The sequence below is a fragment of the Gilvimarinus xylanilyticus genome, assembly GCF_024195295.1.
Taxonomy (GTDB): Bacteria; Pseudomonadota; Gammaproteobacteria; order Pseudomonadales; family Cellvibrionaceae; genus Gilvimarinus; species Gilvimarinus xylanilyticus.
Genome location: NZ_JAMFTH010000009.1, coordinates 1 through 44,336, shown reverse-complemented (window position 1 = coordinate 44,336; position 44,336 = coordinate 1). Strand labels below are relative to the sequence as shown.

Below are 44,336 nucleotides of genomic sequence, written 5' to 3'. Positions count from 1 at the left end.
CGTTCAGCGTTCAGCGTTCAGCGTTCAGCGTTCAGCGTTCAGCGTTCAGCGTTCAGCGTTCAGCGTTCAGCGTTCAGAAATTATGCCGGCTGCTTATAACAGACCACCCCCACTTCAACTTTACAGTCCACCACCAAATCACACACCGAACAAATGCGCGCGGGTGGGTGCTCGCCAAAGTTTTCTTTAAACACTTTGTTAAACGACTGAAAGTAGCGGGCGTCGGTTAAGATCACGGTTAAGTGCACCACATGTTCCTTATCGTAACCGGCGTTTTTCATAATTTTTAAGCAGTTATCAATGGCCAGTTGCGACTGCTCTACCACCGAACCTTCCACGACCTCGCCATCCAACATGGGCGTCTGGCCGGACACATATAACCAACCGGCCGCTTCGGTGGCCATCGAAAACGGCAAATGCTGTCCGCCGGTACCGGTGCTGCCCTCGGGGCCATAACGTTTAATACTCACAATGTATACTCCTTACTGAGACTGTCGATACAAAAACTGGCCGGCTCGCCCGGTGGGGGCGGCGCCGTATTGGTAACTTAAAACACCGTTTACCCAGACTTTTTCAATACCCTGCGCGCGCTGTTTAGGATGAGAAAAACTAGCGGTATCTAGAACCGTGTCCGGGTTAAACAACACCACATCGGCGCAGTAACCGGGTCGAATAAAACCGCGATTGTGCAAGCGAAATTCAGTGGCGGATAAGCCCGTCATTTTGTGCACCGCCTGGGGCAGTGACAGCGCGTTTTTATCGCGACTGTAGTGCCCCAGCACGCGAGGAAAAGCGCCCCACAAACGCGGATGCGGGTGTGGATCGTTGGGTAAACCATCGGAGCCGATCATGGATTTGGGGTGGCGAACGATGTTTTCCACATCGTCTTCACTCATGCAGTAGTAAACCGCCCCGGCGGGCATTAAGCGCTGCGCCGCCTCCATTAAACTAAGGTTCCAGTCACGGGCGATATCGCCCAAGTAACGCCCGGCCTGTTCACTGTGGGGGGTCGACCAGGTAATAAAAATGTCGGTGTCTTCGGTGACCTGGGCCAGGTCTAAGGTGCTGGAGCTGGCGGCATACGGGTAGCAATCACAGGCCACCGATTGCTGCCGCGCAGCATTGTGCAAATGCGTCAGCAGTTCGTTGCTGCGTCCCCAGTTGCCCTTACCTGCACATTTTAAATGCGAAATAATCAGCGGCACTTTGCCACGGCGGGCGGTGTGAAACGCTTCATCCATAGCCTGAATAACGCCGTCAAATTCGGTTCGTAAATGAGTGGTGTAGACACCGCCGGCCGCGCCCAGCTCTTGCACCAGAGCAATTACCTCTTCGGTATCCGACTGCTTGGCGCTGGCATAGGCGAGCCCCGAACTCATCCCCAGGGCACCCTCAGCCAGAGCACTGCGCAAATCCTGTTGCATCGCCGCGATTTCATCCGCGTTAGCGCAGCGCTGCAAATCATTCATATGATTGTTGCGCAGCGCGGTGTGACCAATCAGAGCTCCCACATTAACGGCTGGTCGGGCGGCGACAACGGCGTCGGTGTAGGATGAAAAACTGGGATAGGTAAAAGCACTTTGCCCGCCCAACAGGTTTAACGGATCGGGCGGCTCACCCGTCAATACCACCGGGCTGGCGCTAATGCCGCAATTGCCCACAATAACGGTGGTGACGCCCTGGCTGATTTTTTCCAGCATGGGCGGATTGTGAATCACGTTCAGGTCGTCGTGGGTGTGCACATCGATAAAACCGGGCGCCAGGCACTGGCCGTGTGCATCGATAACGGTTTGTGCGCAATCGCCTAAGGTATCTGCAATCGCGGCCACTTTGCCATCCTGCAGAGCCACATCGGCGCTAAAGGCGGGCGCGCCCGAGCCGTCAATAACCTGTGCCTTGCGAATTAAGGTGTCGAACAAAATTTCTCCTCAACACCCTGTTCACCGCGGCAAACGTTAATCGCCCAAAGGCAGGCGGTCGTCCCCTTGCTTGTGGTTATCCAGCGTGTGTTTAATGCGCCGCAGTGTTTCCCGGCTTTTGCGTTTGTGCCTTACGGCTAGCTCCATTACCAGTACATCAATGGCCGCCATCATTACGTAGCGCGAGGCACTGGGCTTAAAAATATAATCTGTCTCTTGCGGCTCCATGGGCACCAGGTAATTAGCCACGGCTGCCAAGGGCGAGCCGTCGGTCGTAATGGCGACGACCTTAGCGCCATACTCCTGAGCAATTTCCGCGGCCTCCTGCACATCGGGGCTGTAACCCCCGGCGGACAGGGTAATAACCACATCATTGGCATCCAACGCCGCGGCCGCCATGCGCATCAGCATGGGGTCCGAGTAAGCCGAGGCGGTAAACCCCAGGCGAAATAAGCGATACTGGCACTCCTGCGCCAACACTGTGGAGCCGCCGCCCACCCCGAAAATCAGAATTTGGCGCGCTTCGGCCAAAGCGTTTACCGCCGGTTCAATCACCGCGTCGGTCACCAGCCGGGCGTTGTGGTCCAACGCTTTTTTAATCGCCTCGTACACCGTATGCAGGCCTTCGGGCTCGGCGGGCACATCGCTGTAGAATCTCTGCCCCACCGCCAGCGACTGGGCCAAACGCAGTTTTAAATCGCGCACATTTTTGCAATCCACCGCCCGCGCAAAGCGGGTGATGGTGGCCTCGCTCACATCGGCGCGCTGGGCCAGCTCGCCGATACTGGCCTGCGAAGCAAACTCAATATCTTCCAGAATGACTCTGGCTATTTTTTGTTCGGCATCGCGCAGCTGGCCAAACAGGGCATTAATGCGCGAGACAATATCCGGTTCATGGGTCACCGCCGGGCTCCTTGTGTTCATGGTTGGCGCCCCGAGTGTACACCCGCTCGGGGGCAGTATAAGTGCTTTTGATATATACTAACAAGAAAATATATATTATCGTGTTACTAAATATCTATTATTGGTTCATGCACTAGCGTGCAGTTTATGGCTTTTACTTATGGTTTCTCCTCCTCGTTCGCCGTCCCTTACCCCCACGAAAGGCCGCACTGTCGGGCCTCGGGCCTTGCCCAGCTTGCTGAGCGAAAACATCAGTTTACCCGCCGCTGTTGTTTACCGTTCGCGCCTGGCCAACAACCTGCACTGGATGCAAAGCTACGCCGATTCGCAGCGGGTTAAGCTTGCCCCCCACGGCAAAACCACCATGACCCCGCGCTTTTTTCAGCTACAGCGCGAGGCCGGCGCCTGGGGCATTACCCTGGCCAGTGCACCCCAGGCCATCGCGGCGGCCCAAGCGGGTATTGACCGTATTCTTATGGCCAACCAATTAGTGGGCAAAGCCAATATGCAGCTGGTGGCCGAGCTGATGGAAACCACCGGGGTCGAGTTTTTTTGCCTGGTTGACTCGCCAGACAACGCCCGCCAGCTGGGGGATTACTTTCACCAGCGCGGCCTGGTTTTAAATCTATTGATTGAAATGGGCGTACCCGGCGGCCGCTGTGGTTGTCGCAGTGAGGACGAGGCGCGCCAGCTGGCACAATCCATTCAGCCACACCCCGGACTAAACCTGCGCGGCATAGAAACCTACGAAGGGGTCATTGGCGGGCCGGATGCCTGCGACAAAATCCGTACCCATCTGGAATGGGTGAGAGATATCACCCTCGGATTCCAACAGCAGGGGTTATTTGCCCACCCGCAAGCCATACTGACCGGCGCCGGTTCGGCCTGGTACGACCTGGTGGCCGAGGTGTTTGGCGATACTCCTGCCGATCGCATTATTCCGGTCATTCGCCCCGGCTGTTATTTAATTCACGATAAAGGTATTTACATGCAAGCGCAGCAGCAAGTGCGCGAGCGCTTGGGCGACAACTGCAATGTGGCCGGAGACTTACAATCGGCGCTGGAAGTCTGGGCCTATGTTCAGTCGCTGCCCGAACCGGGGCTGGCCATTTTAACTCTGGGAAAACGCGACTGTGCCTTCGACGCCGGACTGCCGCAACCGTCACTGCACTACCGCCCCGGCACGGAGGTACCGGTTGCGCCCCCCGAAGACTGGGAGGTTTTTCATATCATGGATCAGCACAGCGCCATGCGCGTGTCGCCAAGTGCAGATATTAAGGTGGGCGACATGATTGCCCTGTCGACCTCTCACCCGTGTTTAACGTTTGATAAGTGGCGCCAGCTGCATATCATTGACGATAACTACACCCTTGTGGAACAGGTAAACACCTGCTTTTAATATGCTCAGATTCGTTATTAGTTTATTGCTTTACGCCAGCTGCGCATTAAGCTCTATCAGCTTTGCCGAGCCAAACTCCGCGTCCCTGCCGCTTATGCCCTGGCCGCAAAACCTGACTCCGACCGATGAAGCCCTAGCACTCCAGTCGCTGCCCACTGTTAAGTTTAAAGGCGCCCACAGTGACACTCTCGATAAAGCCATAGAGCGCTTTACCCAAAGGCTGCAGCGGCAAACAGGTTTAACAAAGTCTCCCGATGCCCCCGAACTCACGATTTCGGTAGCGCGGGACATGTCGCCGGTTAACACTCATACTCTGCCAGAGGCCCAAGAGGCGTCCTACGAGCTTCGTGTTCACTCGTCGGGTATTGAACTAACCGCGGCCACCACCACGGGCGCGCTACACGGTTTAGAGACCTTACTGCAATTGGCGGGCACCCATCAGCCAGTGGTATTACCGGGGGTTCATATTAAGGACCATCCGCGTTTTGCCTGGCGTGGGCTGCTGCTGGATTCGGTGCGTCACTTCTTTTCGGTAGCGACGATCAAACGCCAGATAGATGGCATGGCGGCGGCCAAACTGAATGTGCTGCACTGGCACTTAACCGACGACCAGGGCTGGCGTTTTCCCTCGAAAGCCTACCCCAAACTGCAGCAAAAAAACCAAGACGGCCACTACTACACCCGCGAGCAAATTAAAGACGTAATCACCTACGCCCAAAGGCGCGGCATTTATGTTCTACCCGAAATTGACATGCCCGGGCACGCCAGCGCCATAGCCGTCGCCTACCCGGAACTGATGTCCGCGCCGGGCCCCTACGCCCAGGAAGACCGCTGGGGCGTTCACAAACCATTGCTGAACCCCGCTAACCCACAAGTTTACGTTTTCGCGAACAAAATACTGACCGAAGTTGCGGAGCTCTTTCCCTTTCCCTATGTGCATATCGGCGGCGACGAAGTCGACCCGGAACACTGGGAACAAAACCCGCAGATACAACAATTTCGCGAACAACATAAGCTGGCGGATAGTCAGGCATTACACACCTATTTTAATCAACGTTTAGCGGAGCTTTTAAAAAATCTAGACCGCCATATGATCGGCTGGGATGAAGTGCTCCACCCCGACTTACCCCAAGGCACCGTCGTACAATCCTGGCAAGGGCCAGACGCTTTAGGGCGCGCCATTAACATGGGCTACCCGGCTCTGCTTTCCACCGGCTTTTATCTGGACCAGCCCCAGTACGCCAGTTACCACCACCGGGTTCATCTGCTTCCCCAACCACTTAGCATAGAGACAACCCCAAATGCCGATGAACCCTGGAACACGTGGCAGTTTAGCGCCCCGCGCAAACGCGGCAGTGCCATTAGCGGCACCCTAACGGTTATAGGTAAGGCGGATAACCCGCGCGGCTATATCGACTTTAAAAACAAATCCCGTCAAGCGCTTCGCGATCTAAACCTCGAGGGTCAAACCCTCAGCTTTGCGGTAGACACCTGGATGGGGCCGGTCAAAGCCAAACTGACCATCCGGGACTCTATGATCGAAGGCCATTTAATCGCGGGCAATGCCCCCTACTCGCTGCGCGGTAAAAAAATTGCGAGCGACTCGATTGCCAATAGTCATCCGCCTGTCGCGCTAACAAAAGATATTGTTAGCGCCGCCAAACAACCTCTGCTTTGGGGCGGCGAAGCCGCACTCTGGGCAGAAATGATTGACGAAAACAGCATTGATTTGCGCCTCTGGCCCCGCGGCTTTGTGGTCGCCGAACGCTTGTGGTCCAGCGCCCAGGTACGGGATGAACAGTCCATGTATCTGCGCCTGGATCAAATAACACAGTGGGCAGAAATATCGGCAGGCTTGCAACATTTTGCACAGCAGCAAGCGGCCCTAAAAAAACGCTACCCTGACGCGTCCTTGAGTGATCTGCTCGTGCTCAGCTCGGCGCTGGAACCGGCTCATTATTATCATCGTCATCACGAAAAGTCGGCACACGAAACCTACTCACGTCGCGATCCGCTGAACCGGCTCGCTGATAGTCTGCCCGCCGAAAATAAAACTCTGCGACAGTTTAATCAGTGGGTGGACGCCTGGACGAAAGATCCCGCAGACTCGGACTTAAAGCAGCGCATTGTCGGTCAACTAAAACGCTGGCAAAGCGCGGCGAACCGCCTGACTGCCTACAGCCATAACAAACACCCCGAGTTGCATCAGTTAAGTCAACACCTTGAGCAAGTCTGTGCGATTGGTTTGAGCGCGGTGGCCCAGATTAGCGAGGGCGAAACGTTAACGCCTCTAACCACACAGCAAACACACACTCTTCATCAAGCCGTTAACATTCAACACGAAATTATTATCGCCGCCGCTTACGGCGTTAACACCTTGAGAGCGACCCCATGAAAAAAAGCCTTTTGATTATTTTAGCAAGCTGCCTGAGTGCGGCTACCGGCCTTAAGGTGACAGCGCAAACGGTGAGCGAAGACTGGCTGGCAGAAAACACCTTTACCCAAGGAATAGAGGGACCCGTGGTGGGCCCCGACGGAACCTTGTACGCGGTTAATTTTGCCCGCGAGGGCACCATAGGGGCGGTAAACAATAAAAATGCCGCACAACTTTGGCTAGAACTGCCCCAAGGCAGCACCGGCAATGCACTGCGCTTTGCTCCCGATGGAACCATGCTAGTGGCCGATTACACCGGCCATAATATTCTGCGCATTGATCCAGCACAGAAGACAGTGAGCACCCTGGCCCACAACCCCGAGATGCACCAACCCAATGATATTGCGGTTGCCGATAACGGTTTCGTTTATGCCTCCGATCCCAACTGGACCGATAACACCGGCCAGTTGTGGCTGATAAAACCCGATGGCGCAACACGGCTATTGGAAAGCGATATGGGTACCACCAATGGCATTGAATTATCGCCGGATGGGCACACCCTCTACGTCAACGAAAGCGTGCAACGTATCGTATGGGCCTATCGTGTAAACGCCGATGGAAGCCTCGACCATAAACGCGAGTTTTTTCGTTTTACCGACTACGGCCTAGACGGCATGTCGACCGATACGCAAGGCAACCTGTACATTGCCCGCTACGGCGCTGGGGAAATCGCCGTACTCACCCCCCAGGGCGAGCTGGCCCAAACGATCCAGCTAACCGGGCAGCACCCCACTAACATCACCTTTGGCGGCCCAGACGGCAAGCGCGCCTTTGTCACCATGCAAAAGCGCGGCACTATAGAATCGTTTAGCAACGCTCTACCGGGGGCGGACTGGAGCAAGCTGCAGGAAACGGCAAAACAAAGAAGGTAGCAAGACGGAAAAACTTCTACATCTCTCAGGCGGATCGAGCACAAGAAAGACACAGCTGCCCGGCGTTCATTACAAGTGCTGATCGACACTGGAGACCATGGCGGCAATACCTCCGCCTTTAAGCTTGCCAATCAGCTGGGCCAACTCGTCCAGCTGCGCCTGAGTAACCCGGCCCTCGGCATCGGGGGTCAGGCGCTTTTTGTCGACCATGGTGCGTACAAAGTTTTCACTCACCTGCAAATATTCGGCGCTTTGGGCCAGGGTGTAATGATCGGTCATGGAATCTCCTGCGTGTGAATAGCGCCTGCGGTGTTCGGTATTGGCGCGCTTGTGCCATAATAACCGTTTTAAACCCTCTCCAGAAACGGACACATTCATGAGCAAAGGCATTCTCTATACCGTCTCTGCGCCCTCTGGCGCCGGCAAAACCAGTCTGGTTAACGCCCTGGTTAAATCCAGCCCAGAAGTCTGTGTCTCGGTCTCCCACACCACCCGCGCGATGCGCCCGGGGGAGGAGAACGGGGTCAACTATCATTTTGTCAGTCGAGAAAAGTTTGAAACCATGCTAGAGCAGGGCGCCTTTTTAGAGCACGCCCAGGTGTTTGGCAATTTGTACGGCACCTCGCAAAAATGGGTAGAAGACACCCTCAAAAGCGGGCTGGATGTCATCTTGGAAATCGACTGGCAGGGCGCCGCCCAGGTGCGCCGCCTGATGCCGGACACCGTCAGCCTGTTTATTCTGCCCCCGTCGCTGTCGGCTTTGCGCCAGCGTTTGACCGGCCGCGGCCAGGACGACCAGGCGGTAATTGACGCTCGCATGAGCGAGGCGATCAGCGAAATCTCTCACTATGTGGAGGCTGACTATATGATCATTAACGACGACTTCACCGTCGCTCTCGCGCAGTTTCAGGCGCTAATCACCAGCCAACATTTGCGTCAGTCAGCCCAGGCCGAACGCCACGCGCCTTTACTGCAAGAATTATTGCCCTAGCTCTTCCCAGCCTGAGCAATTTGTGTACAATATCGCCCCCGCTCGCGACCGCCCTCGCTGGCTCTTGGCGCGTTTCTCGCGCATAATAGCCCAAAGGCCGCGATTCTCGCGAGCTCCCGAACATTTTGAGTAAAACAACGGACATTTTATGGCACGTATTACAGTTGAAGATTGCCTCGATCACGTCGACAACCGCTTTGAGCTGGTGATGGTAGGCAGCAAACGCGCTCGTCAGATCGCCGTGGGCGGTAAAGACCCCCATGTTCCGGAAGAAAACGATAAGCCCACCGTGATCGCCCTGCGCGAAATTGAAGAAGGTTTTATCGACGCCAGCATTCTGGCCGAGCGCGACGAGCCGGCACCCACGCCTCAGCTTGAAGAAACCAACTTCGACCCGCAGATATAAGCTATACGGCCTGTTACCATTAAAGGCGCGCTCGTTAACCGGATCGGAGGAGTACTTTGTTAACCATTGAGGCACTGAGCCACAGGCTTTCGTCTTATTTGGAACCCCCTCAGATCGATAAGGTCAGGCGCGCCTATTATTACGCCGAACAGGCACACGACGGTCAAAAGCGCCGCTCGGGCGAAGACTACATCTCTCACCCATTGGCCGTCGCCGATATTCTCTCCGCCATGCATATGGACCATCAGAGCCTGATGGCCGCCATGCTGCACGATGTGATTGAAGACACCGGCATTCCCAAAAAAGCGATAGCCGGACAGTTTGGCGATACCGTGGCCGAGCTGGTGGACGGCGTGAGCAAGCTCACCCAAATCGAGTTTGAGTCCCAGGCCGAAAAGCAGGCCGAAAACTTCCAGAAAATGGCACTGGCCATGGCCGATGACCTGCGGGTGATTTTGGTCAAGCTGGCCGACCGCCTGCACAATATGCGTACCCTGGGCGCCATGCCGCCCCACAAAAAACGCCGCATCGCCAAAGAGACCCTGGAAATTTACGCCCCCATTGCCCACCGCCTGGGCATGAACGATTTGCGCCTGGAGTTTGAAGATCGCGGCTTTTACGCCATGTACCCGCTGCGCGCCACCCGAATGCAGGCCGCCCTTAAAACCGCGCGCGGCAACCGCAAAGAGCTGGTTGAGCAAATTCAGACCTCGATTGAAAAGCGCCTGGGGCGGGAAAAAGTCAACGCCGTGGTGATCGGGCGCGAGAAGCATCTGTACAGCATCTACCAAAAGATGCGGCAGAAGAAAAAATTCTTTAAAGAGATTATGGACGTCTACGCGTTTCGCATTATTGTCGACAGCGTAGACGCCTGCTACCGCGCGCTGGGGGTTATTCACAACCTGTACAAGCCCGTCGCGGGCGAGTTTAAAGACTATATCGCCATCCCCAAGGCCAACGGCTACCAGTCGCTGCACACGGTGCTGGTGGGCATGCACGGGGTGCCCATCGAGGTGCAAATACGCACCAAAGAAATGGACGAAATGGCCAACACGGGTATCGCCGCGCACTTTTTGTATAAATCCGACAGCAGCGACACCCTAAGCAGTAGCCACAACCGCGCCCGCCAATGGGTCAAAGGCCTGCTGGAAATGCAGCGCCGCGCCGGTGATTCGCTGGAATTTATCGAGAACGTTAAAATTGATCTCTTCCCAGACGAAGTTTATGTGTTCACGCCCAAGGGCCGGATTGTCGAGCTGCCCCACGGCGCCACGGCGGTGGACTTTGCCTACGCCGTGCACACCGACATCGGCAACACCTGCGTCGCCTGCCGCATCAATGGCCGTTTAGCGCCCTTGTCGCAACCGCTGCAAAGCGGGCAAAAGGTGACCATCATTACCGCCCCCGGCGCCCAGCCCAATCCCACCTGGTTGAATTTCACCATTTCGGGTAAAGCGCGCAGCGCGATTCGCCACTTTTTGAAAAACCAGCGCCATCACCAATCGGTCGCCCTGGGCAAAAAGATGCTGGGGCGCGCCTTGGCGGATCTCGATTTGGACATCGACAACTTAAGCGAAGAACACGAACAAAAGCTGCTGGCGGGCACGGGATTAAGCTCGCTGGAAGCCATTTGCGAAGATATTGGCCTGGGCAATCGCATTGCCTACGCCGTCGCCAAACTGGCCCAGCCCGATGCCGATATTACCCCGCGCGGGGGCAGCATTTATTCACCGCTTACTATCGACAGCTCGGACGGGGTGTTAATTACTTTCGCCAAGTGCTGCCGACCGATTCCGGGCGACCCGATTATCGGCCATATTAGCTCGGGTAAAGGCCTAGTCATCCACCAGGAAACCTGCCATAACCTGGCCGAAATTCGCCACAACCCCGAAAAAATTAACCATGTGAATTGGGCCCCCACGGTGTCCGGCGAGTTTTTGGTGGATATACGGGTTGAGGTAGAATCCGAACGCGGTATTATCGCCACCCTGGCCACCCGTATTACCGAGCAGGGCGGTAATATCGAGCACATCCATGTGGATGAGCGCGACGCTCACAACAGCGTGATCAATCTGTGCATCGGGGTGCAAAACCGGATTCACCTGGCCAATATTATGCGCCGTATCCGCAACCTGAGCTTTGTCATTCGGATTCAGCGGGCGAAAAATTAATTCTATTCGGGCGCTAAATCGCCTTGTTAAAAATTGTTACAACGACTCCTTAAGCAACATTAAATTGCTTACACTCTCCTCCTGAACACAATACTTGTCTCAAGGAGTCGAGAATGCGCCTGGCACTCACCCGTTTATTTTGTCTTTGTATTTTGCTCAGCGCCTGTGGCGGCGACTCTTATGTTCACCCTTGCGACTTGGAGGGCTATTACTCTCACTTTAGCATTACCGATTACACCAGCCGGGCAGTCAACCACGACCAGCCTATTACCCGAGAGACCAACTTCTGGGCAGAAGCGCTCGAGGGCACGGCTGTGCCTTGGGACCATGTAGGCCTAGAGCTTGAGGCGGAAATCGTCAAATCCGTTGCTCAAAACACACCAGATAAAATGCGCTTTAGCCTATTCGCCCAGTCTCAGGCATGTTCGCTACCCGCACCAGAACCTATACAGTCCATCACCCACATTAGCCTGGTCAGCGACAATGCCTATACCGACGAGTATCCGGCGGGTAGTGACTTGTCCGAACTTATAGCCGTGTATGGCTACCACAGCGTGGAGGGCAATCTCCAGGACTTTGTCGCCAGCCAACCTCCGGCCCGGGAATGGCTAAGGCTATTTTTTACCCTTGAGCCCCAGTACGAACGACACACCTTCACCATTACCGTCGAGCTGGACGACGGCAGCGTGTTCGTAAAGGATTTTCCCGAGCTGGCTTTAATGCCCTCAATCACTACGCAGCAATAGCAATCGCCCGCGCTTAGCGATACCGGACCTGGAACGCTTACAACCGCTGTGCCCAACGAACCACGTAAACGAATTAAAAGGAAACACCATGCTCTATGGTTTTAGATTGGGTTTTATCTGCGTGCTCACCGGCGCTCTTGTAAGCGTTTCGTGTGGCGGCAGCAGCGACGGGGTGGCCGAATGCGGAGATTTACCCCCGTACCGGGAATTCGTCATTACCGATTACGATATTTCCACCCGACACCACAGCGAACCGGTAACAACGACCACCTACGTCTATGGCGAGGCGACCACCACCGAGCCGGTGCCATGGAACCACTTGGGTATCCAACTCGAAAGCCAGGCGAACGTCTATGTGGCGCGCGAGGCGACCACGCGCTGGAGTCTTTTCCCCACCGCCAATGCCTGTAGCCCCGTGCCACCGCAGCCCACGCAAACCATCCAGTCTATTGAAATAGTCAGCGATAACGCCTATACCGATGCTTACCCGGCGGGTACCGATTTGGCCGCGATTATGAACCGTTATGGGGATGACTATGGCGTGCACGCCGACAGTGTTTCCGCCTACATTGCTGAACAACCCCCGGCACGGCGCTCGCTCAATTTATTCTTTACCCAGGCCCCGCAGTACGAACGACACACTTTTACCATTACCATCGAGCTGGACGACGGCAACGTGTTTGTCAAAGATACCCCGGAGGTTTATCTGGAGGTTCAGGACTCGCCCGGCGAGTGATTGGCGCACCCATGGGCGAAAGGTTATACTCGATCGTTTTTGCACAGACGGATTTAAACATGCCTAACAAAGCGATTATCCATACCGAAAACGCGCCCGCGGCCATTGGTACCTACTCTCAGGCAGTAAAAGTAAACGGCACCGTTTACCTGTCGGGCCAAATTCCGCTGGTGCCCGAAACCATGGAATTGGTAGAGGGCGACTTTGCCGCCGAAGCTCACCAGGTTTTTAAAAACCTGAGCGCGGTATGCGTTGAGGCGGGCGGCAGCTTGCAGGATATCGTAAAGCTGAATATTTATCTGACCGATCTGGGCAACTTCCCCATCGTCAATGAAGTCATGACTCAGTACTTTGACGAGCCCTTTCCAGCCCGCGCCGCCATCGGCATCAGCCAGCTGCCCAAAGGCGCTCAGGTCGAGGCCGACGGCATTATGGTTACCGCCGGATAAGCTCGGCAAAACCCGCTTTAAACCCTGGATAACGCAGCGGATAACCGCTGGCGCGCATCGCGCGGTTATCGATGCGTTTATTCAAGCTGGCGCTCTCGCCTTCAGGCGGAGGCGCCACCCCCAACTGCTGGGCTAACCAGTTAACCACTTGCCCTTTGCGCGGCGACTCGCCGTCGCTTAGCAAATACAGTGACGCCGGCTCGTCCATTTTTAGCACCCAGGCCATAAAACCGGCGGCATCGTCCGCATGAATGCGATTGGTGTAAGCCTCGGTCGCCTCAGTTTTACCCGCCGCGACAGAATCCATCAGCCTTGTGCGGCCGGGCCCGTAAATACCCGCCAGGCGCAGCACCACCAAAGGCAAGCCGGCAGCGGCCAGTAACTGCTCGGCCTCCAGCACGCGCTGCCCGTTGTAACGCGGCGGCCGGGCAGCGGTAGCCTCATCCACCCACTCGCCATTAGCCTGGCCGTAAACCGAGGTACTGCTAATAAACAGTATCCGGGGGCTGCGCCCCGCCAGGGCCTCAATCAGGGTTTCGCAGGGCGTCACATAGCCACGGCGATAGCCCTCGTCGCTGCGCGCGGCGGGGGTCAGGGTAAGTACAATGGCGTCAAAGTTTCGGGCTAGCACCCGGTCCATCGTCGCCCGGTCTGAGGCATCGCCGCGCAGATAATGGATACCAGCCCTGGCGTCGGCGGGTGGGTGGCGGCGTAAACCGTAGACGTCAAACTCATCTCCGGCACAGGCCGCCAAGCGCTCGCCCAAATCGCCGCAACCGATTATCAATAGTTTTTTTCTATCCATTTTGCTAGATTGTTACCCAACGTTCATTTAAAGATTAAGAATACCCATGACTCTGACAGAATTGCGCTATATCGTCACCCTCGCTCAAGAACAACATTTTGGCCGCGCCGCCGAGCGCTGCTTTGTCAGCCAGCCCACCTTAAGCATTGCGGTTAAAAAACTGGAAGAAGAGTTGGGTGTGGCCCTGTTCGAGCGCTCTAAGTCGCGAGTGTCGGCCACCCCACTGGGAGAAAAAGTAGTCGCCCAGGCAAACCTGGTGCTGGAGCAGACCTCGGCCATCAAAGATATCGCCAACGAGGGTAAAGACCAGCTCTCAAGCCCCTTGAGCGTGGGGGCCATTTTTACCATTGGCCCCTACCTGTTGCCCTACTTTATTCCCGAACTGCAAAAAGAAGCCAGCGCTATGCCCCTTTACGTCGAAGAGGGCTACACCGGAACTCTGCGTACCAAGCTGCGCAAAGGCGAGTTGGATGTGATCATCGTCGCGCTGCCCTTTACCGAGGCGGACGTGGTCACCCAGCCCTTGTACGAAGAGCCCTTTGTGGTGTTGTTGCGCAGGGATCATCCCCTGGCGGACCACCCAGAGATTGAGCCGGGACTGCTGGATGAGCAAGAGGTCTTGCTTCTGGGCGAGGGCCATTGTTTCCGCGATCAGGTGTTGGAAACCTGCCCCAATCTGAAAACCTCGCTGGAAGGCAGCAAGGGCAAGGTGCGCACCGCCGCCGAAGGCAGCTCGCTTGAGACTCTGCGCCATATGGTGGCCTCGGGCCTGGGCATTACCATCTTACCGGTCTCAGCGGCCAGCACCACCGGCTATGGCGACGATGTACTGGTAACCCGGCCCTTTAAAGGCAATGGCCCGCGCCGCACGGTGGCCCTGGCCTGGCGCGCCAGCTTCCCCCGTTTTAAAGCGGTGGATGCCCTGCGCAACGCCATCCGCCGCTGCCAAAAAGGCAACCCACTGATTACGCTGCTCAATTAAGGAAACCCAGTGGCGGAAGACACGCTCGCCACCCGCCCGGTCAGCACTCTTAAGGGGGTGGGCCCGGCGCTGGCGCAAAAGCTGGAAAAGCTGGGCATTTACACGGTCCAACAGCTGCTGTTCCACCTGCCCAGCCGCTACGCCGACCGCACCCGGGTGCAACCGATCGGGGCGTTGCAACCGGGGGTAAGCGCCGTTATCGAGGCTCAGGTGCGTGCCGCCGATGTGGTTTACGGGCGGCGGCGCTCGCTGGTGTGCCGGGTGCAGGACGGCACGGGTAGCCTTACCCTGCGCTTTTTTCATTTTAGCGCCGCGCAAAAGCAGCGCTTAAGCGCTGGAGCAAGCATTCGCTGCTTTGGTGAAGCCAGGCGCGGCGCGGCAGCGCTGGAAATGGTGCACCCCGAATACGAGCTACTGGACGGCGCCAGCCCCAAACCCCTCGCCCAACGCTTAACCCCCCATTACCCGACGACTGACGGGCTCACCCAACCGCGCCTGCGTGCCCTTACCCAGCAAACGCTGGAGCTGTTGGAGCACACCCCCATCGACGAACTGCTCCCGCAACGAGTGCGCCGCCAGCTGCATCAAATCCCCCTGGCCGATGCCCTGCGACTGCTGCACCACCCTCCGGCTAATGTCGATCAACAACAACTGGCCGACGGGGTGCACCCCTATCAGCAACGCCTGGCCTTTGAAGAGCTATTGGCCCAGCAACTGAGCATGCTGCAATTCCGAGCCCGCGCGCGGCGCTTACAGGCCGCGCCTCTAGTGGATAAAAAAGGCCTGGGCGAGGCGCTAAAACAGCAGCTGCCCTTTGCCCTGACCGGGGCCCAAACCCGGGTACAAAACGAAATTGCGCAGGATCTGGCGCGCCGCGAACCCATGCTGCGGCTGGTGCAGGGGGACGTGGGCTCGGGCAAAACCATTGTCGCGGCGCTGGCGGCACTCAGTGCCATCGCCTGCGACAAACAAGCGGCGGTCATGGCCCCCACCGAGATTCTCGCCGAGCAGCACCGCCTTAACTTTACCGCCTGGCTAAAACCGCTGGGCATTACCCCGGTATTTTTATCCGGACGGCTGCGCACCAAAGCCAAGCGGGAGGCCATGGCACTGATTGCCTCGGGCGAGGCGCAGATGGTGATTGGCACCCACGCCCTGTTTCAGGAAGACGTAGCGTTTGCCGATTTGGGCCTGGCGATTATCGACGAGCAGCACCGCTTTGGGGTTCACCAGCGCCTGGCGCTCAGTGAAAAAGCCGCCACCGGTTTTACTCCCCATCAGCTGATTATGACCGCCACCCCCATTCCCCGCACCCTCGCCATGAGCGCCTACGCCGATTTGGACTGCTCAGTCATCGACGAGCTGCCCCCCGGCCGCACCCCGGTAGCCACCGCCGTGATTGCCGACGAGCGCCGCAACCAGGTGATCGAGCGGGTACGCGCCGCCTGCGCCGAAGGCAGGCAGGCCTACTGGGTGTGCACCCTCATTGAAGAATCCGAAGCGCTGGAGGCTCAAGCCGCCGAAGCGACGGCTGAAAACCTGCAAGAGCAGCTGCCCAATCTCAAGGTCGGGCTGGTACACGGGCGCCTGAAAGCCGCCGAAAAAGAGGCGGTAATGACTGCGTTTAAAGCGGGGGAACTGCACCTGCTGGTCGCCACTACAGTGATTGAAGTGGGGGTAGACGTGCCCAACGCCAGCCTGATGATCATCGAAAACCCCGAGCGGCTGGGCCTGTCGCAACTGCACCAGCTGCGCGGTCGGGTAGGGCGCGGCGCAGCCGCCAGCGCCTGTGTATTGCTGTATGGCACACCTCTGTCAAAACACGCCAAAGCGCGCCTTAAAGTCATGCGCGAGAGCACCGACGGCTTTTATATTGCTGAGCAAGACCTGGAATTACGGGGCCCCGGCGAGGTACTGGGGACCAAACAGACCGGCGAAATGGAATTCAGAATTGCCGATTTAGGTCGCGACAGCCATCTGTTGCCCCAGGTACGCCAGGCCGGCGAGCTGATGATGGCAGACTACCCCGAGCTAAGTGCCGCCGTGGTAGAACGCTGGCTCGGCGGTCGCGAACGTTATTTGGGCGCATAATGAGACATAAATCCGGCTGTAAGACTCACGAGCCATAGAATTGCCCTCTATAAAACACTATATTTACTGCTACTTCGCATAAGACGCGCCGCGACTTACCACTATACTTGCGATAATAAAACACGAACGCCTTCTCTTCGATAGAGTCTGTCAGTTCAAAAGGAGACGTAAAACGTGCCAGTACCTACTAATGTTGAAACACTGCTAAGCACCCAGAATATTCACTACGATCTGGCGGCTGCGCCGGTAGACAAGGATGATCGCCCCCTTTGGCACGACGAGCATTTACGCAAAGCCGGGGCGGCGCGCTCGGTTCTACTGCAAGACAACATCAGTCAGGTGCAGGTTATTTTTTCCGCCGACAGCCTGTTGGATATTGAAGCGGTCAACCGCCACTTAAATCGCCAGCTGCGCGCCCTGAGCGACCACGACCTCAACCAGTTTTACGAAACCCATCAGTGTCAGTCAATTCCCGCACTGCCCCAGGTGGCCGGACTGCTGACCCTGGTGGATAAAACCCTGCTGGATAAAGACGATTTGCTGCTGGACTCGGGCGACGAAACCCAGCTGATACGGGTGGACAGTACCCAGTTTCAGCAAACCTTAACCGACGCCATTGTATGCGAGCTTTCCACCCCGCTGGATCCCCTGGAAAACGAGTCGGACACCTCGCAAGATAGCGAGCAGGTGGAGGGCGCGATTCGCGGCTTTACCCAGCTGCGCATTAAACAGCGCCTGGAGGAAACCTTAGAATTACCGCCACTGTCGGACACCGCGCAGCGCATTATCAAACTGCGGGTGGACCCGGATGCGGATATCTCCGATCTGGCACAAATTGTCGAAACCGACCCGAGCCTGGCGGCGCAGGTGGTCAGCTGGGCGGCCTCGCCCTATTACTCCGCGCCGGGCAAAATCAAATCCATCCACGACGCCATTGTGCGGGTGCTGGGTTTTGACATGGTGCTCAACCTGGCACTGGGCTTGGCGCTGGGTAAAAGTATTTCCCTGCCCAAAGACGGCCCCGAGAGCGAGCTTCCCTATTGGCAGCAGTCGGTCTACATCGCCGCCACCATTGAGGGCCTAGTCACCGCCATTCCCCGCGAGCAACGCCCGGGGTTCGGCATGGCCTACTTAACCGGTCTGCTGCATAACTTTGGCGCTCTGGTGATGGCCGAAGTTTTTCCGCCTCATTACAGTCAATATTGCCGTCTGAGCGAGGCCAACCCCCACGCCTCACCCCAAGCCATCGAACGCCACCTGTTGGGCATTAGCCGCGATCAGATCGCCAGCATGCTAATGGAAATGTGGGGTATGCCCGAAGAGGTTGTAGTGGGCCTGCGCCACCAGCAAAACCCATCCTACCAAGGCGAAAACGCCGCCTACGCTAAGCTTGTCTACCTAGCCAAAGCACTCCTGCGCCAGCACGGCATTGGCCGCGGCCCCAAACACTCGATTCCGGACGCCCTGTTCACCGAGCTGGGCCTGAGCCGGGAAAAAGCCGAAACCACCGTGCAGCATGTACTGGAGTCTGACGAAGACCTCCAACACATTGCCAGCACCCTGAGCCCCGGCGCTTAACCGGGGGCGGGCAACGCCCCCGCTCGCTAGCGATCCGCGGGGGCCTCATAGGTATCGCTATCCAACAGTGACTCGCTGTTCGCGACCACGGTGGTCACCGCCGCATCGCCGGTGACATTGACCGAGGTGCGCAACATATCCAACAGTCGGTCGACGCCGATAATCAACGCGATACCCTCTTCGATCGGCAGGCCCGCCTGCTGCAGCACCATGGTTAAGGTCACCATGCCCACGCCGGGCACGCCGGCGGTGCCAATGGAGGCCAGGGTCGCGGTCAGTACCACCATTAGATAACCCATAATGCCCACATCCACACCATAGGCCTGGGCGATAAACACGGTGGCAACCCCCTGCATAATGGAGGTGCCATCCATATTAATGGTGGCCCCCAAAGGCAGCGTAAACGAGGCCACTTTGTTATCCACACCCAGCTTTTTTTCCACGGTGCTCAGGGTATAGGGCAGGGTAGCGTTGCTGGAGGCAGTACTAAAGGCAAACACCTGCACCGGGTACATTTTGCGAAAGAAGGTGATGGGGTTAACCCGCGCCAGAGCGCGCAGCAGCGCCGGATAGACCAGCAGACACTGCATAAGCAGCACACCGACTACGGTGAAAAAGTAAAACACCAGGTCTTCAAAAACCTCAAAACCCATACTGGCAAACAGCTTGGCCAGCAGACAGAAAACCCCATAGGGTGCCAACTGCACCAGCATCAGGATCATCTGCATAACCACTTCATTCAGGTTATTAAAAAAGCCGGCAATGGCGCGACCCTTTTCCCCACTGCGACTAATGGCAAAACCAAACAACAGCGAGAACACAATCACCTGCAGCATGCTGCCATCGGCCATGGCCTGAATGGGGTTGGAGGGGAAAATATTAACAATCGTGTCTTTAAGCGACAGCCCCACATCCATCTCAGCACCACCGGTGGCGGTCAGCGACAGGCCTTTGCCCGGCCCCAATAAACTGGCCACACCGATCGCTAGGGTTATGGCTATGGCTGTAGTAAGTACATACAAACCTACTGTTTTGCCCGCCATGGGGCCCACCCGGCTGGTCTCACCCAGCGAGGCGGTACCGCACACCAGCGAGACAAACACAAGTGGCACCACCAGCAACTTAAGCGAGTTAACGAAAATGGTGCCCACCATATCGAACAGCCCCTCGACCAGGTAGCGTTCAATCCAGCCTCCGGGCGAGGTAAAGCCATTAAGCAACAGCCCCAGGGCAATCCCTAATACCATCGCCAGCAAAATGCGCTTGGTTAAGCTCACAAGTCACCCCCTAGTCGCTGCCGGGGTTGTCGTTTCGCTTTTATTCTTGTTTGCCAATCCATAGGTGTTCCTGCGCCAGTTATCATCAGCCGCCATTAAACCAAGGCCGGGGTGACGGGTAAAGGTGGCGATGCCGATTGCGCCTGTTAGAATAGCGCCTCTTTCAGACCGGTCGCGCCGAGGTTTTTTTGCCCCCTGCCAACTCTCAATTATTGCTCAATCGTCGTTTTGCCCGCCGGGGCCTGGGCCTGTGGCAGCGCGCACCGGGCGGCCATCTGCTGCCTGCGGGGGTAAGGCCCTGGCTGTTGGATCCCGGGTCGCTGACGCGCAAATTGCGCCAACTGAGCCATAACCAATTAAGCGTACACATTCTGCGCCAAAGCTGGGGCCGCCCGCGTCTGAGCGAGGCGCGGGCGCTGGGAGTCGACATCACGCAACACGGTTTGATTCGCGAAGTGATTTTGTGCGGCCCGTACGAAGAACCCTGGGTGTACGCCCGCAGCCTGTTCCCGGCCGCCAGCCTGACCGGCTCGCTGCGACATTTGCGCCAGCTGGATAACCGCCCCCTGGGGGGTTATTTATTCAGCCACCCCCACCTGGGGCGCTCGCCCTTATCAGTGGCGGCCCTGCCCCCGGGCTCGGGTGTACCCGAGTCACTGCAAGGGGATAAACTACTGTGGGGACGCCGCTCGGTGTTCTCACTTAAAGGCAAACAATTACTGGTCAGCGAAGTGTTTTTGCCCGCTTTTGCGGCGCGTTTTTTCACCGAGGAAGACACATGAAATCTAGCCTGACGGAGCGGCTCGCGCTCTACATCCAGCTTACCCGCCTAAACCGGCCCATCGGCTGGCTGCTGGTATTGTGGCCCACCCTGTGGGGCCTGTGGCTGGCGGCCGACGGTTTCCCGCCGCTGGATTTGCTGTTTATTTACTCTCTGGGCGCCATTGTCATGCGCTCGGCCGGCTGTGTGATTAATGACTTCGCCGACCGCAAAATCGACAGCCACGTTAAGCGTACTCAGGACCGTCCTCTGACCACGGGCAAGATTTCGGTGCGCGAAGCCTGGGGCGTGTTTGCCGCGCTGGTGGCACTGGCGTTTATTCTAGTGCTGTTCACCAACACCCTCACCCTGTGGCTGGCTTTTGGCGGCCTGGCGCTGGCCTGCTGCTACCCCTTTATGAAGCGCTATACCCATCTCCCCCAAGTAGTGCTGGGCGCCGCCTTTGCCTGGGGCATTCCCATGGCCTTTGCCAGTGTGCGCAATACCGTGCCCGCCGAAGTATGGCTGGTGTATTTCACGGTACTGATCTGGACCGTGGTATATGACACTTTTTACGCCATGGTCGATCGCGACGACGATTTGCGCATCGGGGTGAAATCCACCGCCGTGCTGTTTGGCGATCAGGACCGGGTAATTACCGCTACGTTGCAGGCCCTGGTCATTTTGGGGCTGCTGATGATCAAAAGCCGCTTTGAGCTGTACAGCGTGTACTACCTGGGCGTTGCGGCGGCCGCCGGCTTATTCGTATACCAGCAAAAGCTGATTCGCTATCGCCAGCGCGGCCCCTGCTTTCAGGCCTTTTTAAACAACCACTGGGTGGGGGTTGTGGTGTTGGTGGGCATTGTTGCAGGAACTTACTGGGGTGCACCCAGCGCACAATAGGTAAAATTGAGCGCCGAACTGTCATAAATATGCAACAATTTATACATTAAATACGCTTGCACGGGAGGGGCCCTAAAGCACCCGCTCCCGCCACAAGACTCCGCTATACACTGATGGACCACAGGCAAGCACTATGACAAGTCGCACCATCCTTATCGTTGACGACGAATCCGCTATTCGCGATATGCTGCGCATTGCGCTGGAAATGGCCGAATACCGTTGTTTAGAGGCCTCCAATGCCCAGGACGCCCACGGCCTGATTATCGATGAAAAGCCAGATTTGATTCTGCTCGACTGGATGATGCCCGGCACCAGCGGCATTGAGCTGGCCCGACGCCTAAAGCGCGACGAGGTCACCGCCAATATCCCCATTATTATGCTCACCGCCAAAGGCGAAGAGGACAATAAAATTCAGGGGCTGGAAGTAGGCGCCGATGATTACATCACCAAGCCTTTCTCGCCCCGCGAGCTAGTCGCGCGTTTAAAGGCGGTATTGCGCCGCGCCGATCCGCAATCGTCCAGCCAGCCGATCAAAGTACAGGGCCTGTGCCTGGACCCGGCCAGCCACCGCGTAACCATTAACGAGCGCGAAGTGGACATGGGCCCCACCGAGTTTCGCCTGTTGCAGTTCTTCCTGACACATCAAGAGCGCGCCTACACCCGCAGCCAATTGTTGGATCATGTGTGGGGTGGTAATGTGTATGTGGAAGAGCGCACGGTGGATGTTCACATTCGCCGCCTGCGCAAGGCGCTGACCGTTGACCAGCACGAAAACCTGGTGCAAACCGTGCGCGGCACCGGCTACCGCTTTTCCACCAAAGCGGGGTAAACACCCCTTCACGCCCGGCCCGGCCGGGCACCGACCCGAGAAGGCTCCGCATTGTTACAGGGATTTCACGCTGAAGTTAAGCGTCTGGTGGTCATTCTGGCCATCGCTATTGTTATCGGTTTATTGATTGACCAGCTCGCCTGGACCTTACTGTTTTGCGCCAGCTGGTACATCGGCTGGCACCTGTGGCAAATGCTGCGCTTAAACATCTGGCTGCAGGGCAAACGCAAAGCCCAGCCCCCCGAGTCCAGCGGTTTGTGGGGCGAAGTCTTTGATGCTATCTACCATCTGCAGCGGCGCCAAAAGCGCGAAAAGAAAAACCTGCAGGCGGTCATCAACCGGGTGCAGGAAACCACCTCGGCCCTTAAAGACGGCGTAATACTGCTGGACTGGCGCGGCTATCTGGACTGGTGGAACCCCTCGGCGCAGCGCTTACTGGGATTTTACAACTCCGATCAGGGTCAGTCGGTGATCAACTTTATTCGCCACCCGCGCTTTGTGGATTACTTTGAGGCGGGCGAATACGCCGAGCCGCTGGATATTCCCTCGCCGCGCTTTCCCGACAAACGCCTGCAATTTCAGATTACCCGCTTCGGTAAAAACGAACGACTGATTGTGGTGCGCGACATCACCCAGATTTACCACCTAGAGCAAATGCGCAAAGACTTTGTCGCCAACGTTTCCCACGAGCTGCGCACCCCGCTTACCGTTATCAGCGGCTACCTGGAAACCCTGGCCGACAACAACGCCATTGCCGCCTGGGACAAACCGCTGGAGCAAATGCAGCAGCAATCCAAACGCATGTCGCTGCTGATTAACGATTTGATCATGCTCTCGAAGCTGGAAACCACCGACACCGGCTTTAACCAAAAGCGCCTGCCGCTGGAGCCTTTGCTGCAAACCATTAAATCCGAGGCCTCGGTGCTCGCGGGCGAAAAACACCAGACCATTACCCTGGAATCCAGCCCGGATATCAGCATTATCGGCAACGAAAAAGAGCTTCACAGCGCCTGCTCTAACCTGGTTATTAACGCCGTTAAATACACCCCCGAAGAGGGCAAAATCGACATGCGGCTGTGGCGCAGCGGCCCCTATGTGTACTTTTCGGTCACCGACAACGGCATGGGCTTTGAAACCAAACACATTCCTCATTTAACCGAGCGCTTTTACCGGGTAGATGCCAGTCGTAACAGTAAAACCGGCGGCACCGGACTGGGGCTGGCCATTGTTAAACATGTACTCTTGCGCCACGACGCCGAGCTGCAAATTAACAGCGAAGTGGGCCAGGGCAGCGTATTCACCTGTGTATTTCCCGCCAACGATCAACAAACCGGCGTGCGCCCTGCGGACAAGTAAGCGGCTAAGAGGTACACTAGAGCATCGGAAGACTATTTGAGTACTCTAATGCTGACACGTGTGCTGCTTTCAGGGGCCTTCATTTGCGGGGTTTGCCTTTCCGCGCTCGCCAGCGAGCCCCCCTCGGACACTCACCCCGGCTTTTACGTAGAGGGGCGCCAGCTGTTTGATGCCTGTAACGCCCCCATCACCCTCATGGGCCCCAACCGTATGGTCTACTGGATGGACCGCACCGGGCTGTCCAGCTTTAGCGAGATTGCCAAAACCGACTCCAATACCGTACGCATCGTCTGGACCACCGAAGGAAAGCCGGGCGAGCTGGACACGGTCCTGAAAAACGCCCGCCGCTTTGAGCTGGTGCCCATTATCGAGCTGCACGATGCCACCGGCGACTGGAGCAAACTGCAATTATTGGTCGATTACTGGACGCGCCCGGACATTGCCGCCGTTATCGCCCGTCACCAGCGCTACACCATCGTCAACATCGGCAACGAGGTAGGCGACAAAGTCCCCCTTGAGGAATACACCCAAGGCTACAGCAAGGCCATTAAACGCCTGCGCGAAGCGGGCTACCAGACCCCGCTCATGATCGACGCCCCCGGCTGGGGTAAAGATATAGACACCTTGCAGGCGGCCGGTCCCACTCTGATAGACGCCGACCCCAAACACAATATTCTGCTGTCGGTGCATATGTGGTGGCCGCAAATGTGGGGCTACAACGATGAACGAATTCGCGCCGAAATAGTCGAATCGGTAGAAACCAATTTGCCGCTGGTGATCGGCGAATTCGGCAACCGCTGGGACGACACTGAGGGCGGCGCCATCGCCTATCGCACCATTATTAAAACCGCACTGGAGTTTGACGTCAGCTTTTTGCCCTGGTCCTGGGGCCCAGGCAACAAACCGCAAAAGCACCTGGATATGACCGACGACGGCTCGTTTGAGGGGCTAACCGGCTGGGGCCGCGAGGTGATGCTGGACGAAGAATATGCCATTGCCAACAACGCGGTAAAACCCGATTGGGAATGTTTAGTGAACGGTGAACGGTGAACGGTGAACGGTGAACGGGGAACGGTGAACGGTGAACGGTGAACGGTGAACGGTGAACGGTGAACGGTGAACGGTGAACGGTGAACGGTGAACGGTGAACGGTGAACGGTGAACGGTGAACGGTGAAATTTTGGATTTCGTCGAACACCCTGTCAAGCTCGGGCAGAGCGGCACCGTACCCCGTACCCCGTACCCCGTACCCCAAATAATCAACAACGAGTCACGCAATGACACTACCCGAAAACGAACTAAAACCCGAATACAGCCGCAATATACTGCGTCGCAGTTACGACAACGTGCGGCGCAGATACGCGGGTAAGATTCGCGACAAGGCCATTGAGCGGGCCAAAACTCGTATTTATCTGCACGGGCGCAGCCCCGAAGATTACGAGCCGGATATTCTCGAGGTGATCGTTAAAGAGGAAGAGGATAAAATCATCAGCGAGTACAAATCTCGCGGCCTGGTCGCCCTGGTCGCGGCGCTTGGCATCAGTTTGTTTCCCTAATTACTCACAGCCCATGTTTCGGTTTCTCGCCAAGTCCGCCGTCGCCACCGTTATCTGGAAGCGCTATAACCGCGTCATTATCTCCACACTGACCCTGCTTATCAGCTACTTTTTGATTGCCGCCCTGCATAGCGACTATACAGACTATGCTCGCAGCACTGGTGTCACCGGCTTTTTATGGCTGTCTTACTTTGCCAAGTGGGGCGGCTATGTGCTGGTCACCAGCCTTTACTATTGGTATCTAAAATACGCCCTGCGGCCCAAGCCCAAAAAGCGCGACGACGCCTTCGCACAAACCCGTTCGCAACCGAATAAAAAACGCGCACAGCCGCAACAACCCAGCGAGCCAAGCGCCGATCCGTTTGCCGACATTCGCCGCAAAGATCGCTTAAAAAATCGCGCCGACTTTGCCATGCAAGACCACCGCTCTCAGCCAAAAGATTAACTTATGCACTGGATCAAGAACCTGGGGCTTTTACTCGCCCTTGTTAGCTGCTTCACCTACGCCTCTGTTAGCCCGCAACGAGCCGAAAACGCCCGCGCCGAGCATTTATTCGAGCGATTTTTTAACGAGCAGGTCTCCCTCAGCCCCATGTACCAGGCGAGTCTGGGGCGCAAAACCCACTATGGCGAGTGGGACGATATCAGCCCCAAAGGCGATGAACTGGCACAGCGTCTGGCCGCTGACCAATTACAACGCCTGGCGCGATTGAATACCGAGCAACTCACCCCGGCCAATCGGCTGAATGTGCAGCTGCTGCGCGCCGAATTAGAGCAACAAATAGAACACTACCGCTGGCGCGACTACGGCTATCCGGTGAACCAGATGTTTGGTCTGCACGCCGGGGTGGTGTCTTTTTTGATTAACACCCATCAGGTCGATACCCAGGCCGATGCCGAGGCCTATATCGAGCGCCTGCGGGGGATAAAACCGCTGTTTGACCAGCTTATAAACAACCTAGAGCGCCGCGCCCGGACGGAGATTATTGCCCCGGATTTTGTCTACCCTTATGTGATTGATGACAGCCGCAATATCATCAGCGGAGCGCCTTTTGACGACCAGCCAGCAAGCCCTTTGTGGCGCGACTTTACCCAAAAGCTGGAAGCTCTGAATCTGTCGGCCGAAACGCAGGACAAGCTAAGCAATAACGCCCGTGTGGCACTCGTCGAGCAGGTTAAACCCGCCTATCAGCAATTGATTGAGGCTCTTGAGGGACTCCAGCAGCACGCCGACAAGCGCGCCGGGGTGTGGAAATTCCCCGCTGGCGAGGCCTACTACCGCGCTCGCTTACAAGCGACCACCACCACCGACTTAACCGCCCCGCAGATACACCAAATCGGTCTGGACGAGGTCGAGCGTATTCACCGCGACATGCGTGCGATTATTCAATCGCTGAATTTTGATGGCGACTTAACCGACTTTTTTGCCACGCTCAAAGAAGATCCGCGCTTTTACTACCCGGACACCGAGGAAGGCCGAGACCAGTATTTAGCCGATACGCGCGCACTCATTGAGCAAATGGAGGCACACCTACCTGAACTCTTCACCCGTCTGCCCCAGGCGGAGCTCAGCGTGAAAGCGGTTGAACCCTTCCGGGAAAAGTCCGCGGGCAAAGCCTTTTACCAGTCCCCCGCCCAAGACGGTTCGCGCCCGGGCATTTACTACGTCAACCTACACGATTTGCGCGCCATGCCCCGTTATCAGATGCGCGCGCTCGCCTATCACGAGGCGGTGCCTGGCCACCATATGCAAATTGCCATCGCCCAAGAACTGGACGAGCTGCCCGAATTTCGCCGCCACAACCACTACACCGCCTACATAGAGGGCTGGGGGCTGTACGCCGAATGGATACCCACCCAGCTGGGCCTGTACGACGACCCCTACGCCGACTTTGGTCGCTTAAGCTTTGAACTGTGGCGTGCGATTCGCCTAGTGGTGGACACCGGCATTCACCACCACCGCTGGAGCCGCGAGCAGGCCATCGACTACTTTGTCGCCAACTCGCCCATGACCCGCGCCGACGCCACCCGCGAGGTCGAGCGCTACATCGTGATGCCGGGCCAGGCCACCGCCTACAAAGTGGGCATGATGAAAATCATGCAGCTGCGCGAACACGCGCAACACACCTTGGGCGAGGATTTTTCGGTACGCGAGTTTCACGACCTTGTCCTAAGCGGCGGGGCGCTGCCGCTGGATATTCTCGAACAGCGAGTCCAGCAGTGGCTGGACTCTCAAAGCGCACCGTAAGATGGTAGAGTGTGCGCTTTTTAAAATCACAGATAAGCCTTTTACTATGAAAACTACCGCTAGCATCGTTTTATCTTGCCTGCTGAGCTGCGCCAGCTTGACCGCCACCGCCAGCCCGCGCCAGATGGGCCTGGATTTTCGTACCATGCTGTCTAACTACAATATGCTGAGTAATATTAAACAGCGCTGCGCCGAGGCAAGCTTGCCGGATATTCCACCGCGCCAATCGGTGGAAAAGCAAATGCAAAACAAGGTGGGCATGCAGAACTATATTAATTTGATGATCAAGATCAATCAGTCCAACCTTAAAAAGGACGCCGCCGACACCGTGGAAAAGCTCTTTGGGCAGCTGGAAGGCTGCGAAGACCCGCGCCTGGAGCAGGCTCTGGCCCGCATCGGCGAGGTGCATAACGACGCTTACCAGCGCTTTGAAGCCGAGCCCGCGCTGGTAGAACCCAACCCTGTACCCGTGCCTTTGCGCCGTTAGCAGCTCCCAAAGGTACCAGGGATAAAATCCAAACGCAGGACGCAAATGATCGACGCCAATGAGCTTTGTCTAGATGCGCTTCAAGCGCTGCCCGACCCGATGTTTATTATCAGCGAGTCGGGCCGCTATATTGCCCTGCTGGGCGGACACGACCGCCAGTACTACCACGACGGCCACCACCTGGTGAACTTTCACTTAAACGACGTTCTGCCCGCCGATAAGGCCGCCTGGTTTCTGGAACAAATACAATTGACTCTGGAAAAAAACGCCCTGCGCATCGTCGAATACCCGCTGGCGGCTGAAGATGTTGAAGGGCTGCCGACCGATGGCGGGCCCGAAGGCGAGCTCTGGTTTGAGGGCCGAATTCAACCGCTGCCCAAGCCCATTGAAGGCGAGCGCGCAGTCATCTGGCTGGCCAGCAACATCACCGAGCGCCACCGACTGCAAAACCAGCTACAACATTTAAGCGAAACCGACGAGTTGACTGGCCTTTACAACCGCCGCAAGCTTATCGCCGAGCTGGAACGTCGCTTCGCCGAATTTCGGCGCTACCATCACCCGCTCTCACTGATTATTTTCGATATTGACCTGTTCAAACAGGTCAACGACAAATACGGTCACCTGCGCGGCGACGCTGTGCTACAGGAGCTGACCGAACTGTGCGCCGAACTGATTCGCGACCACGACACCCTGGGCCGCTTTGGCGGCGAAGAGTTCGCCTTAATCCTGCCTAACATCCGTGCCACCGAAGCTGCCACCACCGCCGAGCGGCTGCGTAAAGCCATCGCCGAGCACAGTTTCCAGCATATCGGCAATATCACCATCAGCCTGGGCCTGACCATTGCCCGCGAAGACGACGACACCATCGAAAACCTGATCAGCCGCGCCGACGAGGCCCTCTACAACGCCAAGCGCAATGGCCGCAATACCTACTGCCAGCAACTCTAACCGCTTGGCGAACGGGCCCGATTGCCTCTATAGTTAGCTAAAGAATTACACCGGCACCAACTCACGAGGGCTCATCTATGCACGCTTTACGTATGGGAATAACGACTGGATTGTTATTTTGCTTAAGCATCAGCGCTGGTGCCGCCCCCATTGAAGGGCAGTGGGTTACCATTGACGATAAAGACGACAGCCGCAAAAGCCTGGTCAGCCTTGCGGTAACCGACGGCGAGCTAACCGGCACCATCACCCGACTCCTGCAGCCCGAAAGCCAGGGCAAGTTGTGTAAGAAATGCCCCGGTGACTTCAACAATAAGCCCATCCAAGGCCTGCAATTTATGTGGGGGCTCACCCAGGACGAACCGGGACAGTGGAGCGGCGGCAGCATCCTCGACCCCAAATCCGGCAAAATCTACAAAGCCAAAGCCGAGCTGGCAGAAGACCACAACTCCCTGACCGTTCGCGGGTTTATCGGCATATCATTATTCGGTCGCAGTCAGACCTGGATTCGCGCTGAGGAGGAGACCTCAGCACCTTAACTGAAGGTCGAAAATATCAGTTTTACAAACGGGGAAACGACCTTTAACTGAGGCTACCGAACAACTTACTGAGGGTTTATCCAGGCGGGATAAAAAACTATCAATTACCCGAGCCAATTCTGCCCATTAAAAACAATTGCTACATGCACAAATGCTCAGGCGAGTAACACAACAAATTTAAAGCGCCATTTATTATTCACATTTATGTCGCCGCCGCTTGCCCCACGTTTGCCAGCATACGCTCCACCTCGCTCTCCTTAACACCCAGCATCTGTAAAATATTACGTTGGGCGATGTTAAGGATGTCGTTGCCTTCCTGCCCGGTAGGTAGGCTTTTGGCAATGGCTACCGCGCCTATCAGTGACGCCAGAATAGCGCGAGACTTATCCGCAACAACCTTGCGATCTGGGTCGAATGGGAGCTTTTTTAGGCGACTCAGCGCAATGAGGCGGGTCTCCAGCATTTTCTTCATGCGCAAGTATGACGCTTCGAACAAGGTACGGATTTCAGCGTTCTCATTGCCAATTTCATTGAACAGTACCGATTCGGGCCCCGGTGTACGGGTTCGCTCCAGCTCCCGAAGACTGCAACAATTCGCCACCAGCTCCGTCAAATGCTGCACCGATAGGGGCCCTTTAACCAACCTGGCCGCACGGCTGCGCTCCAAGGCTTCTCGTACCGAGGCTTGATAAAGCGCTTCTTTCGAAGCGAAGTGCGCGTAAAAAGCACCATGGGTCATCTTGGCAAGCTTCATAATCTGGCCGAGAGATACCTTCTCAAAGCCCTGGCGGCTGAACAACTCGATAGCCGATTTGAGGATGCGCTCTCGCGACTTGGCCTTGCGATTTGTCGGGTGGGTCATGAAGGGCTCACTTTTCCATGCTTAATATTATCTTGATCATATTAAGACCGGTGGTAGCGTAGTACAACATCCACTATGCAGGAAAACTACTATGCAGTCACCGCTCGTCATCACTGGCATGGGCACAGTCAATCCACTCGGCAGCGGGGTTAAGGCAAGTTGGGAGCGTCTTCTGGCTGGCCGTTCCGGCATTTCTTTAATCAGCCGATTCGATACCGCCGAGCTACCCATCAAGGTGGCGGGCTCAGTCCCTGGGCTCAATGTGGATCCGGAAGCGGGCTTTGACCCAGATCGCGTGGCCAATGCAAAAGACCGGCGCAAGCTGGAGCTGTTCAGTCTATACGCTTTAGCGGCCGCCGAAGAGGCACTGACTCAGGCCAATTGGTTTCCGGCGAACGACGCGGACCGACTGGCCACGGCGACCATTATAGGTTCTGGCATCGGCGGCTTCCCCACCATTACCCAGGCGCAAAATACTTTGTCGACCCGTGGACACCGCCGCCTTTCGCCTTTCACTGTGCCGGCTTTTTTGGCTAACTTGGCGGCGGGGAACGTCTCCATTCGTTATGGCTTGCGCGGACCGTTGGGCTGTCCCGTTACAGCCTGCGCCGCCGGACTGCAGGCTATAGGCGACGGCATGCGTTTGATACGCAGCGGCGAAGCGAATGTAGCCTTGGTGGGCGGTGCGGAAGCCTGTATCGATCCGCTGTCGCTTGCCGGCTTTCACGCCATGAAAGCGTTATCCACCGAACAGGACGATCCCACCTGCGCATCGCGCCCGTTCGATCGAGCACGCAACGGTTTTGTCATGGGGGAGGGCGCGGGAATGCTTGTGATCGAAACCTTAGCCCACGCCGAAGCACGAGGGGCAACACCATTGGCCGTTCTCAGTGGCTACGGCACCAGTGCCGATGCACATCATATTACCGCAGGCCCCGAGGACGGCGGCGGTGCGGCGGCGGCCATTCGAGCGGCCCTGCAAATGGCGGGATTGGCTCCCGGCGCGATCAATCATATCAATGCTCATGCCACTTCGACGCCGGTGGGTGACCGAGCGGAAATAGCGGCACTACGCAACGCTTTCGGCGATGCACTTGCCGGTATTCCAATTTCCGCGACTAAGTCGGCCACAGGCCACCTACTCGGTGCCGCTGGTGGCGTGGAAGGGATTTTCTCCGCCCTATCGGTAATGCACAATCATCTGCCCCCGACCCAAAACCTGACAGATCCTGATGAATGTCTCGATGACTTAGACTTTGTCTGCGCCGCCGCGCGCGAGCACCCAACAGAGCACGTACTGTGTAACGGATTCGGCTTTGGCGGAGTGAATGCAGCTCTGATCATCAGTAAAGTAAGGATGTAGGAACCTATGAAAATACCAGACCACCTGCAAGCCATAAAAATGGCTACCATATAATGCGCAACCGCTCCTTCAACCAAGGATCCAGGCGAGCTTCTATTCGGCCAATACGGCAGTGAAGCCTAGTATGGCGGCAGAAGAACTGGCATAGGTGATTCGTAGATAACCTTAAACACCGGCTTCGACCATTTTTCTAATTTTACTGGCCTTCTCGAAATGATCTAATTGATGGGTTTCAATCCACCACCGAGCGGCCTCCATAAGAACCTCGGGCTGATCGTTTTTGTTTTTAAAAAACGCATAGAAGGATAACCCCACATTCTCGCCCTTTTTCGCAATTTTAAGATTACAAATTTCAATAATCTTTTTTCTAAGATTTTCTCGCAAGCTACTATTCCTTGTTGATTTTCTTGTTTTTTTAATTGCTTCGGGGAAGTTTACGCAGTGCAGCCGATTGTTAACCCTGTGCCGAAAATTCCTCATGGTACGTAACTTCTCCCTGCGGAAAACCACTACCGAACGACAGTGCCTGAAAATACTTCACCGGAACCCCTGGAAACACGCCCCCATCGACAACCTTGAAGCCAAAGCGCCCATAATAACTAGGATCTCCGAGTACTACGCAGCCTTCCGCCCCCTTTTCTCTGAGGCCTGCAAGGGCGCTCTCCATAAGCTTTGAGCCAACCCCCTTACCCTGATACTCAGGCAGCATCGAGATCGGCCCAAGCCCAAACCAGTTGGTTGAGCCATCAGAAACTTTTACTGGAGAAATGGCAACGTGACCTATAACTTCGCCATCTGATTCAGCGACCTGAGACAGAAACAATGCGTCAGCCTGACGAAGAGCCTTCACAATAAATTGCTCGGTGTGATCAGTATGAAGGGCATCCCGAAAAGCCAACACTGTAACTCGGTGGATTGGCTCAACATCACCTTTGCCCTCATTACGAATCTTAATGTCCAATGTTCGACCTCTTGAGGTATTAACATTTGTATATCGTGCGTGCGCGTTATCTCGCACACCCCGGTCTTGTTACTTCACCTTCCACACTGGTTAAGTGATTGACTATAAAAGTTTTCTGTTAATTGAAAACCGAACCCCGCTTCAAGCAGAGCCGACGTCGCTGTGCAAGCCAGCAAGGTGGTATCAGATCGGATTCACGTTCTCTATTAATCGAAAAAAGGGCAGCTAAAAGCTGCCCCTATGTTTTTCCGTCCTACGTTTACTGTAGCCCGTAAACCAATCAGCTACCCCGCCAACTGCCGCAGTACGTAGTGCAAAATACCGCCGTGACGGTAGTAGTCCCACTCTACGGCGGTATCAATACGCACTCGGACTTCAAACGAAATATCTTTTCCGTCTTTGCGTGCGGTTACGCCGAGGGTTTTGGGCTCGCCTTCAATGGCGTCAAAGTCGAAGGTTTCCGACCCGTCCAATCCTAAAGACTCGACGCTTTCACCGTCTTTAAACTGCAGTGGCAGCACGCCAAAGCCCACCAGGTTAGAGCGGTGAATACGTTCAAAGCTTTGCGCGATCACTGCTTTAATACCCAACAAGTTGGTGCCTTTGGCGGCCCAGTCGCGGCTGGAACCGGTACCGTATTCTTTTCCGGCTAATACGATAAGCGGGACGTTATCGGCCTGATATTTTTGCGAGGCTTCATAAATACTCATTTGCTCATCGGTGGGCAAATACGTGGTCCAGCCGCCTTCGGTGCCGGGGGCCATTTGGTTTTTAAGGCGCACATTGGCAAAGGTGCCGCGTACCATGACATCGTCGTTGCCCCGGCGCGAACCGTAGCTGTTAAAGTCTTCGGGCTCTACACCTTTTTCGCGTAGGTATTGCCCGGCCGGGCTGTCGGGTTTGATGGCGCCGGCTGGCGAAATATGGTCAGTGGTGATGGAATCGCCCACCTTAACCAGGCAGCGCGCGTCGGTAATCGGCTTGGACTCGGGCAGCTCCATGGTCATGCCATCAAAGTACGGGGGTTTTTTCACGTAGGTGGATTCGGGCCAGGAGTAAATTTCATCTTCCGGTACCGGTAGCTGCTGCCAGGCCTCGGTGCCTTTAAATACATCGGCGTATTTGTCGGCGTAAATACCTTCGGTCATGGCGCTGGCGATGGTATCGGCCACTTCTTTGGGGCTGGGCCAGATGTCTTTCAGGTACACGGGTTTGCCGTCTTTGCTTTCGCCGACCGGATCGTTGAGTAAATCCACGTTCATATTACCGGCCAATGCATAGGCAACCACCAGTGGCGGCGAGGCCAGGTAATTCGCACGCACGTCCTGGTGGATACGGCCTTCAAAGTTGCGGTTACCCGAGAGCACCCCGGCCACCAGCAAATCACCTGCGCGCACGGCGTTTTGCACCGGTGGCGGCAGCGGGCCGGAGTTACCAATACAGGTGGTGCAGCCGAAGCCGACAATATCAAAGCCCAGCTCGGCCAAAGGCTCTAGAAGCCCTGCGTTTTTCATGTAGGCGGGCACCACTTGCGAGCCGGGGGCGAATGAAGTTTTCACCCAGGGCTTGGTGGTTAACCCCAGATCGTGCGCTTTTTGTGCAACCAAACCGGCGGCTACCAGCACGGCGGGGTTAGACGTATTGGTGCAAGAGGTAATGGCGGCGATGACCACCGCGCCATGCTCCAGCATAAATTCTTGCCCGTTCATTGCAACCGGCACGGCACCCCGCTCGTGCAGGTTGGTGTTGTCCACGGCGGTCTGCCCACCTTCGCTGGTAAAGCGCGAGTCATCGGTACTGGCGATGACGGTTTCCTGCTCTTGCAGTTCTTGTTCAAGCAAGGTGTTAAATTCAGCTTTGGCGTCGGTCAGCGCGATACGATCTTGCGGGCGTTTAGGACCTGCCAGACTGGGTACCACATCGCCCAAATCCAGGTGCAGGGTGTCGCTGTAATCGGCCACGGGGTCGTCGTCATGGCGCCACAGGCCCTGCTCTTTTGCGTAGGCTTCGACCAGGTCAATTTGCGCTTGCTCGCGCCCGGTTAAGGCCAGGTAGTTCAGGGTTTCGTCATCAATGGGGAATATGCCGCAAGTGGCGCCATATTCGGGGGCCATATTGGCAATGGTGGCCCGGTCGGCCAAAGGCAGCTTAGACAGGCCCGGGCCGTAAAACTCCACAAACTTACCCACCACACCGCGCTCGCGCAGCATTTGCGTGACGGTCAGCACCAAGTCCGTGGCGGTGGCTGAGGGCGGCAGTTCGCCTTTTAATTCAAAGCCCACCACCTCGGGGATCAGCATGGTGATGGGTTGGCCCAGCATGGCGGCTTCGGCTTCAATGCCGCCTACGCCCCAGCCCAGAACGCCCAGGCCGTTGATCATGGTGGTGTGCGAGTCGGTGCCCACCAGAGTGTCGGGCAAAGCGACTTGTTCACCGTCGTGCTCTTCTACCAGCACGGCCTTGGCCAGATACTCCAGGTTCACCTGGTGGACAATACCGGTGCCGGGTGGCACCACGCGAAAGTTGGAAAACGCCTGCTGGCCCCAGCGCAAAAATTGGTAACGCTCGTTGTTGCGCTCAAATTCTTTCTCGGTGTTTTTGGCCAGTGAATCCGGGTTGCCGTAATAATCCACCATTACCGAGTGGTCGATCACCAAATCCACCGCCCCCAGTGGGTTAATCTTGGCCGGGTCACCGTTCAGTTGGCGCATCGCAGCGCGCATGGCCGCCAAATCGACCACCGCCGGTACGCCGGTAAAATCCTGCAGCACGACTCGCGCGGGGGTAAAGTTAACCTGTTCGCTGGCCTCGTCTGAGCCCTTCCAGCGGCACAGAGTGTGAATATCGTCCACGCTCACGCTTTTGCCATCTTCTTTGCGCAGCAGGTTCTCCAGCAACACCTTTAGGCAGTAGGGCAGTCGGTCTAGGTTGTAGTCGCCTTCCAGCGCTTTCAGGCTGTAGTAGCGGTATGACTTGCCGTTGACATCGAGGGTGCTTTTGGACTGAAAACTATCGCTCACGGTTGATTCCCCTTTTGGCTAATCCATTTAACTTAATACAGGAAGCAAGGTTTGCGCCGAGCCCTGTTCGGGTGAATATATCTGTAAAGCTTAGGCTATATAGGGCCCGTTGATAAGAGAAACACGGCGAGTCGTGTAAATAGGAAAGCGTGAGCGTAAAAGTGGCAAAAAAATGCGGCGCTTGCCGGGGCAAGCGCCGCCCATTAACGATGCAAAACATCAGCTCATGTATAGCGGAGTCAGTCTCCGTGTTTGGTACGTTTGCTTAGCCGGTAAATACGTCGCACCGTATCTATCGGGGTAATGTTGCTAAGTACAGCTATTTTATAACTGATATTTTTTACTTGTGCAAACATTTTTATATAAAAACTAGCGGCAAGATTGTCAGTGAGCAGCTAAATGCTCCAGGTAGTACTCGTGTGAGGGCATTTTGCTGACAATAGCGGCAATATCGCGACGGCGCTGCTCCAGTAGTTGCACAAGTTGTGACGCTGGCATCTGATCGGCCTGCAAAGCCCAGTGCTGAGGCATTATATTTTGGCCCGTCAATATAGCGACCCAACTGGCCTCACTATAAGACTCGTTATCGTATAAAGGCACCCTGCCCGAGTCGCGAAATACCGCTATTTTATGGGCCAAGGCAGCGGGCAAAGCTTGCTCGCGACAGTAGCGCCAAAAGTCGCTACCGGGGCGTTGGTTAGTGCAGTAGTGCAAGATAAGAAAATCCCGCAGACGCTCGTACTCGGCCCGAGTAATTCGGTTGTACTCGTCTTGCACCGAGGCGGGGTTGGCGCCGCTCGGCAACAGTTCCCAAAAGCGTAATAAACCCGTTTGAATCAACTGAATGCTGGTGGACTCAAGGGGCTCTAAAAAGCCCGCAGCCAGCCCCAATGCCAGAGTGTTGCGATACCAAAAGTGTTCACGGTGGCCGGTGGTAAAACGCAGGCGCTTGATATCGCCAATGGCATCGCCCTCCAAGTTGTGGCGCAACTCGCGCTCGGCCCGCTCATCGCTTAAATAATCGCTGGCGTACACCAGGCCATTACCCACCCGGTGCTGCAGAGGAATACGCCACTGCCACCCCGCACTGCGCGCGGTGGCACGGGTATAGGGCGTCAAGGGTTCGCGGCGCTCACAGGCCAACGCCAGGGCGCGGTTGCAGGGTAGATGAGCACTCCAGTTGCAATAGGGCACCTGAAGCGCGCAGTGCATCAACTGGGCGTGAAAGCCGGTGCAATCAATAAAAAAGTCGGCGTTAAGGGTGCGGCCATCCGCAAGGCCGACAGAGGCCACATCGCCGTTACCGGGGTCTAGGTTTGCACCTTGTATCTGCCCCTGTAGATGCTCAACCCCCCGCTCACAGGCCCACTCTCGCAACAGCTGAGCGTAGAGGCCGGCATCAAAGTGATAGGCGTAATCAAAGGCGGCAATAGCGGCCAGGCGGGGTTCATCGGGTGGCGGTGCAAAGCAATTATGGCGCGCAGCTTGCGCGGCAAAGCAGTAATCCAGCAAAGACGCCTGGTTACCCAGCGCCTGCGAGCGCAGCCACAGCTGGTGCGCAGGCACGCCCTGCACAGCGGCTCCGAAATCGCCAAAGCCATGAAAATAACGGCTGCCGGGTTGAAGCCAATCACAGAACTCAATACCCAGTTTAAAACTGCCCTGAGTGCGGCGAATAAAGCTGTCTTCGTCCAGCCCGAGATAGCGATTGAACTGGCGGATAACCGGTACGGTGGCCTCGCCTACCCCCACGGTGCCAAGCTCGGGCGACTCTACGAGTTGAATGCTAACCGGCTGCCCGGCGAAAAATTTACTCATCGCGGCAGCGGCCATCCAGCCGGCGGTGCCGCCACCGAGAATAAGGATATTGTTAATCTGCGGGTGACTCATAAGGAGAGCGCATCACGATCAAAAGGATGCTTGAGTGAAGCAAAAAGCCACCCCTGGCACAAGGGCCAGAGGTGGCAGGCGGGCTTAAAACTGCGTACGCACCACAAAGGCAATGCGACGGTCACCCTGAGTCCAGCTGTAATCGCCGGCGATTTGAGTGTCGCCCACTTCCAGCTTGGTAGACTCGGCGGTCAGGTTAGTCACCTGCAGACCGACCTTCACATTGTCGTTAATGGTGTAGAACACCGAGCCATCCAGCTGACCATAGTCATCAAACCAGACCGGACGGTTAATGTTCGCCGCCGAGGTAGTCAGCAGGTAGCGCTCGCGCCAGTTGTAGGCCAAACGCGCTGACACATCGTACTTTTCGTACATCAATGTCAGGTTGTAGCTGTTGTCCGATATACCTTCAATGGGCAACGACTCATCGGTAGAGCCTTCAACCTGCGGCGCCTCAAAGATGTTAACCGCCTGGTTCATACCGCCTTCGTTGTCGATAAAGGTGTAGTTAGCTTGCACCCCTAAACCATCAAACGGGCTGGGCAGCATATCGAAAAACTGCTGGTAAGCCAGTTCGGCGCCCTGCAGCTTACCTTCGGCTGCGTTCACCTGACGGGTGACTTCGAAGTCGTAGGTTTGTCCACCCGAGGTGATACTTTCAACTTGGTTAGTAGTGGCAATGTAATCTTCAATATCTTTGTGGAACAGCGCCAGAGTCACACTGTTGGCATTGCCAAAGTAGTACTCCAGACTCAGGTCAATCTGATCCGATACCGTGGGCTCGAGCTCATAGTTACCCCCAGTACCCGTACCCTCGTAAGGGGTGTTAGGATCAAAGGCGTTATCCATAAAATCAAAGCCGAGAGTGGTATACGGCTGAGTTTGGTGGAAGCCGGGACGAACCATCGCACGCGATAAACCAAAGCGCGCTTGCAACTGCTCGGTTATACCAAAGCGCAAGTTCAGACTGGGCAGTACGTTGGTATAGCTGTGCGTGTAATCGGCGTATTCGCCGTAGGCGGCATTGTAGGCATCGGCAAAAGCCTGGGCGCCGTCACAGTCGGCCGATGGGTTGGCCGCGCACGAATCACCCGCGCCACCAGCTGCGGAGCGGCCACGGGCGGTCAGTTCGGTTTCAACGAAGCGCACACCGACATTACCGTCAAACGGAATGCCAAACAGATCCCCGCCGTCATCGCCAAAACGCGCCATCACATAAGCGGCAGTGTTCACTTCGTTTTGGTTGTTGATACCGGCACTCACGTTATCCGCCCGAGGGTTCAAGTCGTAAGCGGTTTCAGGGTCCAAAGGCACCCAGCCCCAACCAGCACGCTGCACGTCAGCCAATTGTTCGTAAGCGTAGTTGGGATCGCGAGTTAGCTCATAAGTGGGAAACCAACCCACTGCAGGCGCATCGGTATCACCCCCGTAAAAGTTATCAAAGGTGTATAGCTCGGTTCCGTCCTGGGTGTCTTGATCCAGGTAAACAATGTCTTCGGGGGTTGGTGCACCGCCCCAGAATTGGTTGTTTAGCAGCGACCAGTTCCAACCAGATTGACGGGTAATGGCTTCACGATCCGAGTGGCGCACACCCACAGATACACTGCGCATGAAGTCGCTATCGGTAAAGTGATAATCCACATCCACCCGGCCCGCCAGCGAGTCAGCTTCGTTGTCTTCAATATGGTCCATGGCCGCGCCCCACCAGTAGGCGCTTTGCTGCGCTTGGCGAGTGTCGTCGGTCACGTCCATCCAGGGGTCGCTGCCAAAGCCGAAGTCCACCTCAACGTTTGAGTTGGACGACGGTCCGCGCTCTTCGCCCGCCAATTGCGTAAACAACGCGTTGCTCAGCACTGCGGTAGTAGAGTCGACGTATTGCAGATCGCCTTTAATGGTCCAGTTTTCGGTGGGGGCATACTCGACCGCGAAAGAGTAGTCGCTGGTTTCGGCGTCGCGCTCGCCGTAACGCAGGTTGTTGCTCATGCCGGCGTTAAAGAGTGTGCCGCCGGTTAAGAAGCCTTCGTCGTCGTATGTGAAATCACCGTTCCAGGGCATGATGTCATTACCCCAGTCGGCATTTAGGCCCACAGCGCGCTCGATATCTTCGGCGTAGGCCGAAGTTTGAATCGCTTCCAGGGTAAATTCCAGGGTATCGGTAGGCGCCCACTGCAACACCCCAGCCAGTGAATCACGCTCTTGTTCCCAATCAATACGGCGGAATCCCAAACCATTGGGCAGGTAGTTTTGTGCCGCCAGACCACTGGCGCTAGAGGCCTCACCATTGGCGTCATAACCCACGTAGCGGCCAGTTTGAATACTGTCGGTACGGTTGCCAATCTCGGCCACACTGGCCGACACCAAAAAGCCAATTTCACCGATGGCAGTATCCCAGCGGTTGCTGAACAAACCGTTAAACGAGGGGAAGCCCTCTTCGTACAGCTCGGCGTAGTTGTAATCAGCCGAAGCGGCGATAATCATGTCGTCCGAGTCAAACGGCTTGCGGGTACGCAGGTTAACCGTGCCGCCAATACCGCCTTCAATCATGTCGGCAGTGGGGGCTTTATACACGTCTACCCCGGCCATTAAGTCGGCGGAGACGTCCTCAAAACCCAGCGAGCGGCCGTTGGAAGCCGAGAAAATATCGCGGCCATTCAGCTCGGTACGCACCCAGTTCAGGCCCCGTACAAACACATCACCGCCCTCGGCGGCCAGACGGGCCGGGTCGCGGGCCTCGTTAGTGCGCTGCAGCTGTACCCCGGGCACACGCTGCAGGGCCTCGGCGACCGAGCGGTCGGGCAAGGCGCCAATGTCTACGGCGGTAATGGAATCCATCACCATTTCCGCATCGCGTTTAATTTCCTGAGCAGACTCAATACTGGCGCGCTGGCCGGTAACAACTAATTCTTCAATGGCGAGTTCTTCATCAGTTTCCTGCGCTACGGCAGAGCCGACAACACCCAGAGCGCATAACACCAGGGCAGATACGCTGGTTTTCGCCAATGGACGCATATTACGACGGATTGAGGGGTGAGCAATCACAGTTCTCTCCTATTATTATCGTGTGATTCCAGATAGCGCCGTCTGTCAGGTTTGGTGTACGACGCATAAAACTGGGTTATATTTATAAAAAGTGCTTTTATTTGTAAAAATACACCGTCTAATTTATAACCTATATGTTTTACAGGCGCAAATATTTTCTTATGTAAAACCGTATGGATATTAAATCAGATAAATACCAATACCAAAGTGATACCGCAAAAAGGTTGAGGCGGGCATAGCGCACCGCAATCTAGAGCGATGGCCGAATAGGGAAGGGATCAAAGAAAGAGAAAATCGACGCCCGCACGGGCGGGCGTCGGGGGTGATTAAAACTCCGCTTGCAAAGTCACACCGTAGCGGCGATCGCCCAGATAGCTATCGCGATAGCGAGACGATGAACCCTGGTAGGTATCGTTGCGCGAATCGGTAATATTCACGGCATCGAACTGCAGGGTGAAGGTGTCGTTCAGGGTCCAGTTAATCGAGCCATCCAGCTGACCATAGGCGTCGTTGTAGATGGGCAGATTACCGGTACCGGTACCGGCGGTCGTATCCAGGTAATCGTCGCGCCAGTTGTAGGCCAGACGCACCGACCAGTCGCCATATTCGTACATACCCACTAGGTTGTAGCTGTTTTCCGACAGGCCTTCCAGCGGCACCAGCATCGCATTGCCCTGAATATCCGTGGCGAAGGGGCTGGGGGCTTCACTGTCTACGTAGGTGTAGTTCGCCTGGCCACCCAGACCATTCCAGGGCTCGGGCAGGAAGTCGAAAAAGCCGGAAACACCCACTTCAAAGCCTTCAATTTTGCCGTCTTCACCGTTGAGCGGAATATCCGAATCAAAGGCGCCGGTTTCGGTCTCGCCTGTCAGTGGGTTCTGGTATTCAAAGTCGCGAGTCACGGTGCCGTTGGCAATAAAGCTTTGCACGTCTTTGTAGAAAACGGTGCCGTAGGCCATGCCCGCATCCGAGAAATACCACTCCAGCGCCACATCCGCCTGGGCCACTTCCATGGGCTTCAAGTCTGGGTTACCGCCCGAGGCGCTCAGGTCGGTAATGGTGCCCGACTCGTTATCCACCGATACATTCAGGTTGATGTTGGGGTCCATCTGGTCGAAACCGGGACGGCTGATGCCCTTAGAGGCGGCAAAGCGCAGGTACAGGTTTTCTTGCAGCGACCAGCGCAGGTTCAGGCTGGGCAGCGTGTTGGTGTACTTGTTTTCGAAAATCGAGTCGGTGTATTCGCAATTGTTGCCATCGGCATCGCACGAGGCATTGGCGCCGCGCGCGGTGGTTTGAGTTTCCACCACCCGCACGCCCACATTACCGTCCAGCGGCATACCCAGCAGCTCAGAGGCAAAGCTCACCATGCCGTAGGCGGCCAGGGTGTCTTCTTCCTGATCGTTGATTTGCTGCGGGCCATAGTCGGGAATGCCGTCCAGGCGATACTCGGGGTTGGGGTGATTGCCGGTTAAAAAGCGAATGGTTTCATCCGAGAAACGTCCGGCCAAGTCGGATGAGGCGGCCAGAGTCAAACCAAACGCATCGGCACTGCCGCGCATAAAGTCGGTGAACTGGTTTTGTGCCCAGTTAGCGCTGCCGTCGTCGTTGTAAAAACGCGGGTCGTCTAACAAAAAGGTCTCGCCCCAGCTGCCCTGGTTAGCCGGGTCTGAGGGGTCGAGATTGTCCGGGTTACACTCGGGTGTGCTGGGTCCCATGGTCGCCCAGTCGGTGCAGGTCCAGGCCGGGGCATCGATTGTGGTCCAGGGCGTCCACTCCATGGATTTGGTGGTGGCTTCGCGGTGCGAGTAGCGCACCCCGGTCGAGACCGCGCTGATAAACCCGCCGTCGTGGAACTCCCACTCGCCGTCAAAGCGCGCAGCGGTCTGGCTGCCATCACTTTCCTGGTGGTGCGGAATCAACCAGCTCCACTTGTAATTGTCGGGATCGGATAAATCGGCCGATTCGGGGTCGCTGGGATCTGAAGGGCGCACTCCCAATTGCGGAAAGCTGGTAGTGACATCCACATCCAGCACCGGGGCCTGAGCATTAACGCTGAGAATAAAGTTTTCACCCTCGGTGGTGGCTTTAACGTGCTGCACATCACCGCTCAGGTTGAGATTATCGTTGGTTTGCCATTCAAACCCTACCGCAAAATCTTCGGTAATCGAGTGACGTTTGTTCAACCCGGTGTTGGAGTCAATATTCACCCCGGCAAACGAGCCGGTCAACATCTCGCCCTTGTCGTTAAACGAAAAATCGCTGTTATCAAACGGCACCAGGTTATCGCCGCCCTCACTCGCCTCGGCGGGTAAAAAGGCAAAGTAGGAATAGTCAAACAGGCTCATGGTGTAGTCAGAGCGGATGTACTGGGCGTAGATGTCCAGATCATCGTTGGGGCGCCACTGGAACGCCGAGGCCACCCCCAAACGCTCGCGATCGCCAAAGGAGCTGTTAATACCGCCGCCGGCGGGTACGTACACACTCTCACCCTCGGTGCCACCAAACTCGGCGGCGTCGCGCTCCCAGTAGGGCTCAATAGAGGTGGTGTCCTGGCGGAAGGCCGCCTCCTGGTAGGAGACGTTGATCATAAAGCCCATTTCACCCATGCCGGTATCCCAGCGGTCACTAAACAGGCCGGATACATTGGGGTTGAACTCGTCGATCAGATCGTAATAGGTGGAGCCCACGGTGGCGCTGATTTTACGGCCATCAAAGTCGAAGGGCTTAAAGGTGCGCAAATCCACGGTGCCGCCAATGCCGCCCTCAATCATTTTCGCCGAGGGGTTTTTGTACACATCTACCCCGGCCATCAACTCAGAGGGAACGTCCTCAAAGCTCAGGCTGCGGCCTTCGTTGGCAGTAAAGCTGGAGCGACCGTTCAGTTCGGTGCGCACCTGGGTCAGGCCGCGAATGGCAATGCCGCTGCCCTCGCCCATATTGCGGGTAATTTGCACCCCCGAAATGCGCTGCAGCGACTCGGCGACGTTCATATCCGGCAACTTACCGATATCGGTCGCGACAATAGAGTCCACAAATTGGGGCGAGTCACGCTTGATGTTTTGCGCCGAGATAACGCTGGCACGCTGGCCCATTACCACCACTTCTTCCAGCGCAATTTCCTGTTCGGCGGGCTCGGTGGTGTCGGTATCGGTCTGCGCCCATGCGGGGGCCATTAAGGCACTCAGGGTCAACACAGAGGCGCTGGTTTTCAACAGCTGTTCAACGTTAACGGCTTGGGCAAGCGACTTGAGTTTAGTCACAGGGATCTCCTCAGGTTTATTATCTTAATCTTGGGTTGTTCAGGTATTGCTACGCGAACTTCCAGCGGCGCCAGAAGTGATGTCGGTTTTTTGTCAGAATTTTTACCGCAGTTGTGGTGGGACGTTATAAATTAATATTTTATTGGTGGAAATAGTTTATCTAGTAAAAGTTTGTAATCTGTGTTCAATGAGTAGTCGGAATGACCAAAAGTGCTGCACCAGCGCACAGTTTGGTGATTTACTGACCACGCATGGCAAAACCTGGCATGACCTTACGGTGCCGGAGGGGGATCGGGAGGTATAACCCCCAAGCACCGTTTTTACGATGCTTGGGATTGGCTCGCTAGGGCCTGTTCACGCTAATTAAATGCAGCCTGTTGTGACTAAAAATTCGTCAATCAAGGCGCGAGGAGAGTGGTTTGGTTATTCCAAATGAACGACGAGCAACGCAGGGTGGCGGATTTTTAGCCGCAACCCGAAGGGCTGGAGCCAGTTTTGTCCCCAGCGTTGTTGCCGATCGCTTATTTGGAGTAACCAAACTTCGCTCACGGCGCCT

At 56.2% G+C, this 44,336-nt stretch carries 37 protein-coding genes; 24 read left to right on the top strand and 13 right to left on the bottom strand.

What is annotated here, in order from left to right:
- Positions 1-80: 80 nt before the first annotated feature.
- From M6D89_RS17115 to M6D89_RS17105, 3 genes are read right to left on the bottom strand one after another with little or no spacing between them, the layout of a single operon-like run.
- The gene (locus M6D89_RS17115) at positions 81-470 is read right to left on the bottom strand and encodes a RidA family protein (RefSeq protein ID WP_253969315.1); all 390 of its coding nucleotides are present in this window, start codon (positions 468-470) and stop codon (positions 81-83) included.
- A gap of 12 nt (positions 471-482) precedes the next feature.
- Entirely contained in the window at positions 483-1,919 is a 1,437-nt protein-coding gene (locus tag M6D89_RS17110; RefSeq protein ID WP_253969314.1) for an N-acyl-D-amino-acid deacylase family protein, read from the bottom strand.
- Between the two features lie 36 nt (positions 1,920-1,955).
- Complete coding sequence (locus M6D89_RS17105) at positions 1,956-2,822, bottom strand: MurR/RpiR family transcriptional regulator (RefSeq protein WP_253969313.1); 867 nt, start codon at positions 2,820-2,822, stop codon at positions 1,956-1,958.
- A gap of 226 nt (positions 2,823-3,048) precedes the next feature.
- Between M6D89_RS17105 and M6D89_RS17100 the strand changes: the two genes are divergently transcribed.
- Genes M6D89_RS17100 through M6D89_RS17090 form a run of 3 tightly spaced genes read left to right on the top strand, consistent with a single transcriptional unit; the run spans position 3,049 to position 7,527 of the window.
- The gene (locus M6D89_RS17100; RefSeq protein ID WP_253969312.1) at positions 3,049-4,221 is read left to right on the top strand and encodes an amino acid deaminase; all 1,173 of its coding nucleotides are present in this window, start codon (positions 3,049-3,051) and stop codon (positions 4,219-4,221) included.
- Position 4,222: 1 nt separating this feature from the next.
- Entirely contained in the window at positions 4,223-6,616 is a 2,394-nt protein-coding gene (locus M6D89_RS17095; RefSeq protein WP_253969311.1) for a beta-N-acetylhexosaminidase, read from the top strand.
- Entirely contained in the window at positions 6,613-7,527 is a 915-nt protein-coding gene (locus M6D89_RS17090; RefSeq protein ID WP_253969310.1) for an SMP-30/gluconolactonase/LRE family protein, read from the top strand. Before M6D89_RS17095 ends, M6D89_RS17090 begins: the two co-directional genes overlap by 4 nt.
- Positions 7,528-7,596: 69 nt before the next feature.
- On the opposite strand, the gene M6D89_RS17085 is transcribed toward M6D89_RS17090, so the two are convergent.
- Complete coding sequence (locus M6D89_RS17085; RefSeq protein WP_253969309.1) at positions 7,597-7,806, bottom strand: helix-turn-helix domain-containing protein; 210 nt, start codon at positions 7,804-7,806, stop codon at positions 7,597-7,599.
- A 97-nt stretch (positions 7,807-7,903) separates the two neighbouring features.
- On the opposite strand from M6D89_RS17085, the gene gmk reads away from it, so the two are divergent.
- From gmk to M6D89_RS17055, 6 genes are all read left to right on the top strand, one after another.
- Complete coding sequence (gene gmk / locus M6D89_RS17080; protein ID WP_253969308.1) at positions 7,904-8,518, top strand: guanylate kinase; 615 nt, start codon at positions 7,904-7,906, stop codon at positions 8,516-8,518.
- 148 nt (positions 8,519-8,666) lie between these two features.
- Positions 8,667-8,924 (top strand): DNA-directed RNA polymerase subunit omega, encoded by a 258-nt coding sequence (gene rpoZ / locus M6D89_RS17075; protein WP_253969307.1) that lies wholly within the window; start codon positions 8,667-8,669, stop codon positions 8,922-8,924.
- A 56-nt stretch (positions 8,925-8,980) separates the two neighbouring features.
- Positions 8,981-11,095 carry a RelA/SpoT family protein gene (locus tag M6D89_RS17070; protein WP_253969306.1) on the top strand — a complete coding sequence of 705 codons (2,115 nt, stop codon included), beginning with the start codon at positions 8,981-8,983 and terminating at the stop codon, positions 11,093-11,095.
- A 113-nt stretch (positions 11,096-11,208) separates the two neighbouring features.
- Positions 11,209-11,841, top strand: coding sequence for a hypothetical protein (locus M6D89_RS17065; protein ID WP_253969305.1), 633 nt, complete (start codon positions 11,209-11,211; stop codon positions 11,839-11,841).
- An 88-nt stretch (positions 11,842-11,929) separates the two neighbouring features.
- Positions 11,930-12,577 (top strand): hypothetical protein, encoded by a 648-nt coding sequence (locus M6D89_RS17060; RefSeq protein WP_253969304.1) that lies wholly within the window; start codon positions 11,930-11,932, stop codon positions 12,575-12,577.
- Between the two features lie 59 nt (positions 12,578-12,636).
- Entirely contained in the window at positions 12,637-13,026 is a 390-nt protein-coding gene (locus tag M6D89_RS17055) for a RidA family protein (RefSeq protein WP_253969303.1), read from the top strand.
- On the opposite strand, the gene M6D89_RS17050 is transcribed toward M6D89_RS17055, so the two are convergent.
- Complete coding sequence (locus M6D89_RS17050; protein WP_253969302.1) at positions 13,013-13,831, bottom strand: SDR family oxidoreductase; 819 nt, start codon at positions 13,829-13,831, stop codon at positions 13,013-13,015. The two genes, M6D89_RS17055 and M6D89_RS17050, sit on opposite strands and share 14 nt — an antisense overlap.
- Before the next feature lie 46 nt (positions 13,832-13,877).
- Here M6D89_RS17050 and M6D89_RS17045 point away from each other — a divergent pair, with 46 nt between their 5' ends.
- From M6D89_RS17045 to M6D89_RS17035, 3 genes are all read left to right on the top strand, one after another.
- Positions 13,878-14,813 (top strand): hydrogen peroxide-inducible genes activator, encoded by a 936-nt coding sequence (locus tag M6D89_RS17045; protein ID WP_253969301.1) that lies wholly within the window; start codon positions 13,878-13,880, stop codon positions 14,811-14,813.
- A 9-nt stretch (positions 14,814-14,822) separates the two neighbouring features.
- Positions 14,823-16,904, top strand: a complete 2,082-nt coding sequence (gene recG, locus M6D89_RS17040; RefSeq protein WP_253969300.1) for an ATP-dependent DNA helicase RecG — start codon at positions 14,823-14,825, stop codon at positions 16,902-16,904.
- 174 nt (positions 16,905-17,078) lie between these two features.
- Positions 17,079-18,482 (top strand): HDOD domain-containing protein, encoded by a 1,404-nt coding sequence (locus tag M6D89_RS17035; RefSeq protein ID WP_253969299.1) that lies wholly within the window; start codon positions 17,079-17,081, stop codon positions 18,480-18,482.
- 26 nt (positions 18,483-18,508) lie between these two features.
- Here the strand turns inward: M6D89_RS17035 and M6D89_RS17030 are convergent, their stop codons facing one another.
- The gene (locus M6D89_RS17030; RefSeq protein WP_253969298.1) at positions 18,509-19,759 is read right to left on the bottom strand and encodes a dicarboxylate/amino acid:cation symporter; all 1,251 of its coding nucleotides are present in this window, start codon (positions 19,757-19,759) and stop codon (positions 18,509-18,511) included.
- Positions 19,760-19,947: 188 nt separating this feature from the next.
- Between M6D89_RS17030 and M6D89_RS17025 the strand changes: the two genes are divergently transcribed.
- The 11 genes from M6D89_RS17025 (at position 19,948) to M6D89_RS16975 (ending at position 29,382) form a co-directional block, all read left to right on the top strand.
- A complete protein-coding gene (locus tag M6D89_RS17025) occupies positions 19,948-20,541 on the top strand; it encodes a chorismate--pyruvate lyase family protein (protein WP_253969297.1) in 594 nt (197 codons plus the stop codon).
- Positions 20,538-21,422, top strand: a complete 885-nt coding sequence (gene ubiA / locus M6D89_RS17020; RefSeq protein ID WP_253969296.1) for a 4-hydroxybenzoate octaprenyltransferase — start codon at positions 20,538-20,540, stop codon at positions 21,420-21,422. The genes M6D89_RS17025 and ubiA overlap by 4 nt, the downstream gene beginning before the upstream one ends.
- Before the next feature lie 133 nt (positions 21,423-21,555).
- The gene (phoB, locus tag M6D89_RS17015) at positions 21,556-22,251 is read left to right on the top strand and encodes a phosphate regulon transcriptional regulator PhoB (RefSeq protein ID WP_253969295.1); all 696 of its coding nucleotides are present in this window, start codon (positions 21,556-21,558) and stop codon (positions 22,249-22,251) included.
- 51 nt (positions 22,252-22,302) lie between these two features.
- Entirely contained in the window at positions 22,303-23,607 is a 1,305-nt protein-coding gene (phoR, locus tag M6D89_RS17010) for a phosphate regulon sensor histidine kinase PhoR (RefSeq protein WP_253969294.1), read from the top strand.
- 36 nt (positions 23,608-23,643) lie between these two features.
- Positions 23,644-24,657, top strand: coding sequence for a cellulase family glycosylhydrolase (locus M6D89_RS17005; RefSeq protein ID WP_253969293.1), 1,014 nt, complete (start codon positions 23,644-23,646; stop codon positions 24,655-24,657).
- Positions 24,658-24,884: 227 nt separating this feature from the next.
- Positions 24,885-25,163 (top strand): dihydrouridine synthase, encoded by a 279-nt coding sequence (locus M6D89_RS17000; protein WP_253969292.1) that lies wholly within the window; start codon positions 24,885-24,887, stop codon positions 25,161-25,163.
- A 13-nt stretch (positions 25,164-25,176) separates the two neighbouring features.
- A complete protein-coding gene (locus M6D89_RS16995; protein WP_253969291.1) occupies positions 25,177-25,608 on the top strand; it encodes a hypothetical protein in 432 nt (143 codons plus the stop codon).
- A 3-nt stretch (positions 25,609-25,611) separates the two neighbouring features.
- The gene (locus M6D89_RS16990; RefSeq protein ID WP_253969290.1) at positions 25,612-27,411 is read left to right on the top strand and encodes a DUF885 domain-containing protein; all 1,800 of its coding nucleotides are present in this window, start codon (positions 25,612-25,614) and stop codon (positions 27,409-27,411) included.
- A gap of 46 nt (positions 27,412-27,457) precedes the next feature.
- Positions 27,458-27,898, top strand: a complete 441-nt coding sequence (locus M6D89_RS16985) for a hypothetical protein (RefSeq protein WP_253969289.1) — start codon at positions 27,458-27,460, stop codon at positions 27,896-27,898.
- 45 nt (positions 27,899-27,943) lie between these two features.
- Positions 27,944-28,846 carry a GGDEF domain-containing protein gene (locus M6D89_RS16980; protein ID WP_253969288.1) on the top strand — a complete coding sequence of 301 codons (903 nt, stop codon included), beginning with the start codon at positions 27,944-27,946 and terminating at the stop codon, positions 28,844-28,846.
- A gap of 77 nt (positions 28,847-28,923) precedes the next feature.
- Positions 28,924-29,382 (top strand): DUF2147 domain-containing protein, encoded by a 459-nt coding sequence (locus M6D89_RS16975; RefSeq protein WP_253969287.1) that lies wholly within the window; start codon positions 28,924-28,926, stop codon positions 29,380-29,382.
- 202 nt (positions 29,383-29,584) lie between these two features.
- On the opposite strand, the gene M6D89_RS16970 is transcribed toward M6D89_RS16975, so the two are convergent.
- Positions 29,585-30,244, bottom strand: coding sequence for a TetR/AcrR family transcriptional regulator (locus M6D89_RS16970; protein ID WP_253969286.1), 660 nt, complete (start codon positions 30,242-30,244; stop codon positions 29,585-29,587).
- A 91-nt stretch (positions 30,245-30,335) separates the two neighbouring features.
- Here M6D89_RS16970 and fabF point away from each other — a divergent pair, with 91 nt between their 5' ends.
- On the top strand, positions 30,336-31,607 hold the full coding sequence (gene fabF, locus M6D89_RS16965) for a beta-ketoacyl-ACP synthase II (protein WP_253969285.1): 1,272 nt from the start codon (positions 30,336-30,338) through the stop codon (positions 31,605-31,607).
- 165 nt (positions 31,608-31,772) lie between these two features.
- Here fabF and M6D89_RS16960 read toward each other — a convergent pair whose 3' ends face one another.
- The 6 genes from M6D89_RS16960 to M6D89_RS16935 all read right to left on the bottom strand — a co-directional run bounded on the left by M6D89_RS16960 (position 31,773) and on the right by M6D89_RS16935 (position 43,780).
- A complete protein-coding gene (locus M6D89_RS16960; protein ID WP_253969284.1) occupies positions 31,773-31,991 on the bottom strand; it encodes a DUF6500 family protein in 219 nt (72 codons plus the stop codon).
- A gap of 70 nt (positions 31,992-32,061) precedes the next feature.
- Positions 32,062-32,568: a GNAT family N-acetyltransferase gene (locus M6D89_RS16955; protein ID WP_253969283.1), complete on the bottom strand. Its 507-nt coding sequence runs from the start codon at positions 32,566-32,568 to the stop codon at positions 32,062-32,064.
- Between the two features lie 284 nt (positions 32,569-32,852).
- Positions 32,853-35,588, bottom strand: coding sequence for an aconitate hydratase AcnA (acnA, locus tag M6D89_RS16950; RefSeq protein WP_253969282.1), 2,736 nt, complete (start codon positions 35,586-35,588; stop codon positions 32,853-32,855).
- A gap of 384 nt (positions 35,589-35,972) precedes the next feature.
- The gene (locus M6D89_RS16945) at positions 35,973-37,478 is read right to left on the bottom strand and encodes a tryptophan halogenase family protein (protein ID WP_253969281.1); all 1,506 of its coding nucleotides are present in this window, start codon (positions 37,476-37,478) and stop codon (positions 35,973-35,975) included.
- Positions 37,479-37,562: 84 nt separating this feature from the next.
- Positions 37,563-40,517 (bottom strand): TonB-dependent receptor, encoded by a 2,955-nt coding sequence (locus M6D89_RS16940; RefSeq protein ID WP_253969280.1) that lies wholly within the window; start codon positions 40,515-40,517, stop codon positions 37,563-37,565.
- Positions 40,518-40,843: 326 nt separating this feature from the next.
- Complete coding sequence (locus tag M6D89_RS16935) at positions 40,844-43,780, bottom strand: TonB-dependent receptor (RefSeq protein WP_253969279.1); 2,937 nt, start codon at positions 43,778-43,780, stop codon at positions 40,844-40,846.
- Between the last annotated feature and the right edge of the window lie 556 nt (positions 43,781-44,336).

What these genes read in the sequence shown, in the direction of transcription:
- M6D89_RS17095 (WP_253969311.1), top strand. Translation starts at nt 4,223, where the DNA reads ATGCTCAGATTCGTTATTAGTTTATTGCTTTACGCCAGCTGCGCATTA.
- M6D89_RS17090 (WP_253969310.1), top strand. Translation starts at nt 6,613, where the DNA reads ATGAAAAAAAGCCTTTTGATTATTTTAGCAAGCTGCCTGAGTGCGGCT.
- M6D89_RS17085 (WP_253969309.1), bottom strand. Translation starts at nt 7,806, where the DNA reads ATGACCGATCATTACACCCTGGCCCAAAGCGCCGAATATTTGCAGGTG.
- gmk (WP_253969308.1), top strand. Translation starts at nt 7,904, where the DNA reads ATGAGCAAAGGCATTCTCTATACCGTCTCTGCGCCCTCTGGCGCCGGC.
- rpoZ (WP_253969307.1), top strand. Translation starts at nt 8,667, where the DNA reads ATGGCACGTATTACAGTTGAAGATTGCCTCGATCACGTCGACAACCGC.
- M6D89_RS17065 (WP_253969305.1), top strand. Translation starts at nt 11,209, where the DNA reads ATGCGCCTGGCACTCACCCGTTTATTTTGTCTTTGTATTTTGCTCAGC.
- M6D89_RS17060 (WP_253969304.1), top strand. Translation starts at nt 11,930, where the DNA reads ATGCTCTATGGTTTTAGATTGGGTTTTATCTGCGTGCTCACCGGCGCT.
- M6D89_RS17055 (WP_253969303.1), top strand. Translation starts at nt 12,637, where the DNA reads ATGCCTAACAAAGCGATTATCCATACCGAAAACGCGCCCGCGGCCATT.
- M6D89_RS17050 (WP_253969302.1), bottom strand. Translation starts at nt 13,831, where the DNA reads ATGGATAGAAAAAAACTATTGATAATCGGTTGCGGCGATTTGGGCGAG.
- M6D89_RS17045 (WP_253969301.1), top strand. Translation starts at nt 13,878, where the DNA reads ATGACTCTGACAGAATTGCGCTATATCGTCACCCTCGCTCAAGAACAA.
- ubiA (WP_253969296.1), top strand. Translation starts at nt 20,538, where the DNA reads ATGAAATCTAGCCTGACGGAGCGGCTCGCGCTCTACATCCAGCTTACC.
- phoB (WP_253969295.1), top strand. Translation starts at nt 21,556, where the DNA reads ATGACAAGTCGCACCATCCTTATCGTTGACGACGAATCCGCTATTCGC.
- M6D89_RS17000 (WP_253969292.1), top strand. Translation starts at nt 24,885, where the DNA reads ATGACACTACCCGAAAACGAACTAAAACCCGAATACAGCCGCAATATA.
- M6D89_RS16995 (WP_253969291.1), top strand. Translation starts at nt 25,177, where the DNA reads ATGTTTCGGTTTCTCGCCAAGTCCGCCGTCGCCACCGTTATCTGGAAG.
- M6D89_RS16990 (WP_253969290.1), top strand. Translation starts at nt 25,612, where the DNA reads ATGCACTGGATCAAGAACCTGGGGCTTTTACTCGCCCTTGTTAGCTGC.
- M6D89_RS16985 (WP_253969289.1), top strand. Translation starts at nt 27,458, where the DNA reads ATGAAAACTACCGCTAGCATCGTTTTATCTTGCCTGCTGAGCTGCGCC.
- M6D89_RS16980 (WP_253969288.1), top strand. Translation starts at nt 27,944, where the DNA reads ATGATCGACGCCAATGAGCTTTGTCTAGATGCGCTTCAAGCGCTGCCC.
- M6D89_RS16975 (WP_253969287.1), top strand. Translation starts at nt 28,924, where the DNA reads ATGCACGCTTTACGTATGGGAATAACGACTGGATTGTTATTTTGCTTA.
- M6D89_RS16970 (WP_253969286.1), bottom strand. Translation starts at nt 30,244, where the DNA reads ATGACCCACCCGACAAATCGCAAGGCCAAGTCGCGAGAGCGCATCCTC.
- fabF (WP_253969285.1), top strand. Translation starts at nt 30,336, where the DNA reads ATGCAGTCACCGCTCGTCATCACTGGCATGGGCACAGTCAATCCACTC.
- M6D89_RS16945 (WP_253969281.1), bottom strand. Translation starts at nt 37,478, where the DNA reads ATGAGTCACCCGCAGATTAACAATATCCTTATTCTCGGTGGCGGCACC.